This is a genomic window from Anabaena sp. 90 (genome assembly GCF_000312705.1).
GTDB classification, from domain to species: Bacteria; Cyanobacteriota; Cyanobacteriia; order Cyanobacteriales; family Nostocaceae; genus Dolichospermum; species Dolichospermum lemmermannii.
The window spans coordinates 749,731-807,401 of the sequence record NC_019427.1; the positions used below are offsets into that span (position 1 = coordinate 749,731).

General features: G+C 38.7%; 49 protein-coding genes, 1 tRNA gene, 2 pseudogenes and 1 riboswitch (1 of these 53 running past the window's edge). Of the genes and pseudogenes, 31 read left to right on the plus strand and 21 right to left on the minus strand.

Annotation, left to right across the window (positions count from 1 at the left end):
- Positions 1–253, minus strand: partial view of a glucose-6-phosphate isomerase gene (locus ANA_RS03435; RefSeq protein WP_015078659.1) — the beginning only. It extends 1,334 nt beyond the left edge of the window; the window shows 253 of its 1,587 coding nt (coding positions 1–253); it begins with the start codon at positions 251–253; the stop codon falls past the left edge of the window.
- Positions 254–744: 491 nt separating this feature from the next.
- Here ANA_RS03435 and ANA_RS03440 point away from each other — a divergent pair, with 491 nt between their 5' ends.
- Positions 745–2,010 (plus strand): nitric oxide synthase oxygenase, encoded by a 1,266-nt coding sequence (locus tag ANA_RS03440; RefSeq protein WP_015078660.1) that lies wholly within the window; start codon positions 745–747, stop codon positions 2,008–2,010.
- Here the strand turns inward: ANA_RS03440 and ANA_RS27325 are convergent.
- A pseudogene (locus tag ANA_RS27325) lies at positions 2,007–2,252 on the minus strand (cytotoxic translational repressor of toxin-antitoxin stability system). The gene ANA_RS03440 and the pseudogene ANA_RS27325 overlap by 4 nt on opposite strands.
- A gap of 163 nt (positions 2,253–2,415) precedes the next feature.
- Between ANA_RS27325 and ANA_RS03445 the strand changes: the two are divergent.
- The 6 genes from ANA_RS03445 to ANA_RS03470 all read left to right on the plus strand — a co-directional run bounded on the left by ANA_RS03445 (position 2,416) and on the right by ANA_RS03470 (position 7,213).
- The gene (locus tag ANA_RS03445) at positions 2,416–3,549 is read left to right on the plus strand and encodes a branched-chain amino acid ABC transporter permease (protein ID WP_015078662.1); all 1,134 of its coding nucleotides are present in this window, start codon (positions 2,416–2,418) and stop codon (positions 3,547–3,549) included.
- Positions 3,550–3,605: 56 nt separating this feature from the next.
- The gene (locus ANA_RS03450; protein ID WP_015078663.1) at positions 3,606–4,175 is read left to right on the plus strand and encodes a Uma2 family endonuclease; all 570 of its coding nucleotides are present in this window, start codon (positions 3,606–3,608) and stop codon (positions 4,173–4,175) included.
- Positions 4,176–4,263: 88 nt separating this feature from the next.
- Positions 4,264–5,049, plus strand: a complete 786-nt coding sequence (locus ANA_RS03455; protein ID WP_015078664.1) for an ABC transporter ATP-binding protein — start codon at positions 4,264–4,266, stop codon at positions 5,047–5,049.
- Between the two features lie 34 nt (positions 5,050–5,083).
- Positions 5,084–5,296 carry a type II toxin-antitoxin system HicB family antitoxin gene (locus ANA_RS03460; RefSeq protein ID WP_041458216.1) on the plus strand — a complete coding sequence of 71 codons (213 nt, stop codon included), beginning with the start codon at positions 5,084–5,086 and terminating at the stop codon, positions 5,294–5,296.
- Between the two features lie 54 nt (positions 5,297–5,350).
- Positions 5,351–6,709, plus strand: coding sequence for a GTP-binding protein (locus ANA_RS03465; protein WP_015078666.1), 1,359 nt, complete (start codon positions 5,351–5,353; stop codon positions 6,707–6,709).
- Positions 6,710–6,952: 243 nt separating this feature from the next.
- Positions 6,953–7,213 carry a Calvin cycle protein CP12 gene (locus tag ANA_RS03470; protein WP_015078667.1) on the plus strand — a complete coding sequence of 87 codons (261 nt, stop codon included), beginning with the start codon at positions 6,953–6,955 and terminating at the stop codon, positions 7,211–7,213.
- A gap of 76 nt (positions 7,214–7,289) precedes the next feature.
- Here ANA_RS03470 and ANA_RS03475 read toward each other — a convergent pair whose 3' ends face one another.
- The 3 genes from ANA_RS03475 to ANA_RS03485 form a co-directional block, all read right to left on the minus strand.
- The gene (locus ANA_RS03475; protein WP_051155165.1) at positions 7,290–11,582 is read right to left on the minus strand and encodes an NACHT and WD40 repeat domain-containing protein; all 4,293 of its coding nucleotides are present in this window, start codon (positions 11,580–11,582) and stop codon (positions 7,290–7,292) included.
- Between the two features lie 214 nt (positions 11,583–11,796).
- The gene (locus ANA_RS03480) at positions 11,797–12,615 is read right to left on the minus strand and encodes a TlyA family RNA methyltransferase (protein ID WP_041458218.1); all 819 of its coding nucleotides are present in this window, start codon (positions 12,613–12,615) and stop codon (positions 11,797–11,799) included.
- 163 nt (positions 12,616–12,778) lie between these two features.
- Positions 12,779–13,411: a DUF1361 domain-containing protein gene (locus ANA_RS03485; RefSeq protein WP_015078670.1), complete on the minus strand. Its 633-nt coding sequence runs from the start codon at positions 13,409–13,411 to the stop codon at positions 12,779–12,781.
- Between the two features lie 515 nt (positions 13,412–13,926).
- On the opposite strand from ANA_RS03485, the gene ANA_RS03490 reads away from it, so the two are divergent.
- The 7 genes from ANA_RS03490 to ANA_RS03515 all read left to right on the plus strand — a co-directional run bounded on the left by ANA_RS03490 (position 13,927) and on the right by ANA_RS03515 (position 21,778).
- Positions 13,927–15,555, plus strand: coding sequence for a peptide chain release factor 3 (locus ANA_RS03490; protein ID WP_015078671.1), 1,629 nt, complete (start codon positions 13,927–13,929; stop codon positions 15,553–15,555).
- Positions 15,556–15,582: 27 nt separating this feature from the next.
- Positions 15,583–15,729 (plus strand): hypothetical protein, encoded by a 147-nt coding sequence (locus tag ANA_RS26395; protein WP_158310503.1) that lies wholly within the window; start codon positions 15,583–15,585, stop codon positions 15,727–15,729.
- Positions 15,720–15,914: a hypothetical protein gene (locus tag ANA_RS25605; protein WP_148279021.1), complete on the plus strand. Its 195-nt coding sequence runs from the start codon at positions 15,720–15,722 to the stop codon at positions 15,912–15,914. Before ANA_RS26395 ends, ANA_RS25605 begins: the two co-directional genes overlap by 10 nt.
- Positions 15,915–15,939: 25 nt before the next feature.
- A complete protein-coding gene (locus tag ANA_RS03500) occupies positions 15,940–18,066 on the plus strand; it encodes a zinc metalloprotease HtpX (RefSeq protein ID WP_015078672.1) in 2,127 nt (708 codons plus the stop codon).
- An 11-nt stretch (positions 18,067–18,077) separates the two neighbouring features.
- Positions 18,078–18,782 (plus strand): hypothetical protein, encoded by a 705-nt coding sequence (locus ANA_RS03505; RefSeq protein ID WP_015078673.1) that lies wholly within the window; start codon positions 18,078–18,080, stop codon positions 18,780–18,782.
- 413 nt (positions 18,783–19,195) lie between these two features.
- Positions 19,196–19,702: an RNA recognition motif domain-containing protein gene (locus tag ANA_RS03510; RefSeq protein ID WP_015078674.1), complete on the plus strand. Its 507-nt coding sequence runs from the start codon at positions 19,196–19,198 to the stop codon at positions 19,700–19,702.
- Positions 19,703–20,509: 807 nt separating this feature from the next.
- On the plus strand, positions 20,510–21,778 hold the full coding sequence (locus ANA_RS03515) for a glycosyltransferase family 4 protein (RefSeq protein WP_015078676.1): 1,269 nt from the start codon (positions 20,510–20,512) through the stop codon (positions 21,776–21,778).
- Here ANA_RS03515 and ANA_RS28085 read toward each other — a convergent pair.
- A complete protein-coding gene (locus ANA_RS28085) occupies positions 21,771–21,899 on the minus strand; it encodes a hypothetical protein (RefSeq protein WP_256370262.1) in 129 nt (42 codons plus the stop codon). The genes ANA_RS03515 and ANA_RS28085 overlap by 8 nt on opposite strands.
- 218 nt (positions 21,900–22,117) lie before the next feature.
- Here ANA_RS28085 and ANA_RS28435 point away from each other — a divergent pair, with 218 nt between their 5' ends.
- From ANA_RS28435 to ANA_RS25615, 4 genes are all read left to right on the plus strand, one after another.
- Positions 22,118–22,393, plus strand: coding sequence for a hypothetical protein (locus ANA_RS28435; RefSeq protein ID WP_015078677.1), 276 nt, complete (start codon positions 22,118–22,120; stop codon positions 22,391–22,393).
- 192 nt (positions 22,394–22,585) lie between these two features.
- Entirely contained in the window at positions 22,586–23,554 is a 969-nt protein-coding gene (locus ANA_RS03525) for a hypothetical protein (RefSeq protein WP_015078678.1), read from the plus strand.
- A 114-nt stretch (positions 23,555–23,668) separates the two neighbouring features.
- Positions 23,669–25,396, plus strand: coding sequence for an Rqc2 family fibronectin-binding protein (locus tag ANA_RS03530; protein ID WP_015078679.1), 1,728 nt, complete (start codon positions 23,669–23,671; stop codon positions 25,394–25,396).
- Positions 25,386–25,613 (plus strand): hypothetical protein, encoded by a 228-nt coding sequence (locus tag ANA_RS25615; RefSeq protein WP_158310504.1) that lies wholly within the window; start codon positions 25,386–25,388, stop codon positions 25,611–25,613. The genes ANA_RS03530 and ANA_RS25615 overlap by 11 nt, the downstream gene beginning before the upstream one ends.
- 171 nt (positions 25,614–25,784) lie before the next feature.
- Here the strand turns inward: ANA_RS25615 and ANA_RS03535 are convergent, their stop codons facing one another.
- Positions 25,785–27,365 (minus strand): iron uptake porin, encoded by a 1,581-nt coding sequence (locus ANA_RS03535; RefSeq protein ID WP_015078681.1) that lies wholly within the window; start codon positions 27,363–27,365, stop codon positions 25,785–25,787.
- A 280-nt stretch (positions 27,366–27,645) separates the two neighbouring features.
- On the opposite strand from ANA_RS03535, the gene ANA_RS03540 reads away from it, so the two are divergent.
- Together ANA_RS03540 and ANA_RS03545 are read left to right on the plus strand one after the other, a co-directional pair.
- The gene (locus ANA_RS03540) at positions 27,646–28,635 is read left to right on the plus strand and encodes a metal ABC transporter solute-binding protein, Zn/Mn family (RefSeq protein WP_041458219.1); all 990 of its coding nucleotides are present in this window, start codon (positions 27,646–27,648) and stop codon (positions 28,633–28,635) included.
- A 71-nt stretch (positions 28,636–28,706) separates the two neighbouring features.
- Positions 28,707–29,489, plus strand: coding sequence for a metal ABC transporter ATP-binding protein (locus tag ANA_RS03545; RefSeq protein WP_041458220.1), 783 nt, complete (start codon positions 28,707–28,709; stop codon positions 29,487–29,489).
- Here the strand turns inward: ANA_RS03545 and ANA_RS26400 are convergent.
- Positions 29,486–29,812: a hypothetical protein gene (locus ANA_RS26400; protein WP_051155166.1), complete on the minus strand. Its 327-nt coding sequence runs from the start codon at positions 29,810–29,812 to the stop codon at positions 29,486–29,488. The two genes, ANA_RS03545 and ANA_RS26400, sit on opposite strands and share 4 nt — an antisense overlap.
- On the opposite strand from ANA_RS26400, the gene ANA_RS03555 reads away from it, so the two are divergent.
- The 3 genes from ANA_RS03555 (at position 29,795) to ANA_RS03565 (ending at position 31,563) form a co-directional block, all read left to right on the plus strand.
- Positions 29,795–30,628 carry a metal ABC transporter permease gene (locus ANA_RS03555; RefSeq protein ID WP_015078684.1) on the plus strand — a complete coding sequence of 278 codons (834 nt, stop codon included), beginning with the start codon at positions 29,795–29,797 and terminating at the stop codon, positions 30,626–30,628. The genes ANA_RS26400 and ANA_RS03555 overlap by 18 nt on opposite strands.
- A gap of 77 nt (positions 30,629–30,705) precedes the next feature.
- Positions 30,706–30,778, plus strand: a tRNA-Phe gene (locus ANA_RS03560).
- Between the two features lie 464 nt (positions 30,779–31,242).
- Positions 31,243–31,563: a hypothetical protein gene (locus ANA_RS03565; RefSeq protein ID WP_015078685.1), complete on the plus strand. Its 321-nt coding sequence runs from the start codon at positions 31,243–31,245 to the stop codon at positions 31,561–31,563.
- 58 nt (positions 31,564–31,621) lie between these two features.
- On the opposite strand, the gene ANA_RS03570 is transcribed toward ANA_RS03565, so the two are convergent.
- Both ANA_RS03570 and clpS read right to left on the minus strand, forming a co-directional pair.
- Positions 31,622–31,939: a DUF2103 domain-containing protein gene (locus ANA_RS03570; RefSeq protein ID WP_015078686.1), complete on the minus strand. Its 318-nt coding sequence runs from the start codon at positions 31,937–31,939 to the stop codon at positions 31,622–31,624.
- Positions 31,940–31,944: 5 nt separating this feature from the next.
- Positions 31,945–32,268: an ATP-dependent Clp protease adapter ClpS gene (clpS, locus tag ANA_RS03575; protein ID WP_041457635.1), complete on the minus strand. Its 324-nt coding sequence runs from the start codon at positions 32,266–32,268 to the stop codon at positions 31,945–31,947.
- A gap of 218 nt (positions 32,269–32,486) precedes the next feature.
- Here clpS and ANA_RS03580 point away from each other — a divergent pair, with 218 nt between their 5' ends.
- The gene (locus ANA_RS03580; protein WP_015078688.1) at positions 32,487–32,924 is read left to right on the plus strand and encodes a DUF29 domain-containing protein; all 438 of its coding nucleotides are present in this window, start codon (positions 32,487–32,489) and stop codon (positions 32,922–32,924) included.
- 47 nt (positions 32,925–32,971) lie between these two features.
- Here ANA_RS03580 and ANA_RS03585 read toward each other — a convergent pair whose 3' ends face one another.
- Together ANA_RS03585 and ANA_RS03590 are read right to left on the minus strand one after the other, a co-directional pair.
- Entirely contained in the window at positions 32,972–34,996 is a 2,025-nt protein-coding gene (locus ANA_RS03585; protein WP_041457638.1) for an FAD-dependent oxidoreductase, read from the minus strand.
- Between the two features lie 102 nt (positions 34,997–35,098).
- Entirely contained in the window at positions 35,099–37,141 is a 2,043-nt protein-coding gene (locus tag ANA_RS03590; protein ID WP_015078690.1) for an NAD(P)/FAD-dependent oxidoreductase, read from the minus strand.
- A gap of 162 nt (positions 37,142–37,303) precedes the next feature.
- Here ANA_RS03590 and ANA_RS03595 point away from each other — a divergent pair, with 162 nt between their 5' ends.
- Together ANA_RS03595 and ANA_RS03600 are read left to right on the plus strand one after the other, a co-directional pair.
- Positions 37,304–37,537, plus strand: a complete 234-nt coding sequence (locus ANA_RS03595; RefSeq protein ID WP_015078691.1) for a hypothetical protein — start codon at positions 37,304–37,306, stop codon at positions 37,535–37,537.
- A gap of 945 nt (positions 37,538–38,482) precedes the next feature.
- On the plus strand, positions 38,483–44,092 hold the full coding sequence (locus ANA_RS03600; protein WP_015078693.1) for a choice-of-anchor I family protein: 5,610 nt from the start codon (positions 38,483–38,485) through the stop codon (positions 44,090–44,092).
- A gap of 37 nt (positions 44,093–44,129) precedes the next feature.
- Here ANA_RS03600 and rsmI read toward each other — a convergent pair whose 3' ends face one another.
- Entirely contained in the window at positions 44,130–44,984 is an 855-nt protein-coding gene (gene rsmI / locus ANA_RS03605; RefSeq protein ID WP_015078694.1) for a 16S rRNA (cytidine(1402)-2'-O)-methyltransferase, read from the minus strand.
- 21 nt (positions 44,985–45,005) lie between these two features.
- Between rsmI and ANA_RS03610 the strand changes: the two genes are divergently transcribed.
- The 3 genes from ANA_RS03610 (at position 45,006) to rpsU (ending at position 47,223) form a co-directional block, all read left to right on the plus strand.
- Positions 45,006–45,869: a sugar kinase gene (locus ANA_RS03610; RefSeq protein ID WP_015078695.1), complete on the plus strand. Its 864-nt coding sequence runs from the start codon at positions 45,006–45,008 to the stop codon at positions 45,867–45,869.
- Between the two features lie 37 nt (positions 45,870–45,906).
- A complete protein-coding gene (locus tag ANA_RS03615) occupies positions 45,907–46,761 on the plus strand; it encodes a 3'(2'),5'-bisphosphate nucleotidase CysQ family protein (protein WP_015078696.1) in 855 nt (284 codons plus the stop codon).
- A gap of 264 nt (positions 46,762–47,025) precedes the next feature.
- A complete protein-coding gene (gene rpsU, locus ANA_RS03620; RefSeq protein WP_015078697.1) occupies positions 47,026–47,223 on the plus strand; it encodes a 30S ribosomal protein S21 in 198 nt (65 codons plus the stop codon).
- 155 nt (positions 47,224–47,378) lie between these two features.
- Here the strand turns inward: rpsU and ANA_RS03625 are convergent, their stop codons facing one another.
- The 3 genes from ANA_RS03625 to ANA_RS03635 form a co-directional block, all read right to left on the minus strand.
- Positions 47,379–48,266, minus strand: a complete 888-nt coding sequence (locus ANA_RS03625; RefSeq protein WP_015078698.1) for a hypothetical protein — start codon at positions 48,264–48,266, stop codon at positions 47,379–47,381.
- 63 nt (positions 48,267–48,329) lie between these two features.
- Positions 48,330–48,839 (minus strand): hypothetical protein, encoded by a 510-nt coding sequence (locus ANA_RS03630; protein WP_015078699.1) that lies wholly within the window; start codon positions 48,837–48,839, stop codon positions 48,330–48,332.
- An 87-nt stretch (positions 48,840–48,926) separates the two neighbouring features.
- Complete coding sequence (locus tag ANA_RS03635) at positions 48,927–49,574, minus strand: class I SAM-dependent methyltransferase (protein WP_015078700.1); 648 nt, start codon at positions 49,572–49,574, stop codon at positions 48,927–48,929.
- A 111-nt stretch (positions 49,575–49,685) separates the two neighbouring features.
- Here ANA_RS03635 and ANA_RS03640 point away from each other — a divergent pair, with 111 nt between their 5' ends.
- Both ANA_RS03640 and ANA_RS03645 read left to right on the plus strand, forming a co-directional pair.
- Positions 49,686–51,341: an ArnT family glycosyltransferase gene (locus ANA_RS03640; protein WP_015078701.1), complete on the plus strand. Its 1,656-nt coding sequence runs from the start codon at positions 49,686–49,688 to the stop codon at positions 51,339–51,341.
- Between the two features lie 226 nt (positions 51,342–51,567).
- Positions 51,568–52,440 carry a hypothetical protein gene (locus tag ANA_RS03645; RefSeq protein ID WP_015078702.1) on the plus strand — a complete coding sequence of 291 codons (873 nt, stop codon included), beginning with the start codon at positions 51,568–51,570 and terminating at the stop codon, positions 52,438–52,440.
- Positions 52,441–52,575: 135 nt separating this feature from the next.
- Here ANA_RS03645 and ANA_RS03650 read toward each other — a convergent pair whose 3' ends face one another.
- The 5 genes and pseudogenes from ANA_RS03650 to ANA_RS28090 form a co-directional block, all read right to left on the minus strand.
- Positions 52,576–53,409 (minus strand): ABC transporter ATP-binding protein, encoded by an 834-nt coding sequence (locus ANA_RS03650; protein WP_015078703.1) that lies wholly within the window; start codon positions 53,407–53,409, stop codon positions 52,576–52,578.
- A gap of 31 nt (positions 53,410–53,440) precedes the next feature.
- Positions 53,441–54,883: an ABC transporter substrate-binding protein gene (locus ANA_RS03655; protein ID WP_015078704.1), complete on the minus strand. Its 1,443-nt coding sequence runs from the start codon at positions 54,881–54,883 to the stop codon at positions 53,441–53,443.
- An 82-nt stretch (positions 54,884–54,965) separates the two neighbouring features.
- Positions 54,966–55,811, minus strand: a complete 846-nt coding sequence (ntrB, locus tag ANA_RS03660) for a nitrate ABC transporter permease (RefSeq protein WP_015078705.1) — start codon at positions 55,809–55,811, stop codon at positions 54,966–54,968.
- 99 nt (positions 55,812–55,910) lie between these two features.
- Positions 55,911–56,107: riboswitch (cyclic di-AMP (ydaO/yuaA leader) on the minus strand.
- Between the two features lie 221 nt (positions 56,108–56,328).
- Complete coding sequence (rnc, locus tag ANA_RS27330; RefSeq protein ID WP_083881496.1) at positions 56,329–57,063, minus strand: ribonuclease III; 735 nt, start codon at positions 57,061–57,063, stop codon at positions 56,329–56,331.
- A gap of 60 nt (positions 57,064–57,123) precedes the next feature.
- Positions 57,124–57,486, minus strand: a pseudogene (locus ANA_RS28090) (Swt1 family HEPN domain-containing protein); the annotation flags it as partial.
- Positions 57,487–57,671 lie beyond the last annotated feature (185 nt).

Genomic DNA, 57,671 nt, shown 5'->3' on the forward strand with positions numbered 1-57,671 from the left:
GGGTGAGTTCGGGGGTGGGGGCTAAATCTGGATTCCGCAACCAGTAATGTCCTACCATGCGGTTTTCGTCGGGATTGGCGATCGCCCCTTTTTCCAATTCTGCCATATCCGCAAACGCTTTCTCGAACTTAGGTTGTAACGATGCCACAAACCCATCATCAAAACGCATTCGACTGATATCTAAATACAGTCCTAATCCCTCGTGTAAATATAACCAATCTTGGTATCGTTGCCAAAGTGCCTGAGCATCCATAAGAGGGAATTCTCAAATATATTGATCAAACTCCAGTTTAATGTATGGTTTTGGCGATCCCTGCTTTGTCTTATACAGTTTGTAATCATCTGCCGAAACATAGGGAAAATGTGCTATATAATATATCATCAGTAATTATTCAGATCCCTGATTTCTCTAAGAAGTTCGGAATTTTGTGCTTCAGTTCAACTCTTCACTACGTGAACTACGTGAATCTTAAAAGCTTTAATCACTTAACTCATTCTCTAACACAGTGCTAATATCTAACCGTATTAGCACTGTGTCCGCTGTTTTGTAATAGTCCCCCGACTTTTATCTAAGAGGATGTTTGAAAACTTTCTCGTGTGGGATCTGACACCCGCAGATCCCCCTAAATCCCCCTTAAAAAGGGGGACTTTGAGGAATTTAGCCCCCCTTTGTAAGGGGGGTTGGGGGGATCTCGATTAATTCTGATACTTTTCAAACATCCTCTAAGATTAAGGATTAATAAAATGCTAAATAAGATATTATTTTTGTTGATAGGCTTCAAAAAAGACACAGTAAAATACTTGCTATCTTTAATTAAAAAAATAAATATTAAATTCCCAAAAATCAACTTAAAATCCCATCCATCAAAAACTAAAAGTAACCAAACAGATCAAATAATTTGTGAAGTTCAAGAGTTCTTATTTTTATTACAAAAAGAATGTCAGTTATATTTATCTGAAACTCAAAGATTCACAGATATAAAAAATGAAATAAAAGCAACAGGAACATATTGGCAAACTTATGATGAGTTAGCTTATGGTGCTAAATTGGCATGGCGTAATAGCACTAGATGTATAGGTCGTAACTATTGGGATTTATTGGCAGTTAGTGATTACCGCAGTTTAAATAAACCAGATGAAATATTTGATGCTTTAGTAGAACATTTAAGGTTGGCTACTAATGAAGGTCGAATTAAACCTTTGATCACTGTTTTTGCACCGCAAGAACCCAATCAACCAGGAATCCGAATCTGGAATGAACAACTTATTCGCTATGCAGGTTATAAACAATCTGATGGTTCTATTATTGGTGATCCAAAATATGTAGAGTTCACAAAAATTGTTCATCAAATGGGATGGAAAGGAAGTAAAGGCACTCCTTTTGATATTTTACCAATTGTCATTCAAATGCCTAACCAGCAACCTCATTTATTCGAGTTACCTCCTGATGTAGTTCTTGAAGTATCAATTCAACATCCTGAATATCCTTGGTTTGCTGAATTGGGTTTGAGGTGGCACGCAGTACCATTAATTAGCAATATGATGTTAGATATTGGTGGACTTAAATATACATCTGCTCCCTTTAATGGTTGGTATATGGGAACTGAAATTGGATCTCGTAATTTTGGAGATGAATCTCGTTATAACTTGTTATTTATCGTCGCACAAAAATTAGGTTTGAATCCTCGATCTAGCTACACATTATGGCGAGATCGTGCTTTAGTAGAATTAAATGTCGCTGTTCTTTACTCATTTCAAAAAGCTGGCGTAACTATCGTTGATCATCATACAGAAAGTCGTCATTTTATCCAGTTTGAAAATAAAGAAAAATTAAATAAAAGATGTGCTTATGCAGACTGGTCTTGGATTGTGCCTCCGATGTCTGGGTCTGCAACTCCAGTTTTTCATCGCACTTATGAAAATATTGAGCTAAAACCTAATTTCTTTTATCAACCTGACCCTTGGCAACAATCTGATGTTTACCTCAAATTAAAGTGTCCCGTTACCTAAACATCCGGCATTGGCACAACACGCAGAAACCTAACTATTTCTCCCCTAATTTCTATACACCTATCAAATAATTATCTAAAGCGGAAGAAAATCCCCTCCTCGTCCAACTGTCGTAATTCTGGCAGGTAATGGAATTGTAACTTTTCCGCTAATTCAATAAGGACAAAATTATACACCCGTTCATAGCACGTGGGTTCTAAACTTTTGAAGTCCACTAAAAAAGATTCAAAATACACTACAATTTATGGCACTAAGAAGCAGGGCAGCAAATAAATAATTATTACTGACAACTAACTAAATTAAGCTATAACGCATCTAAATTTGATTTAGTGAAGTTAGAAAATAAGCCATCAAACTCTTCTCTGTTCCCTGTTCCCAACCAGTAATTTAAATGCGTGACAGCTTATGATCGAATACCTGATTTTTCTCGCTATTTCTACCGCCACCTTCGCCCTGTTCGGACTAGGACTCAATCTCCAATGGGGTTTTACCGGTTTAATTAACTTTGGTCATATTGCTTTTATGACTTTGGGTGCGTATACGACGGTTTTATTAAGTCTCAAGGGCGTACCATTACTGCTATCGGCGGGAATTGGGGCAATTGTTGCCGCAATGCTAGGTTTAGTAATTGGCTTTGCAACTTTGCGGTTACGCGAAGATTATCTTTCAATTGTCACCATTGGTACAGGTGAATTAATTCGATTAATAGTCAATAATCAGGATTTACCTGTAGGTAATACGTGGATATCGGGATCTTTCGGTGTGCAAAGTTATGTTATCCCTTTATCAACAACTCCCAATTTATTTTTCCGTTTGGTAATGATTGGAGTATTAACTTTATTAGCAGGAATTACATTATTTTCCCTATGGCGTTGGGTACGGACTGCTCAAATTTCTGCAAGTAATAGTATAGTTAGAAATAGTAGTCTTAAACAAGAATTTACCTCTCGGTTAATAGTCGGAATTGCTTTAGGGTTATTAGCTGTTGCAATTTATATTTCTGGTGTGATTGGACTCTATAATTATAATCCCAAAGCCGGGTTAATGTTGTTCATATTGTTAATTTTAGCTTTTGTCTTTTGGCGGTTAGAAATTTTAGTGCGATCGCCTTGGGGAAGAGTGCTAAAATCTATTCGTGAAGATGAAGAAATTCCCAAAGCCTTAGGCAAAAACGTTTTCTCCTATAAACTACAATCATTAATGTTAGGTGGGGCAATTGCGGGCATTGCTGGAGCATTTTTTGCTTGGCAACTAGGCGCAATTTACCCCGATAACTTCCAACCCCAACTTACCTTTGATGCCTGGATTATGGTAATTTTAGGTGGTTCTGGCAACAATCTGGGAACTATTTTAGGTGCAGTCATTTTCTTTACCTATGATGCCCTCACTAGAGAATTTTTACCCAAAATTGTTCCCCTAGATGTAGAACGGATTGGTGCGTTTCGGATCATGTTTATTGGGTTACTTTTAATGGTATTGATGATTTGGCGACCTCAAGGGATTTTAGGGAAAAAGGAGGAACTGACTCTTGGTAAATAATTGGGCATTTGTGATGTTAAAATAGTTGATACAAGCCGTTTATGGGAGGAATAGCCATGATAGTTGCAACTGCTAACAAGATGACTTTGGAAGAATTTCTTCAGTTTGACGATGGGACGGATAATTTATATGAATTAGATAATGGAGAATTAATTCCTATGCCTTTAGAAAGTGAGCTAAATCGGCGAATAGCTACATTTTTATTAATCTATTTTTCTAAATTGGGTATTCCCTATTACCGCTTGAGTATGAAAACAGAAATTGCTGTGAATAGTCGCCAAGTGGGGGTGCGTGTTCCTGATTTGGTGGTGTTTTCTGAAGAATTAGCTCAGGTGATGCAGGGGGCTACACGCTCGCTGATTTTAATGGATATGCCGCCGCCTCTGTTGGTGGTTGAGGTAGTGAGTCCAAATCAGGAAAATCGTGATTATCGTTATAAGCGTTCTGAGTATGCAGCGCGGGGAATTACTGAGTATTGGATTGTTGATCCAATTGGGCAAAAAGTGACGGTTTTAGAATGGGTGGAGGGTTTTTATGAGGAGCAGGTTTATAGGGGAGATGATATGATTTGTTCGCCTCTATTTAGTGATTTAAAGTTAACTGTGGCTGAGGTTTTCCAGGGATAAAATTTGATGAACTCCGACAATTTTTATTTCATAACAATAATTAAAAACCAACAAAAAACCTAAAAATGAAGTTGAGAAGAAAATTATAATGGTAAATAATATCGCATCACCCCAACTACCTCTTTTAGCTGCAACTGGACTTTCTAAAAATTTTGGCGGCATTAAAGCAGTTCAGGAAGCTAATATTGAAGTAATCAAAGGTAGCATTACTGGGTTAATTGGTCCAAATGGGGCTGGTAAAACCACTTTATTTAATTTACTCTCTAATTTTATTCGTCCCGATAAGGGTAGAGTGATTTTTGATGGTGAACCCATTCATCAATTACAACCATACCAAATTGCCCAACAGGGATTAGTGAGAACCTTTCAAGTTGCCCGGGTTTTATCGAAGTTATCAGTATTAGAAAATATGCTTTTGGGAGCGCAAAAACAAACCGGGGAGAACTTTTGGCAAGTACAATTTCAACCCCACATTGTTGCTAAGGAAGAAAAGCAACTAAAAGAACGGGCAATGTTTTTATTAGAGTCAGTAGGTTTAGAAAAAAAAGCCGCTGATTATGCCGGTGGTTTATCTGGGGGACAGCGGAAACTTTTAGAAATCGGTCGGGCATTGATGACTAATCCTAAGTTAATATTGCTAGATGAACCTGCTGCTGGCGTAAATCCCAGATTAATTGATGACATATGCGATCGCATTCTAGCGTGGAATCGTCACGACGGTATGACATTTTTGATTATTGAACATAACATGGACGTAATTATGTCCTTATGTGATCGAGTTTGGGTATTAGCTGAAGGACAAAATCTAGCCGTTGGTAGCCCTACAGAAATCCAAAATAATACCAAAGTTTTAGAAGCATATTTAGGACAATGATATTATATTAGATATGCCCAAAAAAATTAGAGAACTGAAATATACAATTGTTATTCAATGGTCAAATGAAGATAAATGTTATGTAGTCTCATTACCAGATTTTACAGATATTATGCAACCTTGTACTCATGGAGACACTTATGAAGAGGCTTTGAAAAATGCCCAAGAAGTTTTAGAAATGCTGATTTCATCTTATTTAGAAGACGGACAACCAATACCCGAACCGCAAATTATCGGCATTAATTAGATCCCCGACTTCTTTAAGAAGTCGGGGATCTGAAAATCCACAATCAAAAATCCTATGAATCGTAACCTACAAGAAACTCATTTAAATCGCGCCCGTGCTAGTCTCAGACAAGCATTATCTTGGTATGGATATCTCCGTAAATCGGGACAAATGGCAGCAAATCCAGAGTTAGCAAGTTTGCTAAAACCAGAAATAGAAACCTTAAATGCCACACTCAATAAATTAGATGCCAATGTTATCAGAATTGCCGCTTTTGGTTTAGTCAGTCGGGGAAAATCAGCAGTATTAAATTCTTTATTGGGAGAAAAAATTCTGCAAACCGGACCCCTAAATGGTGTCACTCAATGGCCGCGTTCTGTACCTTGGAAACCAGGAGATAAGGTATTAGTCGAATTAATTGATACTCCCGGTTTAGATGAAATTGAAGGCGATTCACGGGCGCAAATGGCACGAGACGTAGCGCGTCAAGCTGATTTAATCTTGTTTGTGGTTTCTGGGGATATTACGAGAACTGAATATCAAGGATTATTAGAATTACGTCAAGCACAAAAACCTTTAATTTTGGTATTTAATAAAATTGATTTATATCCCGATACAGATAAAAATGCAATTTATAAAAATCTGCAACAATTAGGGGCAGGAAATATCCAAAATCAGCCATTATTACCTGATGAAATTGTGATGATATCGGCTGAACCTGCACCAATGGAAGTGAGAGTAGAATATGCAGATGGAAGCGTTACTTCTGAATGGGAAACACCGCCACCGCAAGTAGATGAATTAAAGCAAACAATCTTAAATATATTAAATCGAGAAGGACGATCTCTTTTAGCTTTAAATGCACTAATTCAAGCTAGAGAATCCGAAGAAAATATCGCCCAAAAAACCGTTCATATCCGCGAAAAAGAAGCAGAAGATATAATTTGGAGGTTTAGCCAATATAAAGCCCTAGCCATTGGCTTAAATCCCATTGCTTTCTTAGATATAATAGGTGGTTTAATTACCGATTTAGCCTTAATTCGGGCATTAGCTAAATTGTATGGTTTACCCATGACTAGCTATGAAGCTAGTGAATTATTAAAAACAATTTTATTTAGTTCTGGTGGTTTATTATTAAGTGAAATTGGCAGTAGTTTTATATTAGGTTTAGGTAAAAGTGCCGCAGCCATAGCTAGTGGTGATAATCCCTTTAATATTACTACTTTTTTCGGGAGTGCATTAGCCCAAGGTGGAATTGCCGGTTATGGTGCTTATACAGTCGGTAAAGCCGCCCAGTTATATCTAGAAAAAGGCTGTACTTGGGGACAATTGGGTGCTAACACCGTCATTCAGGAAATTTTGTCACAAGTTGATAAAAATACTATTTTGTATCGCTTACAGCAAGAATTAGGCAGTACTTTTGGTGAATTTTGAAATTACACAAGATTGTAGGGGTAAAGCATTGCTAAACCCTTCCTTCTTTCTAACTCCTAACTTCTGACTCCTGACGTATCATGTCATGGTTATCCCATCATAGAATCAAAAAGTATATAAATTAACTAAAAATAATTATTTGAATTGTTACTCTGAAAAAGAGTTTACCAACTATGAGTAATTCTCTTCATTAGCAATCCTTGAAATTCCTAATTAACCTTTATCTCCCTCAAAAAAGGTAACATGATCATGGTCTCCCTAAACGAAGTTATCAATGGTAAAAAACCCATTGAAGAAGCAATTCTTGAAGCGATTACAGAAGCGCGGACAACCTGTACAGAAAATGGCAATAATTCCGCCAATTGTGCAGTAGCATGGGATATTGTCGAAGAATTGCAAGCAGAAAAAGCCCATCAAAAACAAGCAAAACACCGCAAAACAGCCCTAGAAGACTACTGCGAAATGTATCCAGATGCGTTGGAATGTTTGATTTACGATCTTTAATTATCTTTAATTTAGATCAGGGTTTAGCATTGTGCTTTACCCCTACCCAATTTATGATCAAAAAATATAAAACCCCCTACTCCACAGCCCCCAACGCCTTCAAAGTTAATATTTCCGCCCGGCTTAACCCCTTCACCCCCTGAATCTTCAACCCTGCATATAACCTATGGTCAAAGGTAGCGATACAGTCCCCAGTCTGCACATTCCACAGTTTCACCGTTTCATCATAACTACCACTAGCCAAGGTCAGACCATCTCCACTCCAGGCTACTGACCTAACAAAATGGCTATGACCCTCTAGGGTTCGCACACAGTCCCCAGACTGGACATTCCACAGTTTCACCGTATTATCATTACTACCACTAGCCAAGGTCAGACCATCTCCACTCCAGGCTACTGAGTTAACCCAATCGCTATGACCCTCTAGGGTTCGCCCACAGTCCCCAGACTGGACATCCCACAGTTTCACCGTATTATTATTACTACCACTAGCCAAGGTCAGACCATCTCCACTCCAGGCTACTGAGCGAACCCAATCGCTATGACCCTCTAGGGTTCGCCCACAGTCCCCAGTCTGCATATCCCACAGTTTTACCGTTTTATCTTTACTACCACTAGCCAAGGTCAGACCATCTCCACTCCAGGCTACTGAGTTAACCCAATCGCTATGACCTTCTAGGGTTCGCACACAGTCCCCAGTATGCACATTCCACAGTTTCACGGTTTTATCTTTACTACCACTAGCCAAGGTCAGACCATCTCCACTCCAGGCTACTGAGTTAACCCAATCGCTATGACCTTCTAGGGTTCGCACACAGTCCCCAGTATGCACATTCCACAGTTTCACGGTTTTATCATCACTACCACTAGCCAAGGTCAGACCATCTCCACTCCAGGCTACTGACCTAACAAAATGGCTATGACCCTCTAGGGTTCGCACACAGTCCCCAGTCTGCACATTCCACAGTTTCATCGTATTATCATCCAAACTACCACTAGCCAAGGTCTGACCATCTCCACTCCAGGCTAATGACAAAACCAAATGGCTATGACCCTGTAAAGTCCGCACACAGTCCCCAGACTGGACATCCCACAGTTTTACCGTTTTATCATTACTACCACTAGCCAATGTCTGACCATCTCCACTCCAGGCTAATGACATAACCCAATGGCTATGACCCTCTAGGGTTCGCACACAGTCCCCAGACTGGACATCCCACAGTTTTACCGTTTTATCTTTACTACCACTAGCCAAGGTCAGACCATCTCCACTCCAGGCTAATGACAAAACCAAATGGCTATGACCCTGTAAAGTCCGCACACAGTCCCCAGACTGGACATCCCACAGTTTCACCGTATTATTATTACTACCACTAGCCAAGATCAGACCATCTCGACTCCAGGCTACTGAGTTAACCCAATTGCTATGACCCTCTAGGGTTCGCACACAGTCCCCAGACTGGACATCCCACAGTTTTACCGTATTATCAAGACTACCACTAGCCAAGGTCTGACCATCTCGACTCCAGGCTACTGACAAAACCCAATTGCTATGACCCTCTAGGGTTCGCACACAGTCCCCAGTCTGCATATCCCACAGTTTCACCGTATTATCACCACTACCACTAGCCAAGGTCTGACCATCTCGACTCCAGGCTACTGAGTTAACCCAATTGCTATGACCCTCTAGGGTTCGCACACAGTCCCCAGTCTGCATATCCCACAGTTTTACCGTATTATCACGACTACCACTAGCCAAGGTAAGACCATCTCCACTCCAGGCTACTGAGTAAACCCCACTGCTATGACCTACCAATGTCAATAATTCCCGTCCTGTTAAAGCATTCCAAATTTGAACTCTATCATCACTATCTCCTGTAGCAAGGTATTTCCCATCTGGACTAAAAGCAACAGAATAAACTGATCCTAATGCCTTAGCAAAAAAAGCATCTGTTAAATTTGCTCCCGTCAGGTTGACATTATACAAACTAGCCAAACCAAAATTTACACCAGGTATAACTGTCTCACTCAAATCCTGTTTTTCTAAAGCAAACCGACTCCCTTTTAATAACAACTGTACCGCATTACTACCACAGTAACCTGCAATTGTTTCAGTTTTACCTTTGGTGGCTTTGACCTCTGCTAATAAACGTTGATTTGCTGTTGTTGACAACATGGGAAACATTAAATCTAAGACGGCTTTGGCTAAGAGAGTTTTCCCAAAAGTTTGACTTAAATCTATTTTTCCTTGGTCGTAGGGAAGAACCTCCACAACTTCCTGAAAATCTGCTGCTAAAATGCCTAATTCTCGTCCCAATTTATAGGACACAAAAAATTCTAATAATGAACGATGGGCAGGATAATAATCACCATCAGCATTTCTAATTAACATGGTTTGCCCCATCATATCATAATGCCAATGATCTAAATCTTTTTGTTCCTGTACCGTTTCACCAAAATAACTACGAATTAAATCAGGAAATTCTTTATAATTTAAACTCATTTTGTCATTCGACAGCATTTCCCAGGATAATTCACACAAGAAATATAATTTATCTGCCATTGAGGTAAAAGTGCGGTCAGCTTTAATATCCCGTGCCATTTTCTGACGCACTGCATAGAGATAAACACGGGAAATATCCACAGGTTTACCAGCTTCAATATCCGGTAATGCTTCCATAATCAAATCAATCATTACCGGACGACGTGCCAAATCTAATAATTGTTCATTATTAATGATACTATCAACGGTTTCTGGTGTGGCTTTAAAATTAAGTACCTGTTTGATCTGTTGATCATCAAATTTTTCTAATTCTAAAACTTCAAATTGGGGTGGTTCTCCTGTGAGATTAGAAGTAGATGCTTGTAATTCTGCATTTAACAGGCTGCGTCCTTCTAATGCTTCGGGGAAATGTTCAGTCCGACAGGTTAAAATTGCTTTTGTTCCTTCTGTTCCCACAACTTTTGCTAATTCCCAGAAATTATTAATCATTGCTTGACGGTCTACCCGTGCGGCCATTTCGTCAAAGCCATCAAAAATTAATAATAATTTCCCCATGCCGTTAAGTTGTTCAAAGGCAGAATATCCAGGTAAACCAATTTGATGTTTACGAAAAAAGAACTCAGAAAATAGAGATTCAACACTCACCGCCTTAGCATAATCTCTTAAAGGAATCACTAAAGGAATACGCGGTCTTTGAGTACCTTTCTCTTTTGCTTCTAAATATTTTTTCAAAGCCAACCAAGCATAATGGAAAGCAAACCAAGTTTTACCTGTACCAAATTCCCCTAAAACCGATAAATGTTCTTTAACTGGGTCATCTAACCATTGATTAATATAACCCTCAATCCAATCGTCTTCTTTACCATAATGACTAACGCCAATATGACGTTTAGTTACTAAATCAATTTCTTCTTTAGTACAAGCCAAGGGAACATAATATTTATCAATTCCTCGGCTTTTAACTTCTGTTTCTAACCAATTAAAATAACCATTAAAATCAGCTTTTTTTTCGATTAATTCATCAAAGGTATAACAAAAAATCTGTTTTTTTTCTGATTTTTCAACTGTCTCTCTAGCTGCTTTACTAACTCGACGCGGTGCAACAATCCAACCTTGATCAACTTTTTGAGTTTCTACGATTGTTTTAACTGCATTAATATCATTAATTCCTGCTTCTGCTTCTACTCCGTGAATTAAAATGCGGTAATATCCTCCTAGTGGATGGGGAATATTAATAATCCATTCAAAATATTCTTTTTCTAAGACTTCGTAATTTTCAAATTTATAACCCAGTGTTTCAAACCATTTTTTTAATTGTTTAGCTAATTCTGTTTCTCTGGGAATTTCCCCAGGTGATAATAATTGCTGTTGACTTTGTGCTAATTGGGTAATTTGTTTTTGAATTTCTGGTAAAGGATTTAAACTATTTTGTAAACTCTCTAATTTATGGTCTTGTAAAATTTCCGTTGCTGTTCTAGCTCGTTTGGCAATTTCCACAAATAACCGGGCAAATTCAGTCAATTCTCGGCGATAATCAATATTTTGATCTTTGATTTTATTGCCAATATCAGAACTTTGAATAAAATTATCTAATGTTTGAATATTAAAACTTCTATTTTGACTAAATGCTTGCTGAAATTCTTTTTTAATTTCTTTTTCTTTAAATAACTGTAAAATAACTTTTTGTTTACCTACACCATACTCAATTAAAGTATAAACATAAACTCCCTCAAAATCATTTGGTGGTGTATCTGATTTTAAACCAAATTTATTTAACAATCGTAATCGTATTTCGCTATACTTTAATTTATCTAAGACTTCATGTACTGTTTCCCCAATTAATGCGTCAACAACCTTATCAAGCATAAACAAAATCTGGTATAACGAATCCTTACTGTTTATACCATCAAACACATTTATCTGTCAAGCTGCTAAAAAATCACTTTTATACTAAACACGGTTGAGACATGGACTTTTACAAAATTACGAAAAACCTAGATTTGTAGGGGTTTAGCACTGCTAAACCCCTACCCACAAAATCAAATTATTAAGCCGTGTTGAGTATAACCTTGATTAATCATCATTTTTTCCCAAACTCCTGCATGACTTGTTTAGTAATTTCTTGAATTGCTGCTAAAGTTGGAGGGATAATTTCGCTGTCCATTCCCAACCATAAAAGATATTCAATATTTCCCGCAGGTCCTGTGATTGGCGACCAAGTTAAACCTTTATATTTCCATCCTAATTCTAACGCCCCTTTCATCACATTAAAAATTGCATCTCCTTGGTCATCAGAATCGCGGACAACGCCTTTTTTACCTATCCGAGACTTGCCAACCTCAAATTGTGGTTTTACCAGCAATACAGCCTCTCTGGGAGCTTGTGTTAATTGCCATACCGCCGGCAAAATTTTGGTTAAAGAAATAAAGGAAACATCCACAACTATCAAATTAGGAAATATGGCATTTTCAGCATACAATTCCTCTGGTTGTAGTTGACGTAAATTCGTCCGTTCTTTTAAAATTACCCGTTGATCATTTCTGATTTTCCAGTCAACTTGTCCATAACCAACATCTACACCATAAACTTGTTTTGCACCGGCTTGTAATAAACAATCAGTAAAGCCACCAGTAGAAATTCCCCCGTCTAAACAAATCCTGTCAGTTACAGAAATCTCAAAAAATTTTAAAGCCTTAGCCAGTTTTTCACCACCACGAGAAACAAAAGGAGGACGTTCTTTAACTTGAATTTCTGCGGTAATATCAACTTCAGTCCCGACTTTATCAACCTTATGTTGATTTACAGTCACTTCTCCAGCTTGAATTAGCCGTTGTGCTTGCTGACGGGAGGGACATAATCCCAAATCTACTAATAATGTATCTAATCGCTGTTTAACCAATTTCACTTTTTATAGCTGTTTATATTTGCTTTCCTATTCTAAATCCTAAATTATACGATTAATCTTAAATATTCAAAAAATAGATCCCCGACTTCTTTGAAAAGTCGGGGATATTTGATTTTAATTTAATGTCATTAGTTAATATTGTGAATATGATGATCATTTATTTTATTTGTGAATTAACACCCTTATTCAGAAAACCCAAAGTAATTCGTTTCATAAACCAATACAAACCCCAAAGGATTATAAAAGTGAGAGTAATAATTATCAAGGGTTGTTTACCAAGAATTTCTTCTACACCTTTTGTGATTATGGCATCTGGTTGAGTAATAAAATCCCAACTGTTAAATCTCAAAAATCGTCCCCAATAAATACCCACAGCAGAAAGAGCGTGAGTGATTAACTCAACAGGAAAAATCCATTGACTTTTACCCGTTCGATGTAAATAGTAACCCAAATTTATTAAAGATATAACATAAGCTTCAAATCCGCCAAAAATGACGACAAAATACACAGGAATTAAGACTAATGTAATCATCCATATTGACTGAACTCGCCGGATATCATCTATCAAATGAATGACATCAGTTAATAAATAAGGCGCATTTGGTAAAAAAGCATAGAAACTCAAAAATCCTAGCCACCAAACCCATGAACCACTGCGCTGACGGCGAAATAGCCAAACACTCAAAGCTAAAGGAATAAAAGCCAAAAATAAATTCCAAGTCATCCACCGCAGATTAACTTGTAAAACATGGAAAACCGTTGTTATTAATTCAATCACTTCTGCTTTCATGGAATTGCAATAGCTAGAATAAATTTGTTCTTTTGGTTACACAAAATTTGCAGTTGTAGATTTGTTAAAAATCTCAAGACATTGTTTGTGAAACTCTATTTTAGATCACTGCTGCATGAAATGGTTATTTATCAACATTTCTATCATGGAGCAGTTCATATTCACAAGGTTTTTGCCGATGTTCGGTGAATTTAGAAATTAATACTTTCGGAAAAATTCAACCCCTATATATATGGGCGCACAGATTTCCACTATACTCTTATAATAGAGGAAAGTCCGGCATTTGTCAACTATCTCACCCATAAATTTCTGATAGCGTCGTCTGACATAAACCAGATTAAGATTGAATTAACGGTAAGAATTAATATAGCAGTATGCACTTGAATCAGATCCTAATTTTAATCCCAGAGCGTTATATTCAAAGGGTTTTACTGAAAGCTGCTAGAGAATTTATAAATTTGTTCCCCCGTCCTGAAAAAGATTACATTTAGTGAAGTTACAAAGAAATTACAGATATGTCCATTGAACTGCAAGCAGAATTAGGTCAAGCGGTGGAACAGCGTCGCAACTTTGCGATTATTTCTCACCCTGATGCTGGTAAAACCACACTGACAGAAAAACTATTATTATACGGGGGTGCTATTCACGAAGCTGGAGCAGTAAAAGCCCGCAGAGACCAGCGCAAAGTCACTTCTGACTGGATGGCAATGGAACAACAACGGGGAATTTCCGTAACTTCTACGGTATTACAATTTGCCTATCGTCACTGTCAAATTAATTTACTCGACACTCCTGGACACCAAGATTTTAGTGAGGACACCTATCGGACTTTGGCAGCAGCCGATAATGCGGTGATGCTAATAGACGCGGCTAAAGGTTTAGAACCCCAAACTCGGAAACTCTTTGAAGTCTGTAAAATGCGGGGTATCCCAATTTTTACCTTTGTGAATAAACTCGACCGTCCGGGCAGAGAACCCATAGATTTGTTAGATGAAATTGAGAAAGAATTGGGATTACAGACTTATGCAGTGAATTGGCCTATTGGCATGGGCGATCGCTTTAAAGGCGTATTTGACCGCCAACAGCAGCAAATTCATTTATTTGAGCGCAGTTCTCATGGTAGTAAAGAAGCAAAGGAAACTATCCTCAATATAGGTGATCAGCGACTTGAAGAATTACTAGAAAAAGAACTATACCACCAACTTAAAGACGAGTTAGAACTCTTAGAAGGAGTTTGTCCAGAACTAGATTTAGACTTAGTACACGCCGGCAAAATGACCCCAGTATTTTTTGGTAGTGCCATGACTAACTTTGGGGTGGAATTATTCCTCAAGAACTTCCTGGACTTTGCCCTCAAACCAGGTACACATAGCAGCACTGTCGGCGATATTCCTCCTACCTATCCAGAATTTACCGGATTTATTTTCAAACTGCAAGCCAACATGGACCCAAAACATCGAGATAGGGTGGCTTTCGTCCGGGTTTGCACAGGCAAGTTTGAAAAAGATATGACAGTAAATCACGCTCGAACGGGCAAAATTGTCCGTCTATCACGTCCGCAAAAACTATTTGCCCAGGAAAGAGAATCTATTGATGTCGCTTATCCAGGGGACGTGATTGGTTTAAATAATCCAGGTGTTTTCGCAATTGGTGATACAATTTACACAGGACAAAAATTAGAATATGAGGGAATTCCTTATTTCTCACCTGAACTTTTTGCCACGTTGAGAAACCCCAACCCATCGAAATTTAAGCAGTTTCAAAAAGGCGTTTCCGAATTGCGAGAAGAAGGTGCTGTCCAAATTATGTACTCCACCGATGAAGCCAAGCGGGAGCCAATTTTAGCAGCGGTTGGTCAATTGCAGTTTGAAGTAGTCCAGTTCCGCTTAGAAAATGAGTATGGTGTGGAAACTATTCTCGATTTATTACCTTATAGTGTCGCCCGTTGGGTTGAAGGTGGTTGGGAAGCTTTAAAGCAGGTGGGACGTTTATTCAATACCACTACTGTTAAAGATAGCATGGGACGACCAGTATTGTTATTCCGCAATGAATGGAATTGTCAACAGTTGGAGGGTGATCATCCAGAGTTGAAATTAAGTGCCATCGCTCCCGTCTTTTCCCATCAACAATCAGCAGAAAGTTAGACGCAGTGGTCAGTGGTCAGTGGTCAGTTGTCCGTTGTCCGTTGTCCGTTGTCAGTAGGGGCGAAGCATTTGGAAGATAAATTATCGGTCATTGCCAAAAATAGTTCTCCAAATGCTTCGCCCGTACAGTGGTCAGTGGTCAGTGGTCAGTTGTCCGTTGTCCGTTGTCCGTAGGGGCGAAGCATTTGGAAGATAAATTATCGGTCATTGCCAAAAATAGTTCTCCAAATGCTTCGCCCGTACAGTGGTCAGTGGTCAGTGGTCAGGAGGAAGAAAGAAGTTACCCAAAGTTACCCAATGACCAATCACCAATCACCAATGATCAGGGTATCTCAATAAGCGTGCTATTTGTCACCTAGAACAGATTGGAGTACCAAAGTTTGTATGCCTTCCCACGCTGAATCATGTTTAGAGGCTGGTTTAGCTGCTCTCAAGCAGGGGAATTACTACACAGCGATCGCTAACCTTCAACCACTAGCCAAAGATCAAAGTCAAGAAAGGATTTGTTTACAGGCGCAAGTTGGGTTAGTGATGTCCTATGCCCGCACGGGTGAAGTCTCTAAGGCGATCGCTCTGTGTCAAAATCTGATTGCTAATAGTAATCCCCAAGTTCAAGAGTGGGCAACACTTGCTCTTGAACACCTGCATAAACGCAAAAACCAGAAGAAAAAATCCCATAAAACCAGTAATGGACTTGTTTCTAGTTTAAATCCTGCCCAACCACAGCTACAAACAGCTTATACTGGTAATGATGGTAACAACACTATCAAACCGATTAGCGTTTATTGGCGCAATGCTAGACGCGCTAAAGTGTGGCAACCCCTAGGCAAGCCTAACATCATTCCCTCTCGACTACTTGCTCTGGGAACATTCATGGCATTGTTCTGGACTTGTCGAGAAGTGCTTAAATTAGTATTGGGTTTAATCAATCAAATTCTCTATCAACTGCCCTACTTAGAACCCATCCAGATTTTATATAGCGATCCTAGTTCCTTGATGTTGGGATTGTTGATCATCTTCATGGCATCGTCTCCTTGGTTGCTCGACTGGGTACTAACAAGATTTTCCGGTCAAGAAGAGTTAACCAAAGAGAAATTAAACTCCTACAGCCGGGAAACACCCAGAGTATTACAACGCGCTTGCCAACAGCGGCACGGGTCAACCCCTCAACTGAGAATCTTACCAATTTCCGCCCCGATGATTATCAGTTATGGCAACCTCCCCCGCACAGCGAGAATAACTGTTAGTCAAGGTTTATTAGAACAACTGGCAGATGACGAAATAGCTGCCATCTATGCTTTATCTTTAGGACAAATTGGGCGTTGGGATTTTGCGGTCATGTCCCTAGTTTTACTCGTGGCCATGCCATTTTATGGAATATATCAGCAAGTGTCAGTTTGGGGAAATCAACATGACAGTAAAATTTGGCGTTGGCCAGGTACAGTTTTAGCAGCCATCAACTATGCAATTTGGTGTCTGTTCACGGGTACAGCCTTACTTAATTGCCAATTGCGGCTTTACCATAGCGATCGCCTGGCCGCAGAAATCACCGGTAATCCTAATGGACTAATTCGCGCTTTACTGAAAATATCCATTGGTGTAGCCCATGATATCAGCCTCAAAGAACAAACCTGTTGGCAGTTAGAAAGCCTGAATCTCCTCTCGCCAGTTGCATACCAACACAGCATAATTTTAGGTAGCACCGCCGGTCATCTACCTTTTGAATCATTTTTAAAGTGGGAAAATTTTCATCCCTATCGGCAATGGTTTACAATTAATAGTTGTCATCCAACAATAGGCGATCGCATCGAACGCCTTTGTCAAATAGCCCGTCATTGGCATTTAGACACCGAATTATATCAAACAAAGCCATCACAACCCATTCTCATCAGGCCCCAATCCTTCTATTTACAAATTGCCCCTTGGTTGGGAATCCCCCTCGGTGTTGTATTTGCCTGTCTAACTTGGTTAATTTGGCAAACAGCATACACCTTACACTTGTTAAACCTCAAGTGGATCTATGATAATTGGTCTTTTGTCGGCGGTTGTATGTTGATTGGCTTTAGCATTGGCACAGTTATGCGGATAAATGCTTTATTTCCCGATATTACACCTGTCAATGTTCAAAAAGATGAAAACTTTACCAACCTCTTAGCAAATCCCGCTATTTTACCAATTGATAGCATTAGAGTTCGGTTTACTGGTAAGCTATTAGGCCGCCCTGGTATTGGCAATTGTTTAGCACAAGACCTAATCCTGCAATCTAGCCAAGGTTTAATTAAATTACATCATATTCCCTGGTTAGGAAAGTCATTCAATCCTCAAGACTTGATTGGCAGACAAATCACTGTTACAGGTTGGTTACGACGGGGGGCAACTCCTTGGATTGATATCCAAACTTTAGAAACTAAAGGTGGCAAAAAAATTAATAGCCCTCATCCTATCTGCTCCACTGTCATCGCAGTTGTTGCCCAAGCCTGGGGTGCTTATATTATGCTCACAGGTTCTTAGATATTAGTCAGTTGTCAGTAGGGGCGAAGCATTTGGAAGATAAATTATCAGTCATTGCCAAAAATAGTTCTCCAAATGCTTCGCCCGTACAGTTGTCAGTAGGGGCGAAGCATTTGGAAGATAAATTATCGGTCATTGCCAAAAATAGTTCTCCAAATGCTTCGCCCGTACAGTTGTCAGTAGGGGCGAAGCATTTGGAAGATAAATTATCGGTCATTGCCAAAAATAGTTCTCCAAATGCTTCGCCCGTACAGTTGTCAGTAGGGGCGAAGCATTTGGAAGATAAATTATCGGTCATTGCCAAAAATAGTTCTCCAAATGCTTCGCCCGTACAGTTGTCAGTAGGGGCGAAGCATTTGGAAGATAAATTATCAGTCATTGCCAAAAATAGTTCTCCAAATGCTTCGCCCGTACAGTTGTCAGTAGGGGCGAAGCATTTGGAAGATAAATTATCGGTCATTGCCAAAAATAGTTCTCCAAATGCTTCGCCCGTACAGTTGTCAGTAGGGGCGAAGCATTTGGAAGATAAATTATCAGTCATTGCCAAAAATAGTTCTCCAAATGCTTCGCCCGTACAGTTGTCAGTAGGGGCGAAGCATTTGGAAGATAAATTATCAGTCATTGCCAAAAATAGTTCTCTAAATGCTTCGCCCGTACAGTTGTCAGTGGGAAGAAATATTCCCCCTGCTCCCTGCCTGTTTTGCCTCTTGCTTTAAAAATGTGTTTTATGTTACGATAAGCTCATACTATTGGCTATTGGCGGAAAAGTTTCTGCGGAACTAGCTACGTAGGAAATACCATGATAATGTTAAGCAATGGTATTTTGTTCTGCGGGCAAGAATTAAGAAGAATGAATTTACTGTGGTGGATAGTTGGCTATTAAATTAACAATTCCGAAAATTAAAGTGATATTAGCCCACGAGTGCATAAGTGCTTTCGTGGCAAATAAGCTTGATCCCAATAAAAAACTGTATTCTATAAGTTGATAGCATGACTTACGCCACGCTACACTATCGGATTACAGAAATTGGTTTGTGGCAGTTTTTAGTCCATAGTATCTATTCAAAAACCAAAGCCAATTGATTGTTTTTATCTTGCCCTGTTTAATCCCAATTTGGAGGTATGTTCCATGTCCATTCGCCTATATATAGGAAATTTGCCCAAGGAAGAAATTGATCGTCAAGATTTGCAAGCTGTATTTGCAGAAGAAGGCGATGCTGTCACCACTAAACTAATTAAAGACCGTAAAACAGGCAAATGCCGTGGTTTTGGGTTTTTAACGGTGAACAATGACGAACAAGCCGATCAAATTATTGAAAAATATAATGGTCAAATGTTCAAAGATACACCCATTAAGCTAGAAAAAGCTTTACCACGGACTAAAGGTGAGGAAGGAGACGAACAACCACAACAACAGGTCCCTAAACCAGTCATCCAAGGTAGTAGTTCCCCCGCTCCTAGCAGCAACAAAGAAGGCAACCGTCGGGAGAGAACTAAAAAACCTCGCCGTGGTGGTGGTGGTGGTGCGCGTGAGACTGTTGGTAACGTTGATAACGAAGCTTTTCGTCCAGATCCCCGTTGGGCAGCGGATTTAGAAAAGCTCAGACAGATGTTGGAAGCACAAACTACCAACTAGATTGTCTATTCAATCAATGTGCTTTGAGAGTAATTCTTGAAGCTGCTTCGATATCAGTTTCAGCGGTTAGAAATTTCTTTCAAATCCAATCAACAAGCAGTGCAGGTAGCCACATCAGGTTATCTGCACTGTTTGTTTTGGCAATTTTTGAGGTTTGACGGTGCAATTAAGTAGGTTAGCATTAAAAATTGTCGTTATGGCACTAGGCAAGAGGCAAGAGGCAAGAGGCAAGAGTGAAGAGGGTTTGGGCGATTTTACTTTTCTTTACACAGATTGGTTTTATTGTGTTTACCTACTTACACAAAATTTGTGATTTTTTAGGAAAACTGTATCTAAATTAACAAAAATTCTGACAATGTAGGAATAGTATAAGCCAATACACTTGTCTTGATTAAATCAGTGCTTTTGAAAATGATGCTAATTAAGGTGATATTTTCGGCAATTTAATTTTGATGTATTTACTTTCATGGAAATAATTTTGATTGCTTGAACCTTGTAAATAATGAATTGTAAATATCTAACTTAGGATGTGGCTTTGCTACTTCAGATAGGTTTTATCATGAATTAACTCATATATCATGATAGATAATATTCGTTTGTCGCTATAAAAAGATAGAGAAAAATATCTATCGAAGGTATTAAACATAAATATAGAAAGTGGGGAAAATTAACCAATATTTTGGTAATAGTTAAAATATAATAAATATTAATTATGCAAAGTTCCCCAGAAAAACACAGATTTAAGTTTAATAAGCGCAAGTTGAAAATTCACTCCCATATTGTTAAAATCAGGAACACAACAAATTTATGAAAGCTACCACTAAAAAACACATTGCTTTAATTTCAGTTCATGGCGATCCAGCAATTGAAATAGGCAGAGAAGAGGCAGGAGGACAAAATGTTTATGTCCGCCAAGTGGGTGAAGCCCTGGCACAGCTAGGATGGCAGGTAGATATGTTTAGCCGGAGGGTCAGTGCTGATCAAGAAAGGATAGTGCAACATCACCCTAATTGTCGGACTATTCGGTTAACCGCAGGTCCGGTGGAATTTGTGCCAAGAGATCAGGGTTTTCAATATTTGCCAGATTTCGTCTTTCAGTTAATAGAATTTCAAAAAGAAGCTGGGATTAATTATGATTTAGTGCATACTAATTATTGGTTATCTAGCTGGGTAGGGATGGAACTAAAGAAAAGACAAGGAACTAAACAGGTTCATACCTACCATTCTTTAGGGGTGATTAAATATAACACCATAGAAAATATTCCTTTGGTGGCTAGTCAACGTTTAATAGTTGAAAAACAAGTATTGGAAACAGCGGAAAGAATTGTGGCCACCAGTCCCCAAGAACTGGAACATATGCGATCGCTTGTTTCCAAAAAAGGCAAAATTGATATTATTCCCTGTGGGACAGATATTCAGCAGTTTGGTTCAGTGGAAAGACAAGCTGCCAGGGCTACTTTAGGAATTGCTCCAGAAGCTAAAGTGGTGTTATATGTAGGTAGATTTGACCCCCGGAAAGGCATAGAAACTTTAGTCAGGGCAATGAGAGAATCTAAGTTTTATGAATCAAAACAATTGCAGTTGATTATTGGTGGTGGTTGCACACCGGGAAATAGTGATGAAAAAGAACGCGATCGCCTCACCGGCATTGTCAACGAATTAGGGATGAATGAATGTACCTCTTTTCCCGGTTGTTTGAGTCGGGAGATATTGCCAGCTTATTACGCCGCTGCGGATATTTGTGTTGTTCCTAGCCACTATGAACCCTTTGGATTAGTAGCTATCGAGGCTATGGCCTGCGGTACACCTGTAGTCGCTAGTGATGTCGGTGGATTACAATTTACCGTTGTCAATGAAGAAACTGGTTTATTAGTACCGCCGCAAAATGTCCCAGCTTTTAACCACGCTATTGATCGGATTCTGGGCAATCCTGCATGGCAGCAAGAATTAGGAAAAGCTGCTAAAAAGCGTGTTATTAATAAATTTAGCTGGCATGGTGTAGCTGCTCAGTTAGATGAACTATATACCCAACTGTTGCAACAATCTGTTAAAGAACCCGCATTAGCAATTAAATAGGGAACAGGGGAAGTTGGGGAAGTTGGGGAAGTTGGGGAAGTTGGGGAAGTTGGGGAAGTTGGGGGGGAGAAAGAATTTTCCCAATGACAACTGACAACTGACAACTGTACGGGCGAAGCATTTGGAGAACTATTTTTGGCAATGACCGATAATTTATCTTCCAAATGCTAACAACTGTACGGGCGAAGCATTTGGAGAACTATTTTTGGCAATGACCGATAATTTATCTTCCAAATGCTTCGCCCCTACTAACAACTAACAACTGACAATTCGTACATAGTTGTAAGATAGGAAAGATCAAGTAAGCTCTAAACATAGTTGCAGTTAGACGGTGAAATGATGGAAGTTCAAGAAATCAAAAAATTCCCTAAGCCCAGGAAACCAGACAGCGAATCCCAAAATTTTCAGCACGTCAAGATCCTTGACTGCAACGAACCAGTATGCAGGGTAATTTGTGAGTGTTGGCACTGCAAACAGGGGATATTATCTGAGGTAGACGTATCAACTTCACAGTATTTAGAGGTAGAATGCCCAAGTTGTGGGAAAACTGCCGTGAGACTGATGGCAGAAAAAGTGATTTCCACTACACCTATCCCTTCACCCTGGCAAGGATGAGTGAATTTTAGATTTTGGATTTTGGATTTTGGATGATACTCTACTCTTAACGGTTGAGATTTGAACTTTTACAAGATTACCAAAAACCCAGATATGTAGGGGTTTAGCACTGCTAAACCCCTGCGTTTTACTAAGTTATCGCCATCACCCAAAAAATGTTAAATTAATCCTTCTGTCTTTAAATTAATGTAAATGACTCGCTTTATACATGATCAATTTGCCAAACAATATCTAACAGAATTATTAACGCCTTATGGAGAAGTAGAAACCAGCAAAGATATTACCGCAGAAGTCAGACAAATAGACGTATTATTTATTCCTTCACCCCAACCAACACAAAGTCTAGAAACACTAGGAATACTGGGGAAAATGGTGACAAATTATGCAATATTTGAACCATTCCGTAATGCCGTCAGCAAAAGTGAAACTCGCAGTTGTATAGGTAAATTGTTTGACATTCATGCAGACCTAGAACGGCAAGCAAAACGTAATAATACGCGAATAAATGAAGCAGAATTAGCTCAATTATGGATTTTTACACCTACAGTATCATCAGAAATCCTAGAGATTTTTCATGGGACTCTGGATGAAACAAACTGGGGAAAAGGTATTTATTTCTTGCCAAAAGGATTTAAAACCGTAGTTGTGGCGATTCATCAACTACCGAGTACACCCGAAACACTATTTTTGAGGGTTTTAGGCAAAGGGAAAGTCCAAAGACAAGCAGTAGAAGAATTAGAAGCACTAGCCAATAATAGTCCGTTCCTTTCGGATATTATACAATTAGTACATAACCTAATTGCTGTGTTATCGGCTCGTCAGCGTCAAGAACAAGATATTGATAAAGATGATCAGGAGTTAATTATGAAATTATCGGAAATGTATCAACAACAATTAGAAGAACTGAAAAAACAAGGACTTCAAGAAGGACTTCAAGAAGGACGACAAAAAGGACGACAAGAAGGACGACAAGAAGGACAACAAGAAGGTATAGAAAGAGAACGACGCGCTATGATTGAAAGTATATTGCAAGTACGTTTTGGTGCAGTTGATTCACAGTTAGCAACAATTATCAACCCTCTAATTGCAATGTCCAGAGAAGAATTCACGCCTTTGCTTCTACAATTGTCTCGTGAGGAATTATTAGCTAGATTTGAGTGAATCTTACTAATTGTATTTGTGATATAGACTTAGCAAGCTGAAAAATATTTATTTAATGAACCAAGAAAATAATCAAGAAAAAAGTAATTTTGTCGGGAAAAAGGGGTAATTGTTTTGCAACCCCTGGACTTTACCGCTTTAACCGCCGCTTGTGGCGAAATCCGCGCTAATTGGTTGCCTGCACGCATAGAACAGGTATATCAGCGCGATCGCTTTACCATTGCCATTGCCTTACGCACCTTAAATCAACGGGGTTGGCTAGATATTTCTTGGCATCCCCAAGCCGCCCATATTTGTATTAGTGAACCACCACCACGCGCCCCAGATACTTTTACTTTTAGTCAACAGTTAAAACACCAATTGGGTGGGTTGGCCTTAGTAGGAATTGAAGCGATTTCCCCTTGGGAACGGGTAATTGATTTACAATTTGCCCGTCGTCCTGAAGAAACAGCCCTGTATCACCTCTATGCGGAAGTGATGGGCAAATATAGTAATGTGATTTTAACTGATGCTAGTAATGAAATTATCACTGCTGCCCATCAAGTTAGTCACCAACAATCTAGTGTTCGTCCGATTCAAACTGGACAAAGTTACGAAACACCACCGAAACTGACGGGAAAAGTCCCTAATTTAAGCGAATCTCTAGAACGTTGGCAAGAACGGGTAAGTTTGGTCCCAGGGGGAATTAAACGCCAATTACTCAAAAGTTATAGTGGGTTAAGTTCGGCTTTGCTAGATACGATGCTGTTGGCGGCAAATATCATCCCAGATACGAATACTGATGAACTTACTCCCCAAGATTGGCAAAATTTATTTCAACGTTGGCAAGAATGGTTACAAGCTTTAGATTTAGGTAAATTCCAACCTGCTTGGACAGAAACTGGATATACGGTGATGGGTTGGGGTGGAGTTGCACCCACAAAGAATATCCAAGAGTTACTTTACCGTTATTATTCTGATCAACTGAATGAACAGTTATTTGGGCAACTGCGTCATCAGTTAAGTCAGAAATTATTGAATATTTTGGGTAAATTACGCACCAAAGCGAAAACTTTTAGCGATCGCCTGCAACAATCAGATCAAGCTGAAGAATATCGTCAAAAAGCTGACTTATTAATGGCTAACCTGCACCATTGGCAACCAGGGATGCAGGAAATAATTCTACCAGATTTTGAAACCGAACAGCCAATTGCGATCGCTCTTTTGCCCGATAAAAACGCCGTCCAAAATGCCCAAAAGCTTTATAAACAGCACCAAAAACTCAAACGCGCCCGTGCGGCTGTTGAACCGCTACTATTTGCAGTTCAAGCAGAAATTGACTATCTCGAACAAGTAGAAGCCGCAATTTCGCAAATAGACAAATACCAAAATCCAGAAGATTTACAAGCCTTAGAAGAAATCCGTGATGAACTCATTGGGCAAAAATATCTAGAAAACTTAGAATATCGCAGCCGTAGCAGCAACGACACTCCCGGCACTAATTTTCATCGTTACCGCAGTCCGAGTGGCTTTGAAGTCCTCATTGGTCGTAATAACATCCAAAATGATCAACTAACATTCCGTGTCGCTGGAGACTATGATTTGTGGTTTCACGCCCAAGAAATTCCGGGGAGTCATGTCCTCCTGCGTCTAGAACCGGGTACAGTGGCGGAAGAAGCTGATTTACAATTTACAGCCAATCTAGCAGGTTATTTCAGTCGCGCCCGTCAAAGTGACCAAGTACCAGTAGTTTACACCCAACTCAAGCACGTCTACAAACCCAAAGGCACTAAACCAGGACTTGTGGTTTATAAACAAGAAACGATTATTTGGGGGAAACCGCAATTGGTTATTGGTCATTAGTCATTGGTCATTGGTCATTGGTCATTGGTCATTGGTCATTGGTCATTGGTCATTGGGAAAATTCTTTCTCCCCCCCCAACTTCCCCAACTTCCCCAACTTCCCCAACTTCCCCAACTTCCCCAACTTCCCCAACTTCCCCAACTTCCCCAACTTCCCCTGTTCCCTCATCTTTCCTCGAATAGAAAAGCTACTCACCGAAAGACAGATATTTTTTGAGATATTTTCATGAAAAAATTGTACTGCCTGTTACAATCTTGTTAAGAAAAGTTGCCCGTTGAATTTTGGGAACGCGCAATTTGGTTTTGACTCTACTGAGAAGACAACTCGAACAACGTTTTTTCGCTGACCAGCCTGTGGGAGGGCTGGTTTTTTTGTTACCTGAAAAACTTAGAAACTGAAAGTAGTTCTTAAAGCACCAATCACCACATTATCATTGTTATCATTGTGATCTGGGGCTGTTAGCCAAATCACAGCAGGAGTAAGGGTGATATTGTCGCTGAGTTTGTATTGATAAAATCCCTCAATGTGATAAGAGGTATTTGGATCTTTCGTAACTCCAACAACGTTAGAACTTGTGACTTTTGGTTCCATACCAACTATGACACCAGCCAAATTACCTTTTTTACCCAAATCAGGGAAACCAAGGGTAACAGCATAGTTAAAAGTATCAACTTCTCCCTTTGTCGTCAAAACCTTACTATTGGTATAACCAGCCCAACCACCAAGAACAAACTTCTTGCTAATACCTAGAGATGCTTGAACACCGTAGGAATTGCTAGAAAAATTTTCACCGGAAAGAACGATATCAGATGTGGCCGCATTACTACCAGTGAGTAGTGGCTGATTGTAGGAATTGATATAAGTTAAACCAAGAGAAATGCGATCGCTTGGCTTGACAGTTAACTGCGCTAAAGCACCATAATTCCCATCAAACAAGCCATTTCCAGGGGTAGGGTCATTAGCCGTACTACTTAAATAGCCTAAACTGAGGGCTATTTTATCGCCAAACTGATGGTTAACTGCTATACCTTTATCACCCAGTTGTCCATAAATTGGGTTTCTTGTCCCAAAAGTAGACACAGCCCCAAAAGCACCATCACCATCAAATAGATTGACTGTACTGGTAACATCGTCCGCTGCACCAGCATTAGCAATTAGTTTGACTTGGGTATTTTTGCCCAGAGGGAAAGCATACCATAGCGCATCTATGGTAACATCATTAGTACCAGTAGTACCAGGAAGATTGGCAAAAAATAAGTTGCCTTCTTTGGTTTTAATATCAGGGTTGTTGATATTATTACTTTGGATTCTGGTAAAAAGTGTATCTTTTCCAGTGAAACTGCTTACCAATTCTAGCCGTGTTCTTGTGCCTAAAGTGGTATTTTTATCAGTTATTTCCTCACTATTAACTTTTTTATTTTTCAAAACATCACTAACAACTGCCACAACCTGCCCTTGTAGCTTAGTGGTGGTAGAAAATTGATTAGCTTCTAACTCAGCAGTTTTGGCTTCTACTGTATCTACACGTCCCCGGAGGGTGACTAATTCTGTGGAAAATTGCTCTTGCAATTTTTGGATTGTTGCTAAGTCTTGTTTTGTCGTCAAATCAGCGGTAGCAGTAGCAATTAGTTCATTGACTCGATCTAAACAAGCATTCAAACCGGCTGCAAACTCGTATCTTGACAACGCCCGATTACCACGAAAAGTCCCGTTGGGATAACCTGCAATACATCCATAGCGTTCTACCAATGATTGTAAAGCCTGAAATGCCCAATCATTAGGTTGAACATCGGATAACTGAGATACGGAAGTAACTTGAGATACTGTCTCTTCTTGGCTATTATTAACTTGTTGTTCTGAATTAGTTGCTGGTACTGGTAATGCTTCTGCCCTTGCAACAACATTCATACATAATATGCCACTCACAACTGTTGAACTAGCAATTAGATAAGTCCAGAATTTTTGCATTTTTCCTCACACCCGTGTTTAAAGTTGATAATGCTACACTTGAGTTAGTACAGCTATTAATAGTGATTTTTAATATACTACAGTCCTAAGTTAAGTTGATCACAATAAAAAGTTAAGAAATCTTTATGAACTGGAAATATTCTCAGTATACAGCAGTATTACCCGAAATTCCCAAATAGTTTGTAATTCTTGATACGGTAGTATTTTTTGATGACTTATATGAGAATGGATCTCATTATAAGATATAATGCCAATGAAGTTTTATTGTCAACCTCAAACCATGAGAAGTTCTAGAGAAGTTAAAATAGATAGAAAAACCAGAAATTTCTTACCTCTGATTACCTTAATAATTTTGTCAGCAGTTTATGGATGTAATAATCCTAACAGTAGGGAGGTTGTAAAAACAGAACCAGCCCCAGTCCAAAAATCACCAAAAACTAAGGTAGTTACCACATTTTTACCAGTTTATTTGTTTACTAAAGCGGTAACTGGAGATGTAGCAGATGTAGAGATTTTAGTTAAGCCTGGTACAGAGATACACGAATATCAAGGGACACCGACTAATGTAAAAGCGATCGCTACAGCGAAGATATTAGTCAAAAATGGTTTAGGCTTAGAGGAGTTTTTGGCAGATACAATTAAAAATGCCGGAAATTCCCAATTAGTGGAAATTGATGCTAGTAAAGGTATTCAAGCTATTAATAAAATTTCCCCCATAGATAAAACACCAACAGGAGAACATGATCATGATCACGAACACCAATTTGGAAATCCTCATGTTTGGCTAGATCCAGTTTTAGCAAAACAGCAAATCATCAATATTCGAGATGGTTTAATTATCGCAGATCCGGTCAATAAAGCCAACTATCAGACCAATGCAGCGGCTTATGTTCAGAAATTAGATAATTTAAATAATGAATTTCAGCAGACTATTAAACAAACACCAAACTGCACCTTTATCACCTTTCATGATGCTTTTCCCTATCTTGCCAAACGTTATAACATTAAACAATTAGCAGTAGTAGAAATTCCTGAAAAGCAACTTTCCCCAACAGACGTGCAAAAAGTGGTGAATACAGTCAAAAAATACCAAGTTAAAGCCCTATTTAGCGAACCAGGGTTAGATAACAAATTACTCACCAGCATTTCCCAGGATTTGGGGTTAACTGTGCGGACTTTGGATTCTTTAGAAACGGGTGATACCAATCCAGAGTATTATTTTAAGGCAATGAAAACCAATTTGGAGAGTTTAGCCGCTGGATGCAAGTAGCAGGAATATTAAAAATCTCATTATTTCCCATCTATCACGATAAATTATTGGCATCTCAAATCCTAAATTCCATGACTGACGAACAAGCAGAATTTACATTACCAATATTAAAAGTTTCTGGGTTAACAGTCTACCAAAGTAGTTATTTAGCTGTGCGAGATGTTTCCTTTGAATTATTAGCAGGAACAGATACAGCTATAGTTGGTCCAAATGGGGCTGGGAAAAGTACCTTAATCAAAGCTATTTTAGATTTAATTCCTCGAAGTACGGGAACAATTGAAGTTTTTGGTCGCCCCATTTCCAGACTAGGAAATTTGCAGAATCAGTTGGGATATATGCCACAAAACTTTATTTTTGATCGCAGTTTTCCAATTTCAGTTAGTGAATTGGTGGCTTTAGGAATAGGGAATAGAAAACATTCATTTTTCTCAAAATTTTGGCAACAAAACCGGGAAACATCAGCAGCAGTCACCGCAGCTTTACACCGTACTGATGCTTATCGCTTGCGAAATCAGGCTATTGGCACTCTGAGCGGTGGTCAACTCAAACGGGTATTATTAGCTTATTGTTTGGTAACACGGCGAAAATTGTTAGTATTGGATGAAGCTTTTGCCGGGGTAGATGTCCAAGGAACAACGGATTTTTATGCTTTGTTAAATGAATTAAAACGAGAAGAGAATTGGACAGTGTTGCAAGTATCCCACGATATTGATATGGTAAGCCGTCATTGCGATCGCGTCATCTGTCTAAATCAAACTCTTGTCTGTTCTGGTAAACCGGAAATAGCCCTTTCCCCACAAAATCTTTTAGCTACTTATGGACCAGGTTTTAGTCGCTATGAACATCATCATTAGGGAATTGGTAATTGGTAATTGGTAATTGGTAATTGGTAATAAACTATTCTTCTTCCTTCTTTCTTCTTTCTTCTTTCTTCTTTGTTCTTTCTTCTTTGTTCTTTGTTCTTTCTTCTTTCTTCTTTCTTCTTTCTTCTTTGTTCTTTGTTCTTTCTTCTTTGTTCTTTGTTCTTTGTTCTTTGTTCTTTCTTCTTTGTTCTTTGTTCTTTCTTCTTTCTTCTTCCTCCTGAACTCCTGACTCCTGAACTCCTGACTCCTGACTCCTGACTCCTGACTCCTGACTCCTGACTCCTGACTCCTCTTATATGACCATTAACTATCATGATTTGCTGAATTTATTACAATTTCCCTTTATGCAGCGTGCCATTATGGGTGCTGTGTTAATGGGCATTTTAGGCGGTTTATTGGGTAGTTTTGTTACTTTACGACAATTATCCTTTTTTAGTCATGCCGTTGGTCATGCAGCATTGGTAGGTGTGGCATTAGGCGTGTTACTCAACACTAATCCCACTTGGATGTTACTCCCTTTTACTTTAATTTTTGGGGTTGTTGTTCTCTACCTAATTGATAAGACTGATTTGGCTAGTGATAGCGTTCTCAGTATAGTGCTATCTGGGGCGTTAGCAATTGGTGTAATTCTCACCAGTTTTATTAAAGGATATCGCGGTAACTTAATGGGGGTACTATTTGGCGATATTTTGGCTATAGATAACACAGATTTAATTTTGACGCTATTGGTACTTGTTGGTAGTAGCGTTTTTTTATTATCAACTCTGCCACAACAGATTTTATTAACTCTTAATCCCGATGTTGCTCAAGTACAAGGCGTGCCTGTACAATTATATCGTTATGGATTCGTTGTTTTGCTTTCCCTCGCTGTAGCTGTGGCGATTAAAGCGGTTGGTGTGTTATTAGTAAATGCGTTTTTAGTGATTCCGGCTGCTACAGCCAAACTTATGAGTCACCATTTCAGCCGCTTTCTGATTCTATCGGTGGTTGTCGGCTGTAGCAGTAGTATCGCAGGAATGATGGTTTCTGGGTTATTTAATCTAGCTTCTGGTCCGAGTATTGTTTTTGTGCAGTTTCTGGTATTTGTGACTGTGTTTACCTGGGTGAAGTTGACAATGAAGGTTAGCTAAAATTATTTTAAATAACCCCTTGACTTATCTTTTTTTCTATGCTAAATTCAATATCGGTGGTGAAGAAAAAGCCCCCTGCCGGGATAGCTCAGTTGGTAGAGCAGAGGACTGAAAATCCTCGTGTCACGAGTTCAAGTCTCGTTCCTGGCATTTTATTAAAATAGCTGAAAGCCGCTGTTAATGAGACTAGAAGTGAAGGTAAAGCTGCTGTTTTCTATGATGGTGCTACTATTCCTTTACCAGCAGAATTACCTATGGAACTAGAACTAGCAAAAGATTGACTATCCTTGATTATCAGTCATTCCTGTCAAAATAGTTAGCATTGTATGAAAAATATCACTCAAAAATACACAAAGTCAATAGCCTATTTCCGAGGTGAGTATTGGGATACAGCACTTTCCGGTTTTGTGAGGTACATATATAGCGGGCAAGATGCCCGCACTACAAGAGTTTCATAATTCAAGTTTGTATTTCATTAGAGCGAAATCTGCTGTATGTGAAGAAAGTTGTTGAGGAATTGCGCTTTGTAACTATTTTGGATAACTCTGAGGCATATTCCTTTAGACTAGGTTTCCATAGGAATATCAAAACATTGAAAATGGAGACTAGGACAAATGCCTACGGTAAATTTATGTTGCCATGAGTTTGTAGTTGCTATTTCCTCCGTCGCTTGTATAGTTGGTCTATGGTTATTGAAGGATCATAATCAAGCAATAGATGATTTTCAAGAAACAGAACAAAGTCTTTTAACAATGAGCTTTGCTTACTGGTTAGTATATTGCATCGCCTTTGGGATGGAAAAAGTATTTTTATTCAATTGGGAAGCTGTAATTATAACTTTGAGAATTACTACAGCTTTGTCATATTTCTTAACATTTTCTTGTATCTTGAGTTTGCCGTTACATAAATTTGCAGTTCATAAAATTGAAGAATAATCAAAAGTCAAGGTTAGAACTATATTTAGCTCCAACCTTGCCATTGTAAATTCATAATTTAGGCAATTCTCATAGCAATAGCGATAGCGAAGCGCTCCGTAGGAATCGCACCTTCGAGTTGTTCCTGGAGTAAAGTTGTGAGGATAAATACCTCTTGCACAGTTTTGCCTTGACGAGCAATGATTTTATAACCACCGCGAATGGGTACAGACACACGCAACTGCATTTTTGGTGCATGACCTCTAGCTCTACCAATCACCGCAGGTGTCACCGTCCCAATACCATCCTCTCGACACAAACGTTCTAAAATAGGAATTAGACCGGGAATATGGGTAGAGTGATTCCAAACTAGCCTACCATCGGTGGGTTTAGACATAATGATTAGGCTGCTTCCAGGGGAGCCATTGTCAACCCAGCCCGACGGAGTTGTTGGTGGTATAATTCCGCTGGTTCTTGGGGTCCTGTCCAGACAATTGCTTGTCCTTCATGGTGGACTTGATTAGTGAGATCCCAAGCGAGATCCCCCGACATTCCCGGAATATACTTCATTAAACACTCAGCTACGTGCTGGAAAGTATTGAAATCATCATTCAATACAATTACCTTGTAATTAGGATAGGTTTTCCGAGTCACTTGATTAACTCGGTCAGGTGTCACAGTCGGTGCTGAAGCCATACTGTACACATCTGCAAGTCTTGTCACCATAGAAAAATCAGCCAAAAACGACGTTGTACAAACTGACATTAGAAATAACTAGTTTAATCCATTGCTGACTGAGTTAGTAGTCAGACACAAGCCGATAATGTGTAAAAATATTAATTTATATCTATGAAGTAATTGACATTTTACCTTTTAAGAACTTCCTATATGAGATATAGAATACAATTGAACTAAGAACATATAAACCTATAATAGGTGCGAAAATGAACACTTTTCTCCTCTATACAAGCGACTTTCATGCTTGGACTCAAGAACAGGTTAATTTACTCAAAACTCAACAATGGGATACATTAGATACTGTCAACCTAATTGAAGAATTAGAAACCTTGGGAAGAAAAGAAAGACAAGAATTCAGAAATAGATTAGCTGTGTTGCTAGGACATCTATTAAAATGGCAATTCCAAGCAGAAAAACGCAGTAGTATTTGGTTGAGTACGATTCGAGAACAACGGATTCAAATCAAACTACTTTTACAAGATAGTCCTAGTTTAAAACCTTATTTAGAGGAAGTTTTTCTCACCGCTTACGAATTAGGTTTAGCATTAGCAATGAGAGAAACTCAATTAGGTCAACAGGTATTTCCCGAAATATGTCCATACACTTGCGAACAAACCCTTAATTCTGAATTTCTCCCAGATTAAGCTTTATTTAGATCCCCGACTTCTCCAAGAAGTTGGGGATCTTTTACCTACCGCCAATCGTCCCAATTTTCGTTAAAAATAGAAGTATCAGGAAAAGCCGTAGGATTCCCATTTGCTTCCAACAGCTTTCTTAAAATTTGTAATTGTGGTTCTTGTTTAGGTAAATTATCAACCAATTGATAGGGTGCAATTCCTTGTTTTAGTGCAAAACTGGCCACAGTTCCCGCAGCAGCACCAGAAGACCATTCAAAGGAATGAACTCGATAAGCAGCAGCCGCAATATGACTTGTAGCAATACTTTTTCCTCCTACCAATAAATTATCGATTTTTTGGGGAATCATTGCCCGTAGGGCAATTTGGAAAGGATAAGCTTGTCCTGCACCGCGTCTTTCTCCAGCACGTTCAGTATTACCAGGTGCTTCTACTGGACTTTTTGCCATACATGGATGAAAATCTATGGCATAATGACCAATACCCACAGCATCAGGGTAAATTGTGGAACGAGTTCTTCGCATAGCTTTTTCTGGGGAAATTCCCCCCCTAATTACAGATGTTGCTTCCAAACCTGATACAGTTGCTTTTAAACTGCGATACATATTTACTGGCAGAGTTTTTCGATAATATTGATCATTATAATTACGACGAGAAATATCAACTTCCCAAATGCCAAAACCATCCGGTTGTCCCCAACTAGGACGGCCAATAATCCGTCTTCCTTCCCTCATGTAGGGGTATTTAGATAACCCATGAACTGTCCCCATTGGCGAATCTAAACCTGTTAAGAAACGAATATTTGTTTGCGGTTGTTTAACACCATTACCTAGTTGAGAATCTGTAGTTCCTGCATATAACCAATAAAAAAAAGAAAATGCCTTTTCTTCAGCTTTACGCAGGGTTTCTGTGCGTAGTCCTCCTTGCCAACCTCCAGGTTTTAGCTGTCCAGAATTTTCTAATTGTTGACGAGTATAAATGAGATTATCTGCGGCTGTTCCCGGACGGTAATCATTTCCCCAAGTCCAGTTTTGCATGGAAATATCCCCTGGTGTGGGTGCAGTAAACTTCACCCCATTAAATGTAGTTGGTTGTCCTTTTTGGGGACTCCAAATTCGCCGATAGGTAAAGACTAAATCAAAGTTTGCTAATCGTTTTAATTCATAACTAAAATATGGTGAATATTGTAAATAAAATGGGGGCATTGTTTGTTGCTGCGCTGCTTTTGTTGCCTCCATTGCAAAGGTATAAGTGAAACCTTGGGTACAGTAAGGATCATTTGTAGTGCTAGAAGATGAAGGTTCAAGATAGGAACGGGCATCAATTCCTAGCCGATAGGGAACATCTGCTAAAGCGATAATTTCCCCGGTTTCACTTGCGTCTATAATGTACCATTTTCCTGGGTTATTTTGAGATTGTTTGGGGAGAAACTGAATAATAGTTTTACTCAAACGAGATGAGTTTTTATAACTATAAGCATCTTCAATGGTTTGAGATAAGGTATTAGTATTTAAAGGTGGTTGATTTTTTGCTGGTTGATGTTGAATTGCTATGGCGTTATTAATAATTTTGCCATCTTTGCTAATTTGTAGATCTTTAATTACCGTATTGGGAAACCATTGTAATTTTCCTTTACCTTTTTTTTCCGCATCTTCGAGCATTTGTGTCATGATATTGTGGGCATCACGAGGCAGAAAGCAGGAATCACTTACCCAACAATCTCCAGGATTAAGTTTGCCATATTTGCGCTCAATGCGGTTTCTTAATTCGGAATAACCGCGAGAATAGAATTGTTTATCTCGTTGAGTTGGTCTTTCGTCTAATGCAGATGTTCCTTGAGAAGAAATTTGTCCCCCTAACCAGTCGGTTATTTCTGTTAAACAAACTGTGCGTCCTGCAAGTAAACCTTCATAAGCTGTAGCGACTCCTGAGAGTCCACCACCCACAACGAGAAGCTCACAGTTAACGATTTTATCTGGGATACGTGGAGGGGTAGCGGTGACGGCATAAGGGATGAGAACGGTGGTAAATAGGCTGAAGCTGATGAACGTTTGCAAACGTTTTTTGTATCTACGGTTCATAGAAGAGGGATAGAGTGGAGTTGAAACCGAATAAGTTATGAAATTAAGGATTTTAGAAGTTTTAGGACTCCAAAATCCCCAATTCCTTGATAATATATGAAACTAACGCAATGCCGGCGGTAATCGTGGTCTACCTGTAGTAATTGCATAGTTAATTACTAACAATTGTAACCATAATCCTGGAAAGCGATTTTCTAACCAAGATTGATTCCATTTCAAAAATTGCGGCAACCATATTCCCAAAATAACACTGATGAAAGCATGACGAGCAAAGCTGACATAATTCCCAACCCAACGTAATAAATCTCGCCAACCAGCTAATTGCCAAATCCACAATAATAAAGCCGGATTTTTCATAGCTGCTTTCAAAGCTAGACGGTTAAAAGTGAACCAATCACAACGGTCTTTAATGAAATTATCAGTTACTTCTGGGGTTTCATCTGTTAATAAGCCAAAGAAAGTATTCAGCATCGAATTTATCATTTGGGGGGCGATAAATCTGCCCGTGGGAACCATCATTCCCTTAGAAAACAACCACATTACAGCCACATTGCTTTGGTAAGCTCGAATTTTATTTAAGTGCTGCTGACTCAATAAATCATGTTTAAGGGCAATATTTAACAGAGTAGTTAATCGGTCTAAATTGCGGACTAAAGAACCAAAACCAGTAAAAACTAGCGGAGATTGCAAAGAAGCAGCATCACCAATGGCAATTAATCTATCAACTGCAATTGTGCGATCGCTACTATCTGCGCTAAAATGTCCTGGGATATAGCCAAAAGTTGGTTTCCTCCAGACTAATTTATCTAGATCACAACGCCGATATTCTGGCAAAATTGTGAAAAAGTCCTCATACATTTCCAACAAAGAACCAGGATTTTCTTCATTTACTTCATGATAGTGAAATAGGTAAATTGTTAATTCTTCACCAACACCAGGAAACAACTCCCAAATTAACTGTCTACCTCTCGAAATATCCCCATGACTGTAAAGAACATCCCCATATTCAGAATCCCAAACCCCAGGCTCAAAGCCCTTTTCAATCACTGCTCCCACCGTTGGACACACACTATCAAAAGCCCTACCACCATTTAATTGCCAAGCAATTGGTGAAGCCGTTCCCATTGCGTCTATCAATAAACGTCCACTCACCTGCTGTTCATTACCAGTAGGCAAATGTTTAACGTTAATCGTAACTTGTGTAGGACTAATATTCACTTGGGAAAACTCCGTTTCATCCCAAATATCACCACCAGCAGCTTGAAGTTTTTGCCCACATAATGCCAGTAACCTTTCTGAATCTAAAGCTATATTTAGGACTGTGGGAGTATGGAGAACAGAGGATTTCAAATTAGAGGGATTATTACCATCAAAAAACTTATTAAAACCGTCTTTATATTCCCTAGAAATAATTTCTGCTAATTCAGCATTGGTGAGCAAACCCAAATTTATTAAACTTTGGATTTCATCACGGGAAATATTCCATTCTCGGTTCATTTTACCAAAAGGTAATCTTTCCACCAACAGCACCTTATAGCCCAATTTAGCCATGACTGCGGCATGAATTGACCCCAAAGCACCACCAATATAAATGAGGTCATACTGAGGACTAGCAGCAGGGGAGAGGATAGGTGATATTTCCTGACTATTCCCTTGATAAAATACTACTTGACGAGGCTTTTGAGGATTTCTTACCCCTTCTCGCCACCTTTGCTCCCACCAGTAAGCGCGCTTGAGGTCATATTCTCCATTAGGCATTTTCTGAAAATACTTGACAGTTAGAGGATAATAGGGTTCTAACTCTGCGAAAATTGATTTTTGGGGATCAATGACAGGTGGTTCTGGGTAGCAATTGGGAAAGCGACTTCTAATTTTCCGCGTTAGAGATTGGAGAATGCGTCTCTCCTGGGGAAAAGGTTTATCTCCCCAACGGAATACTTTTAGGTAAGTTGTCCGCTGCACCGACCACACAAATACAGATAGTTCTACGCTATTGGCAATGGTACTTTTAGCCGCACTTCCCAGCCGAAACCCATCTGGAGTGATGAATTTTTGACTATTTTCGACAACGAAATCTGTTTGTAGCCATTTGCTGACGGATACTGTATCGGGTGTAGGAATTTCTAAATAAAGAAGTTCTTGCATATTGTTCTGATATCTCATAACGAATCTACTCACTCAGACAGATTAAAAAAAGGCAGAAACTAGGTTAAACTCTGCGCTAATTAACTTCATAAAGATTCCATAAAGAATTTTAATCATTTATCAATTTTATTGTTCATGTTGTAAATTTCCTAAACCCATACCATGAATTATCCTATCCCAGACAGTCCCCAAGAAATATCTGCATTAAGAAAACAGCCAGTTGATGAAGAATTAGTGGCTGCGGTAATTGCTGGTGTAATTAGAGTAGTTCGCGCTCAGGGTCAGTCTTTAGATCAATTAACTACCCAGGTATTAGCGGATGATAAAATGTTAGATAGGCAACAAAGGCGCTGGTTAAGTCAGTTGGTTGCCCAAGCATGGGAAAATTTTCCTTAATGCGCTGATGATATACAAGTATGTAGACGAGAGAAGACTTCCACCCCCCTCATATCCAAATGCTACAGGGATGTGTGCTTTGAGTTTTGTTTAGTTGTTGTTTTGTCAAAACTAATATCTTTATAATACAACCACTTTCCGTCTTTCCTCCATCCTACTGTGTCGCCTAAGGACTGCCAAACTTTATCGTCATTTTTATTCAGTACATATTATTAAACTCAGGTGCCGCATTGTTAAATGTCATACATTAGCATTTTCGGGAATATCATAAATAATTGCTTGCCTAATTCAGTATTAGGGACTTCCAAGAAATAAAATCCCCAAAAATTTCTTGTAGTGCGGGCATACTATGGCTAACGCCACGCTGCGCTATCGACAAGCTCAGTACAAGTCTTGCCCGCTAATCATCAAGGACGGGCAGGATGCCCATCCCACAAAATTGGGTAATTTATTTTTTGGTGTTCCCTTAAACCTCGTCCAAGTTGAAAACTGGAGTTTTTCAAAAGGGAACAGGGAACGGGGAAGAGTATAGGATTTGGGAATAAAACCCAATTAAGAAAAAACTATGGGTTTCAAAGTAAACGCGGTTTAACACTAAATTTCCTGAATTTTTAGCGATTCCTACAGAGTGCTGTTTCTTTGAGTCTCGTAAGCGTTACACATTCAGATATAATAGGTGGCGGGAATAGGATTAAATTAATAGGACAAAAATTACTGAAAGTTAGAAAACAAAGGCTATTTAGTTAAACATAGATAGGGTTAACACTAAGCTGTTATTCTAATTTTTTTAATTTCTCCTTAACCTTTAATTATTTATTCCTTAAATAAACTGAGATAAATTCTCTTTATAGTCAGGAATTTACCGATTTTTTTAAAGCTCAAAAAGACTAAAATACCCATTGCGGACTAAGTAACAACAAACCTCTAATTGCCAATATAAAAATTATGAATTCAATTCAACTTAACCATGTCGGTACTATCAAATTAAGCGGCGCAGAAATTTCTGATTTTGACCCCATATCTCAACGCATTTTTGTGACTGGAGAATCTGCAAATAAACCTGTTCTCCAAGTAGTAGATGTTTCTGATGCAAATAACCCCACTCAAGTTACTAACATTGATCTTTCTAGCTTAGGTGCAGGAATTCAAAGTGTAGCCGTCAGAAAAGACATAGGAACTGGAAATAGCATTGTGGCGATCGCTATTTCTGCAAATACAAGTACCGACCCCGGTAAAATTGCTTTTTATGATGCTGTAACTCTCACTAAAATTTCCGAAGTGACAGTAGGTGCTTTACCTGATATGATCACTTTCACTGCGGATGGTAGCAAATTACTTGTCGCCAACGAAGGAGAACCCAGTGAAAATTATGCTATTGATCCAGAAGGTTCAATTAGTATCATTGATGTTTCTGGAAATATTGCCAGTTTAGATAATAGTAAAGTTACAACTGCAAATTTCACGACATTTAATGGGCAAAAAGAAACTTTAAAATCAGCCGGAGTCAGACTTTTTGGACTTAATGCCACCGTTGCTCAAGATTTAGAACCAGAGTATATAGCAATTTCTTCCGATGGCAAAACTGCATTTGTTACCCTACAAGAAAATAACGCCTTTGCAGTTTTAGACATTGCTACTGCTAATATTACTAAAATTGTTCCATTAGGTTTTAAAAATCATAATTTACCAGAAAATGGTCTTGATGCTAGTGATAGAGATGTTAATGGTACTTCTGGTGGTGGAGGTAAAATTAATATTCAAAATTGGCCAATTTTCGGGATGTATCAACCCGATGCAATTAGCTCTTTTCAAATTGCTGATAAGACCTATTATATCACCGCAAATGAAGGAGATGCGCGGATTCGTCCTACAGCAAATGGTACTTTTGGTAATGAAGGATCACTATTTAACGAAGAAGCAAGAGTTTCTAGTTTAAATCTTGATCCTACAGCTTTTCCTAATGCTACTGAGTTGAAAAAACCGGAAAATTTAGGACGTTTAACCGTTACCAATAAACTAGGAGATACCGACGGAGACGGAGACTTTGATCAACTTTATGCTTACGGCGCTCGTTCTTTCTCAATCTGGGATGATCAGGGTAAATTAGTATATGACAGTGGCGACCAAATCGAACAAATTCTCAAACAACAAACGCCTACATTCTTTAATGCTAATAATGGTTCAGCCACTGAATTTGATACTCGTTCCGATAATAAAGGACCTGAACCGGAAAGTGTAATCGTTGGTGTGATTGATGATGTCCCTTATGGATTTGTGGGCTTAGAACGTGCGGGTGGTGGGGTAATGGTTTATAACCTCAGTAACCCCACTGCACCTCAATTTGTTCAGTATATTAGAACCGAAGGTGATGTCTCTCCTGAAGGTTTAAAATTCATCTCTGCGGAAAATAGTCCCAATTCTCGTCCCATGTTGGCAGTTTCTAATGAAGTTAGTAATACTGTTAGCTTTTATGAAATAGCTTCCCCACCAAAGTTAACTACTTATGAATTTCAAAATCTACCCAAATTAGGCACAACTTCCACCGGACAAGATATATTTTTGGGTGGGTTTTCTGGATTGTATTTCCAAGGTGTAGCGGATAATGGCAATCTCAAATTTGTTACTAATACAGATCGTGGTCCTAATGGTGAACCCACAGGTCAAAATAGACCGTTTTTCTTACCCAATTTTCAACCAGAAATAGTCAGTTTTGAACTTAATCAAACTACTAATCAAATCACCATTACCAAAAGAACTGGGTTATTTCGTGAAGATGGTACAACTCCATTAACTGGACTTCCCAATGTCCAAGCTGGGGCTGCTGGAACAGCTTACACTGATGAAATTGGGGTTGATTTAAATGGTCAAATCTTACCTAATGATACTTTAGGGGCTGATGTTGAAGGTATCGTCATTGCGAAAAATGGCGACTATTGGCTGGTAGATGAATATCGTCCCGCAATTTACCATTTCGATGTCAATGGGAAATTACTTGATCGTTTTGTTCCCCAAGGAACAGCAATAGCAACAGAACCAGATCAACCCGCAGGAACTTTTGGAACTGAGGTATTACCAGCAGTTTATGCCCAAAGACGGGCAAATCGGGGCTTTGAAGCAATAGCATTAGAAGGTAACAAACTATATGCTTTTATTCAAAGTGCAATTGATAATCCCGATAATGGCACTGATACAACTTCCAGAAATTCCCGCAATTTGCGAATTCTGGAATTTGACATAGTTTCTAAACAGGTAACTGGTGAATATCTCTATCTCTTGGATGATATTACAGGCAGTGGTAATGCCAAAACTGATAAAATTGGTGATGCTGTTGCCTTGGGTAATGGTAAATTTGCCGTTGTAGAACGAGATGATAGAAGTGATAATACTTCCAATAAACTTATCTATCAAATAGATTTAGCAACAGCGACTAATATCAATAATCCTGCTAACTTTACTTTGCCAAGTGGTAAGACTATTGAACAATTAAGCGCGGCTGAATTAACTACCGCTGGAATTATTGCTGCTAACAAAACTTTAATAGTTAATGCAGCGCAAGTAGGTTACACCGGAGTTGAAAAATTAGAAGGTTTGGCATTAGTAGCACCCAATATTCTGGCTGTGATTAATGATAATGATTTTAATGTCGCAGGAACAACAATTCCTGAAAAATTAGGCATTATTGAACTACCTAATAATCTACCTGTTACTATTAGTGGTACTTCTGGAAACGATGTATTATTAGCATCTGCCAGCGGTTATACTCTCCTGGGTTTAGCAGGTAATGACTCCATTGATGGTGTCACAGGAACAGGTGACAATATCCTAGATGGTGGTGAAGGTGATGATGAAATCTTTGCTAAGGAAAATGATACGGCTTTAGGTGGTGAAGGCAATGATCAAATATTCTCCGATGGTCAAGGTAATAATATTTTATCAGGTGGTGAAGGCAATGATCAAATATTCCCTGATCAGAATGACAAAGTATTTAGTGATGCTGGTAATGATATAATTTACTCCGGTCTTGGTGGTAACACCTTAACAGGTGGTGATGGTCAAGATACCTTTTGGTTAGCTAATGCTGCATATCTGCAAAGTCCCAACATAATTACCGATTTTAATCCAGCACAAGATTTATTAAACGTTAATGTTGATGGGTTTAAGGACATAAATCAACTTACACTTTCACCCCAGGGAGATTACACCTTAATTAGTGCGAATAGTAATCCCTTAGCTATTCTGAAGAATTATGAATTACCACAGTTTGCTATCACCTCAGCTTCAGCAACAGAAGGAAATATCATAATTTTCACTGTCACTCGGACAGGAAATAATTCATCTTCACAAAGTGTAACTGTAACTACCTCTATTGCTACAGGTGATACAGCCAGTGATACTGACTTGACTGCAAAAACAGCAACTTTGACTTTTGCACCGGGAGAGACTACTACAACCTTTTCTGTCCAAACAACTCCAGATGTCCTGTTTGAAGGAAATGAGACATTTACTGTCAGTTTAAGTAATCCTACAAATGTATCAATCATTAGTTCTACAAACGCCACAGCCCAAGGAACTATTACTAATGATGATCCAGCCCCCATATTTAGCATTGCTACCGCTGAGGCATCAGAAGGAAATGCTATCAACTTTACTGTAACTCGAACAGGAGATGCCCAGGCTCAACAAAGTGTGACTGTAGTTACCTCTATTGCTACAGGTGATACAGCCAGTGATACCGACTTGACTGCAAAAACGGAAACTCTGACTTTTGCACAGGGAGAAACTACTAAAATCTTTGCTGTCCAAACAACTCCAGATGCCCTATTTGAAGACCAAGAAACTTTTACTGCTAGTTTAAGCAATGCTACCAATGGTGCAATCATTAGTTCCACCAACGCTACAGCGAAAGGAACAATTAATAATGATGATACTGCACCCGTATTTAGTATTGCTGCTGCTTCCGCAACGGAAGGAAGTGAGGTAAATTTCACTATCACTCGTACAGGTGATGCTCAAGCTAACCAAAGTGTGACTGTAGCCACTTCTATTGCGACAGATGATACAGCTAGTACCAGTGACTTGACGGCAAAAACGGAGACTTTAACTTTTGCACCTGGAGAGACTACTACAACCTTTACTGTCCAAACAACTCAAGATACCCTATTTGAAGGCAATGAGACTTTTACTGTCAGTTTGAGTAATCCTAATAATGGTGCAGTTGTTAGTTCCACCAACGCTACAGCGAAAGGAACAATTAATAATGATGACGCTGCACCCAACAAAAAACCAAATCTGCAAAGCTTCACCCAAAATGGACAAGAAGATCAAATAATTAGTTTTGGTATTGGAGACTTCAAAGACAAGGGTAAATACCAAGACGAAGACAATAATGATTTAATGGCAATTAAGGTAATAAGTTTACCAACCGCTGGAAGCCTGACTTTTGTTGATGGTCAACAAGTGACTGTCAATCAAGAGATATCAGTTGATGACCTAGCTAATCTGCGATATAATCCCGTTCTTAATGCTAATGGTAATGTTGCCACATTGACAGTAGCAGCGATTGATAATGGTACTCCAAAAGCAGAATCTGATCCTGCTACCATCACAATCAATCTGACTCCGGTAAATGATCCTCCCGTTGCACAAAATGATCAATTATCTGTCAGTCAAGGAAGTGCGGGAACTATCAACCCTTTAAACAATGATAGTGACCCTGAAGGAGATAGTTTAAAGCTCACCGGCAAAACCGACGGTAAATATGGCAAAGTTGAGATCAATGGCAATAATTTGACCTATACGCTGTTAGATGGCAATTATTTGGGCAATGATGTCTTTAGTTACACTGTCTCTGATGGTAGTCTTTCCGCAAGTGCTGATGTTAGGGTAACGGTTACGGGTAAAGCTACAACTGCTACAGTAGCACCAACTCAGCTAATCTCAATTGCTCCTGTTGATAAACTGATTCCCAAGGAAGCAGGTACATTAACTGGTATTGTTGATAAATTGGGCTACGAATTTCCTAATAACTACAACCCATCCCTTGTCAAAAACTCCCTGCAAAATGCCCTAAATCAGACCACCGCAGCTTTTAATAATCTGTTCGGTCTCTATGAGGTGGATGATGTAACGGGGTCTGTAAATGGCATTAAACCCGGGGAAATCGGTTATGCGAAAGCCGCTTTGAGTAAGGTAGTAGATAACTTTATTGTGCGGGTAGGGGGTTCAAGTAGTGGTGCTGCGAGTGATGTCATTGTCAATGGTGGTAAAATCTATTCTCCCTTTGTAATTGCCAATGGTGGTAACTTCTCCGGTAATCTCCAAGCAGCGATTAATGCTTTCTTTGCTGCGAACCCTAATAATAGTCCGGCTACCGCGCAAAATTACACGACTTTACCTGTAGCCTATTTTAGCTTTGGGGTAGCTAACCCGGACGGTGCGGCTCATTTAAGAAGTTTTGGGAATAATACCTTTGGTTTTGAAGATTTACCTGCGGGTGTGGGGGTAAGTGACTACGATTTTAATGATGCGGTTTTCTCCTTTGGAGCGGTCGTCTAGTTTGTCCTATTCTAGATCATGATCATCGTCTCTGTACTTAGCCGCTAAGTTCAATTGTCAAAGCTAGTTGATAGAGATAGCGACGAGATAAACCCGTATCCTTTGCTATCTCACGACTAGCTTGAGAACGAGAAATACCCTGTTTAATCATTGATAATAGTTCGTTTTTTAATTCAGTTTCTGTGAGTTGAGGTTTACTAGGTGGATTTCCAGCTACTAAAAGAGTATATTCTCCTTGGGGTTCTTTGTCTTGGTAATGGGTAATCCCCTCGGCAATTGTTCCTCGCCAAAATTCCTCGTATAATTTAGTTAGCTCCCGTGCTATTACTAGAGAGCGATCGCTTCCTAAAACTGTCCCCAAATCGGCTAAAGTATCCCGCAATCGGTGAGGTGATTCATAGAAAACCAAAGTTCGAGATTCACCTTGCAAAGATTCCAAATATTTCTGGCGTTGTTGACTTTTAGCCGGCAAAAAACCATCAAAAATAAACCTATCTGTGGGTAATCCCGCCGCACTCAAAGCCGTAATTACAGCACTTGCACCGGGGATAGGCACAACAGTGATACCATTATCAATACAAGCCTTAATTAACTCATATCCTGGGTCAGAAATTCCCGGCATTCCCGCATCACTTACCAAAGCGATCGCTTTACCATATTGTAAATGCTCTAATAATTCAGGAATACGACTATTACTATTATGTTCATGGTAACTAACTTGGGGAGTTTTCACTTGAAAATGCTGTAGTAATCTGCCTGTGTGGCGTGTGTCTTCTGCCGCAATCATATCCACTGCTTGCAAAATTCTCACGGCTCTAAAAGTCATATCTTCTAGATTACCAATGGGTGTAGCGACAATATAAAGTGTTCCTGGTTTTGGTTCAGTTTGCATATTAATTTAACAAAGTTATCAATGATCAAATCTGGCTTATTTGTGGGTTTAATTACCTTAGATTTAATTTATCTCGCGGACTCTTCCCCCCAAAATAATCAAAAACTTGTTGCCACTGACTATACTGTAGCAGCAGGAGGACCAGCAACAAATGCCGCCGTCACCTTGAGTCATTTAGGCAACCAAGCTACAGTTTTAGGTGTATTGGGTTCCCACGATATTACACAGCTAATTCGTAGCGATTTAGAGAATTACCAAGTCGCAATTATTGACTTAGACTCCCATCGCCATACACCACCACCCGTTTCTTCAATTATTGTTACGCAAGCTACAGGAGAAAGAGCGGTAATTTCTATTAATGCCATCAAAACTCAGGCAAATATTACCTCTATCCCCGCAAATATCTTACAAAATATTGATATTGTCTTAATTGACGGACATCAAATAGAAGTTAGCAAAATCATTGCCCAAATGGCTAAAAAACAAAATATTCCCGTTGTCATTGATGGTGGTAGCTGGAAACCAGGATTTGCAGAAATATTACCTTTTGTAAACTATGCTATTTGTTCTGCTAATTTCTATCCCCCTAACTGCAAAAATCAGCAAGATGTTTTTGCCTATTTGCAAAATTTTAACATTCCTCACATTGCCATTACTCAAGGGGAAAATCCCATTCAATACTTAAATTGTAGTCAATTTGGTGTGGTAAATGTGCCAAAAATCCAGCCCGTTGATACACTAGGAGCAGGAGATATTTTTCACGGTGCTTTCTGTCACTATATCCTGGAAACAAATTTTATAGAAGCATTAGCACTAGCTGGTAATACTGCTACGGAAGCGTGTAAATATTTCGGTACGCGCCCTTGGCTAAATTCAAATATTTAATGTTCATTTTTCCTATTCCACCCAAATTTATCCTCAAATGAAAGACCTATCCGAAATATTAACAATTGCGCGGTCAGTTGGTTGGGGTGCAGCCAGTCTCCTCAGTTCTTATTATCATGGTACTATCGCTGCACCAAATTTAGATATTCAATATAAAGACAATGAACCCGTTACAGTTGCAGATTTGGCTGTTAGTGAATATATCTTGTCACAGCTACAAGCCGCTTTCGGGAATGAAGACTTTGGATATATCAGCGAAGAAACTCATAAATCAGAACAGGGAAAAAATCCTGCTGAGTGGGTATGGATAATTGATCCATTAGATGGGACAAGAGACTTTATCAACAAAACTGGAGAATATGCCATTCATATTGCCTTAGTGCAAGGAACACAGACAATGTTAGCCGTCGTGGCAGTTCCAGAGACACAAAAGTTGTATTATGCCACCAGAGGCAGTGGGACTTTTATCGAAACCACAACTGGTTCTATGCCTGTGCGACTTAACTCCCATAAAAATATCCAAGATCTAATTTTGGTTGTTAGTCGCTCACACCGCAACGATAGGTTAGAATATCTCTTACAGCACTTGCCCTGTCAAAATCAAAAAGCGATTGGTAGCGTCGGTTGCAAAATTGCGGCAATAGTTGAACAGCAAGCAGATGTTTATATTTCCCTTGCCGGTAAATCCGCACCGAAAGACTGGGATATGGCTGCTCCCGAACTTATATTAACGGAAGCAGGTGGCAAGTTTACCCATTTTGACTGCACGCCATTAAAATACAACACCGGCGACATTCATCAATGGGGGGAATTACTGGCGAGTAATGTTCAAAATCATGAGGAACTATGTCAAGAAGCACAAAGCATTCTCACACGGTTTGCTTCCCGCTAAAATAGTATTGATCGGGGCAAATTCCCTAACAATGCTCAAAGTTTTGTGGGGAAATTTTGCTCATCATGGGTTAATATTCTCATATAGTGTTATAATGGGGGAGGTAAGGATTATTTTCGGTTGAGATCGCAATCGCTATTAAGTCCAGTAAAAAAAATTAAAATCTAGAGTATCCAGCAGATACAGTCCTAGACTAAACGCCGCTGGAATATTTTACTTTGACTTTAGTTCTCAAATATTAATTTAAACTACGGAGGAACAGGAATGACACAAGTGGTCTTAGGTGAAAATGAAGGAATTGAATCAGCACTGCGAAGATTTAAGCGGGAAGTTTCCAAAGCGGGAATTTTCCAAGATATGCGGAAAAAGCGTCACTTTGAGACACCTTTAGAAAAAGAAAAGCGCAAAGCTATAGCTAGACACAAACAACGTCGTCAACAACGTTCTCGCTTCAAACGATAAGTTTTTAGTCTTGTCTGCTGCAACTGGAAATCCCGACGGATTTCCTGTTAATTGAAACAAATTACAAGTAGTTACTAATGATATCAAGTACAATTTATGCAGTGGTTAGGGGCGAGTTTATCCTGCCCCTATTTGATTTTTTGTGCAATTAACTGCTAGATTTCAGCGATCGCTCGTTCAATTAAGCGGCGTGCTAATGTCTGCGTACCTGTGTGTTCATAGTAGTTTGTAGACACGTCTAGGAATGCGGCTACATAGTCCAATTTATCATCAGCAAAGTCGAGAAAACCTTTGCAATGTCCTAAGACTTTTTGGGCTGTTAAAGCATTAGCTGTAACAATACCATTCATCCAGCCTTTAACTCCGTCTAAACTGTTGCCAATAAAGTCGATTTTACCACCCACACCATTACCGGGAATTGTATCTTGGATGGTTCTAAAAGTCGGGTTTTGTTGTAACTCTTGAGGGTTCATTTGACTAATCATTGATAATGATTTATCAATGAAGTCGGGTCCGAGGGGAATTAAACCATCAACACAAATTAATGCCACCATGCGGATCAGTGATTCGCCACCATACTCACCTAAAGCAGCAACAAAATCACCAATGCTGTCCCCAGGAATGCCATTAATTTGACAAAAGGCGACTAATTCAGCAACTACTTTCAAGGTTAAGTCAATAGTTTGCGCTTTGTCAGGTTTGGGGGTCAAAGAGTTTAAAAAACCGAACAGGGGAATTGTTTGACCAACTTTGTTAGCTAAAGCGGCTGCACCTAAAACTTTATCTGTACCGTCAACGGTTTGATACAGCCAGAGGGCGGTTTGATAGCCTTGGGATTTGTCGTTAAATAGATAAATCGCTCTTTCGCCAATTTGTTGAATTAGGTCTTCGTCAGTTTCACCAGTAACAGTTTTAATGGTATTCACAAAACCAACAGTATTTTGCCATTCACCAGGAGCAACAAAATCTAAAGCATTCAACATGGAAACAGTCAAGTTACTGCTAGGAAGTTCATCAACTAACTGCTGAATTGGTTTACTCACAAAAGTCTCCTTATCTATGTTTTGTATTAATGTCAGTTGCTAATCAGGAAAGCGGTTGCTGACCTATTTCAACTTTGCTAAACCATCGAGATTAAATTTTTCTATCCAGGCTGCGCGATCGCTCGCAGTAAATGATGGACTTTTAGAAATTACCTTGACTTGGTACTTATCCACCAAAACCGAAGTTTGAGTGTTACCAACTTTTACCGCAGGATAACCGCCTATTTTTTCAGTGCTGTTAGCAAATTTAGCTGCTGCTCCTGGTATGCTGCTAGTATCAGAAATAGCGAGTTGAGCAACTACTTTGCCACCTTTTTTCAAGTTTGCTTCAGAAAAGCCTTTTTTCTCTTGGGTATAGACACGATCATAGCCATCTTCGCTACTGGGGAAGAATTTATTTAATTTACTACCCTGAGTTGCACTTTTAACTACTGCCTGTCCACTTCTTTGCTTGGTACTTTCCTGTTGTACTTGATCAAAACGACTAGGTGCTTTTGTCGAGCAGGCTGTAGTTAGTAGTACGATTGATAGCAATACAGCAGCTAAAACTCTCCGCCCATGATTTTTCACCATTTTTGGCTTCTCCTTAATACTTGAGCTTGTGAGGCAATTATCAACTATTTTGCCATTTACAAACTAGAAATTTACTTTTAAATAATACTACGCAAGACGTTGAGCTATCACTGCATACAAAGGATCTCCGCCTGGTACCCCCAACCACTGTAAAAAACCTGGTGCTGCTGACTTTGAGCAAATCACTTCTGGGGTGGTGAATCCAGGAACTGAGGCAAAATAGCCCTTGACCAATTTTACTCTAAAAGCTTCCGAACCGTCTCGCCAGACTTGAATTGCCTTTTGAAAAAACATCCGGTTAGAAAAACTAATAATTGCTATCCCACCGGGTTTAAGAATGCGGTGTATTTCCGAAAATATAGCCTCTGGGTATTGGATATATTGCACAGAAACACAGTTAATAACAGCATCAAAGTCTTGATCTGGAAAAGGTAACTGGGGATTTGTGTTGATATTTTGGACAAAGTAATGATTTAACTGGGGATTCCGGGCTAATTCTTCAGCATTTAGTCCATGTCCTGCTACATGAGCAAAATCTATATCTGTGGGTAGATGCGATACCCAACTACTCATCAAATCAAGAATACGAGTATTTGATTGCAGTCGCTGACGATATAAATCAGTTAATTGTTGAATAAAACCCTCATCTACATGAGTGACAAAGCGAGGGTAACTATAGAATAACAGATCATCCGATTCATCTAATTTAATGCGTTGACTTGGTTGCAGGAGCATAAACGTCTTTTTTCCCCGATTGGAAAATTTTGAATAGTATTCTAATTGATAAGTTATTTTTGATAACTTAACTTATTCTACATGAGTAAATACTATATTTACTATTCATAAATGTTTTTTAAATCACCCCTAATTATTTTGATTATCCAATTAATTCGGCTATTTTGGCAATTACCATATCCCAAGTTGTTAATTTGGCTACTTCCTTTGTTGTTATTTACTTCTGGGGAAACCAGTCTCATGGCTCATGATGAAACCCTTTATGCGTTAAGAGCCAGACAAATGTTTGAAACTGGTGACTGGGTATCTCCTTGGGGTAATCCTCATCATAAAACCCCTGGTTTTTATTGGTTAATTGCTATTTTTTATCAGCTATTTGGTGTTAGTGATACAACTGCGCGAATACCGGCAATGATTGCGGGAATTTTGAGCATATTTGTTATTTATAAAGTTGGGAAAATTTTACTATCTCAAGAATTAGCATTTTTGGGAATTATGATTTTAAATGTAGCATTTTTGTGGTTAGAATATTGTCGGTTAGCCACACCAGATGTCCCAACTATCTTATTAGTATTTATGGGAATTTTCTCCCTATTAAAATCTGACATAGATCCTCGAAAACGATATTTTTATGGTTTTATAACTGGGTTAAGTTTTGGCTTAGGCTTTTTAATGAGAAGCTTAATGATTTTTTTACCAATGATAGCATTATTACCTTATTTAATTATAGATCATCGCCGTCATCGTCATTTAACTAACCCCATGTTGTATTTAGGGTTTTTAGTGGGTTTAATTCCTAGCTTAATTTGGCTTTATTTTAGTTGGTTGCGTTATGGTAGCGATAGTATTGGGGCTTTATTGGGATTTGTCATAGAACTAGGTAGTCATGAACAACATAAAAATGGCATTTTCTTTTATGTGTGGAATCTAGCTTTAAAATCTTTTCCTTGGTTATTTTTTAGTTTATTAGGTTTAGCATTAGTCATACGGCGTTCAATTTCTAAATATCCATTAATATTAATCGGGTTTCCTGTTGTCTTATTTACTGAATTGAGTATATTTTCTACTCGTTTCTCTCATTATAGTCTTGGCATTTATCCATTTATTGCCTTTCTAGCTGCGGTGGGTTTAGATTGGTTAGGAAAAATTTACCAAAAAGGATTTGATGATCAATATTCATCTCACAAGATAGTTTATTTACCCAGAAATATTAGTTATGCTTGGGGAATATTAGGCGTTATTTTAGTTTTAGCTGGAACAGGTATTTTAATTTGGGGTGAAGTAGATATTCACAAATATGCAATTCTAGGAATATATTCTGGTTTTGGCAGCTTAATTGTACCATTAATCTGGATAGGTAATTTTCACTATCACCACAAGTTTTTGACTTCTCGTTATTGGCTAAGTGGATTATTAATTAGTTGTTGGTTATCTCTAGCTACAGCGGGTAATTTAGGTTTATTAGGTGATTTTAACCCGAATTTTAGAGTATTTTATCAACAAAAATCAATTAATAAAATTTTGCATAATCATCCTATTAACTTTGTCAAAGGAACAGGATTTAATGATAAAGAATCTCTGTTAATTTACTTTTATACACCCCAGCATGGTAAAAGTGTAGATTCAATTTCTCAGTTACCTATTTTTAGTTATGCTTGGATTTATCAACCAAGTTTTGTTAAGTTACCAATACCTTATCGGATTATTGGTAGTTTTAAAGATTATCAATTAATTCAGATTTTATCTGCAAATAATTCTGATAAGTGAAAATATAGAATACAGCACTTCCCGGTGTTATTAGGTACATATCTAGCGGGCAAGACTTGTACTGAGCTTGTTGATAGCGCAGCGTGGCGTTAGCCATAGTATGCCCGCACTACAAGAGTTTCATGATTCAACTTTGTACCTCATAAGAGCGGAAACCGCTGTAAATCTGATTAAATGAGGTCTATGTTAGAATATAGGAATATTCTCAACTATTGTAATTTGTACCATGAAAAAATTAATTCTCACAACTTCTTTATTTCTTAGCTGCATATCTCTGGTAAGTTGTGGTAACGCACCAAAGGATATGTTTAAAGAAGATTCGAGTAATACTGTCACACAAAGTCAAAGGGAAATTTCTTCAGTAGCACCAAGGGAACAAGAAGATAAACAAGAATCTTCTCCAGAATCAGAAACTCAAGAAGATGAAAATAATAAAGAAGAGGAGAAAACCCCTGTTCGTAAAAACCTGGATAAAAATACTAAAAGAGATGGAAGTAAAAAACCAAAATTAGGAATAGTAAAGGAGTTAGTTAATGGTGATTTAATGTGCTACGTTACCTTAGTAGATAAAAAAGGCATTGAACACAATGTTGGTGCGAGTTTTGATATTTGTGCAGACGAGAAGAAGTTTGTCAATAAAAAAGTCCGTGCTGTTTATGAAATACAATCAGTTAGTGATTGTGAAAGTGCAGAACCTTGCGGTAAAACTCGCAAAGAATCCATCATTACAAAAATGCAAGTTGTCAGTGAAGGTTCAGAGAGAAGATCCTCAAGCGATAATTCAAAAAGTGGTAATTCACAAACTTTAAGTAATGGTAAATGGACAATTACTTTGAGTAATACTGATTCTTGGAATGGGGTTAATGGTACAGGAAATGTGAATTATCAAGGATGTGATACTAATGGTAAATGTCTCAAGTTAACAGGTGGTAAAGTTTCCTGTCGAGATGGTAAATGTGTTACAGGTTGGAAAAATGGGGATTATGTCTACATTTTAGAACAACCGATAACTGAAGATGGTAATTCTACTTCTACTTTAAGAGTGAGAAAAGATAATACTGAAATTTTGAAGGCTACAGACTTGAAATTGCTGAATTGAGGGATAAAATTCAAAAATTCCATCTCTCAAACTCTGACTCTCTGAGCCTCTGCCTCTGGAGCGTGTTAGCGGAGCGGAGCCAAATAAAATCATACTTTCACTCAGCAAATCTGGGCAACCACGGGGGGTTTGCCCCTACTCTGGTGTGAAATTTTGATCCAGAAAATTAAGAGCATGATTGCGAAGTTCAAAATATTCTGTAGAGTTCCGCATGGCCACTCTATCTCTAGGATGTTCAAAAGGAACTGTTAAAATTTCTCCTATTTTTGCAGATGGTCCATTAGTCATCAAAATAATTCTGTCAGACATATAAATTGCTTCGTCAACATCATGGGTAATCATCATAACAGCTTGCCGATGATGTTCCCAAATATCTAATACTTGACGTTGCAATTTACCACGAGTTAAGGCATCTAAAGCCCCAAAAGGTTCATCCATTAATAACATTTTGGGACGAATTGCTAAAGCCCTGGCAATACCCACTCTTTGTTTCATTCCTCCAGAAATTTCATCAGGATATTTGTCTGCGGCTGCGGTTAAGTTTACCATTGCTAAATGTTCATTGACAATGCTAATTTTTTCAGCCCGATTGGCATTTTTCAAAACTTCATCTACTGCTAAACGGATATTTTCACGGACTGTTAACCAAGGTAATAATGAATAATTTTGAAATACCATCATTCTATCTGCTCCTGGTTTCCGAATCTCTTTACCATCTAAGCGAATTGAACCAGATGTAGCTTTTTCAAAACCACCAATTATTTTTAATAATGTGGATTTACCACAACCAGAATGACCAATTACAGAAATATATTCATCTTCACCAATGGTCAAATTAACATTATCTAAAACTGTGAATTCTCCTTTATCCTGGGTTGGATAAGATTTAACTAAATTCTCTACTTCCAAAAATCCGTTACGGGGTAAAATTTCTGGAGAAGTATGATCTTTTGAAATCGTATATTCCATGATTAATTCCTTTTGATATAATTAGCTATTTTTAAGACATGAAAAACTGAGAAGGAGCGTTAGCACGAATATCAAAACTATTGAGATATCCTACAGGATCACTAGGATCAAATCCTTTTTTATCTATAAATGCTTCAGGAGGTTCAACTTTATAATCATCCTGGGGACATTCAATTCCCATTTCTGCGGCTATGTCTCGATATAAATCGGTTCTCCAACCTTTTGCAGCTACTTCTTTGGCGTTTTTAGGAATTTCTTTGATTTGTCCCCACCGGGCTGCTTGAGTCATTAACCAAAGACTGCGAGAACGCCATAAAAATGTGGAATGTTCTCCTATTTCATGGGGAATACTATTAGGAAGATCATAAAAAATTGTGGTATCATCTGCTTTGATAGTTCTGTCTTTACCATCAAAACCACCATAATTATAATTGCCAATAATTCCCGGTCCAGTAAACTTAGTAATAGGAACACCCGGCTTTTTAGGTTTTGCCCCAGTGAAAGAACGTTGTGTGAGTAATTCGGCTATTTCTTGGCGATTTTCGGGTTTTCCACAATATTGACAAGCTTCGATCATTGCTTTCACCAAAGAACGGTAAGTTTTGGGATAATTGACAATAAAAGATTCCATTACTCCCAGGAGTCTATCTGGGTGTCCTTGCCAAATTTCCTTACCTTGGGCAAAGGTAAAACCGATACCTTCATTACCTGTAATTGCTCTAGTGTTCCAAGGTTCAGCAACCATGTAAGCTTCCATTGCCCCAATTCTCATGTTTGTCACCATTTGCGGTGGAGAAACAATGATTACCCGAAATTCCTTTAAAGGATCAACACCCGCAGCAGCAGAAAGATAGCGAGCAAAGTATTCATAAATGGCAGAACTGAGGACTACAGCCCAAACTTTCTTTTCCGGGGGTTGTTTGTCAAAATAGCCGCGAAAGTCCCGCCCAAAGGCTTCTAAAGCCCCATCACCGTATTTTTGCTGATATTCAAACCAAGGACGGATGCCATAGTCCCACATATCCTTACTCATGGTCATAGCGTTACCATGACGGTGAATGGTCATTGCTGCACACAAAGGAGCATGACGCGCCCCTTCAGCCCCTATTCTAGCGTTGGTAACTGCACCAGAAACGACGGGGGAAGCGTCGAGACGACCAAAAATTAAGCCGTCGCGGGAAGTAGCCCAACTGGCTTCGCGGTTGAGTGTGACATTTAAACCATATTTGCGGAAAAATCCTTTTTTCCAAGCGATCGCAAATGGCGCACAATCATTAACAGGAACATAACCCACAGTAATGTCCGATTTTTCTAAATCTTGGGATTTAACTACAGGTGTCACCGCTAAAGCTTCTTCTGTTAATCCCCTAGCAGACCTATCTCCAGAAACTGCACAGGATGATAAAAATAAACCTGCTGTAGTCGCACCTATTCCCGTAATAAAATCTCTGCGAGTTAAATGATTTTCAGTCATAATTTATCATTTGGGATTTTATGAAAATACAAATTCATCTGCGTTTATCCGCGTTCATCATCTTCTATCTGCGTTTAAATCATTAACTTCCTGAACGGTGAGTAACTAACTCTTGAAGTTTTCCCACACCGTAATCTAAAATCAACCCAGTTAAGCCAATTACAAACACGGCTAAAAATACAGAACTCAGATTTAAACGACTCCATTCGTCCCAAACAAAAAATCCTATTCCTACCCCACCAGTGAGCATTTCTACAGCCACAATTACCAGCCAAGCTATCCCCAAACTAATTCGCAAACCTGTAAAAATATAAGGCAAACTTGCAGGTAAAATAATTTTGGTAATCTGTCCCCAGCGGTTCATTCCCAAGACTTGTGCTACATCTAAATAATCTTTAGGAACATTAGAAACTCCCAACGCTGTATTAATAATAGTTGGCCACAGCGACGTAATGAAAATCACAAAAATAGCGGAAGGATCTGCTAAATTGAACAGAGATAAAGAAATGGGCAACCAAGCCAGTGGTGATACTGGTTTAAAAATCTGAATAATGGGATTAAAAGCCAGCATTGCCGGTCTGGACATTCCGATCAAAAATCCCAAGGGAATGGCGACTAATGCACCCAAACCAAATCCTAATATTACCCGCCGTAAACTTGCTAATAATAACCAACCAATGCCTAAATCACCGGGACCTCTTTCATAGAATGGATGTAAGATATAGTCCCAATTAGCAATTAAAGCTTCTGGTGGTGTGGGCATTAATTCATGATTAGCTAATGCTACTATCCACCACAATAAAATAATTCCTAAACAGCCTAATGCTGGGAATAAAAAAGTATCTTGAAAAATTACAAGTTTGGCTTTTCTCCAAACAGTTTGTCCCGCAACTGCAAAAATGGCAGCTATATTTAGTTGCAATATCATTTATTTCACCTCAGCAGAGTTAAGCTTGGATACGCAAATATTAACTAGTACCAACCTTGGACACTGATGAGATCAGAACATAATTAAAATTCTGTCTCTTCAGTCTCCTCTCAATGCCTACGAAGTTAGCTGACGGGCTAGGGTTGAGAGATCCCCTTTTTTGCTCAATTTTAGATTTGATTTGAGTTTTAAAGCTTAAATTCCTAAACTCATCAAGACAAAAATACGCCCCACAATTTGGTTCCTCCGTTCCAGCACTATTAACTGAAATGTACTGGATTAAGCTGACTTACTCAATCATGAATAATGATAGAACATTAACATTTATATTCAGTAATAACATCAGTAGTTGTCATGAATATTAATTTCCGGCGATTATAAATCGCTACTACACAAACAAAGTCCACCTGCGTGGACTTATTAAAAATCAAGACCTTTGAACCCACGTAGCTGGGTCTTGTCTATGTAGCTGCGACTTCTAGTCGCCAAATCAAGCAGAAAATCAACAATTATCAATCTAATAAACCTGATTTTTCCATTTCGCTAACGCATCTTCAGCAGCAGCTTTTTCGGCTTCTTTTTTATTCTTTCCTTTACCTTCTCCCTTTTCTTTACCTTCTACTAATACTTTAGCTCTAAATTCTGGCGCGTGAGATGGTCCCCCTATTTGTTCCGTTACATACTTAGGGGGATTTGTGATACCTTTAGCTTGTACCAATTCTTGAAACCGATTTTTGGAATCTACATTAGAACGGATTTCTACAATGTGTTTTGAGGCATCATTAAATAATATTTTAACAATCTCACGGAGTGGTTCAACATTACGATTATTATCTAAATAGTAAGCGCCAATTACAGCCTCAAATGTACTACTTAGTAAGTTAGGATTTTGAAAACCGCCATCTCTAATTGTTCCTTTTCCTAATCTCATTCTAAAGTCTAAACCTACTTCTATAGCAAATTTTGCCAGTTGTTTTTCTTCTACTAATGCGGAACGAAGACGAGTTAATTCATCTTCTCCTTTTTCAGCAAACTTTTCATAGAGATATTCACCGCTTAAAAAATTGAGAATAGCATCACCGAGAAATTCTAAGCGCTCGTTATGTTCCCCTTCTCCGGGGTTTTCGTTAACATAGGAACGATGGGTTAATGCTTGACGCAGGAGTTTTTCGTTAGAAAATATCAGAAGTTTGTGTACATCAGATAGTTTTTCTTTAATACGAGCTTCTTCCGCTTTTTCTGGAGACAACATTTTCAAAACATCTTGCTTTTGCTGTTCAATAATATCTAGTTCAGATGCGGAAATTGCTTTCATAATTCTTGTCATACTATCAAGAGCGCGATAAGTATCATCTGTGGAAAACCTTGATTGATGCGCCCATTTATTTCTCACGTCAATTAACTCACTGACTAAAGCACGTTCAGCATTACTGAGTTTTTTCTTGAAAACATTATCCCACTGCTTGATAATTAATTTTAGTAGAACTGAAACATCTTCTTGTAAAGTTTCTTCTAAATTTCGTCTAAGTGTTTGATCCTCAGATATACAAGATTTTGCAACTACTAACCAGCGATCACCATGCACTATTCGCATTTCTTTTTCTATATAGGAATATAATCCTTGAGATAGAGTAGCTAAAGCTCTATTAATTCGCTCGTGATTACTAATGGCCATTGAACTTTGCAATAAAATTATACAAATATATATAATTTTACTATTTTTAATAATATATTGTCTATATAAAAATTCGTAAAATTACCTAAGATTAATTAGGAGATTGTTTAAGTAAGTACAATACAGCCTATTTTATCTCGATCCAGTATATAATGGTGAGTAAAAACACACACAATAGTATTAAA

Coding starts and splice junctions, on each gene's coding strand:
- ANA_RS03465 (WP_015078666.1), top strand. CDS start 5,351: ATGAATCGTAACCTACAAGAAACTCATTTAAATCGCGCCCGTGCTAGT.
- ANA_RS03440 (WP_015078660.1), top strand. CDS start 745: ATGCTAAATAAGATATTATTTTTGTTGATAGGCTTCAAAAAAGACACA.
- rpsU (WP_015078697.1), top strand. CDS start 47,026: ATGACACAAGTGGTCTTAGGTGAAAATGAAGGAATTGAATCAGCACTG.
- ANA_RS03500 (WP_015078672.1), top strand. CDS start 15,940: ATGCCTTCCCACGCTGAATCATGTTTAGAGGCTGGTTTAGCTGCTCTC.
- ANA_RS28085 (WP_256370262.1), bottom strand. CDS start 21,899: ATGCTTCGCCCGTACAGTTGTCAGTTGTCAGTTGTCATTGGGAAAATT.
- ANA_RS03525 (WP_015078678.1), top strand. CDS start 22,586: ATGACTCGCTTTATACATGATCAATTTGCCAAACAATATCTAACAGAA.
- ANA_RS03535 (WP_015078681.1), bottom strand. CDS start 27,365: ATGCAAAAATTCTGGACTTATCTAATTGCTAGTTCAACAGTTGTGAGT.
- ANA_RS03475 (WP_051155165.1), bottom strand. CDS start 11,582: ATGCTTGATAAGGTTGTTGACGCATTAATTGGGGAAACAGTACATGAA.
- ANA_RS03635 (WP_015078700.1), bottom strand. CDS start 49,574: ATGCTCCTGCAACCAAGTCAACGCATTAAATTAGATGAATCGGATGAT.
- ANA_RS03640 (WP_015078701.1), top strand. CDS start 49,686: ATGTTTTTTAAATCACCCCTAATTATTTTGATTATCCAATTAATTCGG.
- ANA_RS03585 (WP_041457638.1), bottom strand. CDS start 34,996: ATGAACCGTAGATACAAAAAACGTTTGCAAACGTTCATCAGCTTCAGC.
- rsmI (WP_015078694.1), bottom strand. CDS start 44,984: ATGCAAACTGAACCAAAACCAGGAACACTTTATATTGTCGCTACACCC.
- ANA_RS03545 (WP_041458220.1), top strand. CDS start 28,707: ATGACTGACGAACAAGCAGAATTTACATTACCAATATTAAAAGTTTCT.
- ANA_RS03645 (WP_015078702.1), top strand. CDS start 51,568: ATGAAAAAATTAATTCTCACAACTTCTTTATTTCTTAGCTGCATATCT.
- ANA_RS03470 (WP_015078667.1), top strand. CDS start 6,953: ATGATCATGGTCTCCCTAAACGAAGTTATCAATGGTAAAAAACCCATT.
- ANA_RS03445 (WP_015078662.1), top strand. CDS start 2,416: ATGATCGAATACCTGATTTTTCTCGCTATTTCTACCGCCACCTTCGCC.
- ntrB (WP_015078705.1), bottom strand. CDS start 55,811: ATGATATTGCAACTAAATATAGCTGCCATTTTTGCAGTTGCGGGACAA.
- ANA_RS03630 (WP_015078699.1), bottom strand. CDS start 48,839: ATGGTGAAAAATCATGGGCGGAGAGTTTTAGCTGCTGTATTGCTATCA.
- ANA_RS03655 (WP_015078704.1), bottom strand. CDS start 54,883: ATGACTGAAAATCATTTAACTCGCAGAGATTTTATTACGGGAATAGGT.
- ANA_RS03510 (WP_015078674.1), top strand. CDS start 19,196: ATGTCCATTCGCCTATATATAGGAAATTTGCCCAAGGAAGAAATTGAT.
- clpS (WP_041457635.1), bottom strand. CDS start 32,268: ATGGTGACAAGACTTGCAGATGTGTACAGTATGGCTTCAGCACCGACT.
- ANA_RS03600 (WP_015078693.1), top strand. CDS start 38,483: ATGAATTCAATTCAACTTAACCATGTCGGTACTATCAAATTAAGCGGC.
- ANA_RS03485 (WP_015078670.1), bottom strand. CDS start 13,411: ATGAAAGCAGAAGTGATTGAATTAATAACAACGGTTTTCCATGTTTTA.
- ANA_RS03515 (WP_015078676.1), top strand. CDS start 20,510: ATGAAAGCTACCACTAAAAAACACATTGCTTTAATTTCAGTTCATGGC.
- ANA_RS03555 (WP_015078684.1), top strand. CDS start 29,795: ATGACCATTAACTATCATGATTTGCTGAATTTATTACAATTTCCCTTT.
- ANA_RS03615 (WP_015078696.1), top strand. CDS start 45,907: ATGAAAGACCTATCCGAAATATTAACAATTGCGCGGTCAGTTGGTTGG.
- rnc (WP_083881496.1), bottom strand. CDS start 57,063: ATGTTGTCTCCAGAAAAAGCGGAAGAAGCTCGTATTAAAGAAAAACTA.
- ANA_RS03490 (WP_015078671.1), top strand. CDS start 13,927: ATGTCCATTGAACTGCAAGCAGAATTAGGTCAAGCGGTGGAACAGCGT.
- ANA_RS03610 (WP_015078695.1), top strand. CDS start 45,006: ATGATCAAATCTGGCTTATTTGTGGGTTTAATTACCTTAGATTTAATT.
- ANA_RS03540 (WP_041458219.1), top strand. CDS start 27,646: ATGAGAAGTTCTAGAGAAGTTAAAATAGATAGAAAAACCAGAAATTTC.
- ANA_RS03580 (WP_015078688.1), top strand. CDS start 32,487: ATGAACACTTTTCTCCTCTATACAAGCGACTTTCATGCTTGGACTCAA.
- ANA_RS28435 (WP_015078677.1), top strand. CDS start 22,118: ATGGAAGTTCAAGAAATCAAAAAATTCCCTAAGCCCAGGAAACCAGAC.
- ANA_RS03590 (WP_015078690.1), bottom strand. CDS start 37,141: ATGCAAGAACTTCTTTATTTAGAAATTCCTACACCCGATACAGTATCC.
- ANA_RS03570 (WP_015078686.1), bottom strand. CDS start 31,939: ATGTCTAAACCCACCGATGGTAGGCTAGTTTGGAATCACTCTACCCAT.
- ANA_RS03455 (WP_015078664.1), top strand. CDS start 4,264: ATGGTAAATAATATCGCATCACCCCAACTACCTCTTTTAGCTGCAACT.
- ANA_RS03595 (WP_015078691.1), top strand. CDS start 37,304: ATGAATTATCCTATCCCAGACAGTCCCCAAGAAATATCTGCATTAAGA.
- ANA_RS03650 (WP_015078703.1), bottom strand. CDS start 53,409: ATGGAATATACGATTTCAAAAGATCATACTTCTCCAGAAATTTTACCC.
- ANA_RS03450 (WP_015078663.1), top strand. CDS start 3,606: ATGATAGTTGCAACTGCTAACAAGATGACTTTGGAAGAATTTCTTCAG.
- ANA_RS03565 (WP_015078685.1), top strand. CDS start 31,243: ATGCCTACGGTAAATTTATGTTGCCATGAGTTTGTAGTTGCTATTTCC.
- ANA_RS26400 (WP_051155166.1), bottom strand. CDS start 29,812: ATGATAGTTAATGGTCATATAAGAGGAGTCAGGAGTCAGGAGTCAGGA.